The 57,671-nt window shown below is 49.2% G+C and carries 48 protein-coding genes, 1 pseudogene and 1 riboswitch (1 of these 50 running past the window's edge); of the genes and pseudogenes, 16 read left to right on the top strand and 33 right to left on the bottom strand.

Annotated features, from left to right (window positions below; translation table 11 throughout):
- Together SPIBUDDY_RS00245 and SPIBUDDY_RS00240 are read right to left on the bottom strand one after the other, a co-directional pair.
- A protein-coding gene (locus SPIBUDDY_RS00245; protein ID WP_013605747.1) for a DNA topoisomerase IV subunit A crosses the window boundary here: on the bottom strand, window positions 1-7 show its beginning. The gene continues 1,973 nt to the left of window position 1, outside the view; only the first 7 of its 1,980 coding nucleotides appear in the window; its start codon is at window positions 5-7; the stop codon falls past the left edge of the window.
- Window positions 7-1,809: a DNA topoisomerase IV subunit B gene (locus SPIBUDDY_RS00240; RefSeq protein ID WP_013605746.1), complete on the bottom strand. Its 1,803-nt coding sequence runs from the start codon at window positions 1,807-1,809 to the stop codon at window positions 7-9. Before SPIBUDDY_RS00240 ends, SPIBUDDY_RS00245 begins: the two co-directional genes overlap by 1 nt.
- A 92-nt stretch (window positions 1,810-1,901) precedes the next feature.
- Between SPIBUDDY_RS00240 and SPIBUDDY_RS00235 the strand changes: the two genes are divergently transcribed.
- From SPIBUDDY_RS00235 to leuS, 6 genes are all read left to right on the top strand, one after another.
- Window positions 1,902-2,498, top strand: a complete 597-nt coding sequence (locus tag SPIBUDDY_RS00235; protein ID WP_013605745.1) for a lysoplasmalogenase family protein — start codon at window positions 1,902-1,904, stop codon at window positions 2,496-2,498.
- A gap of 8 nt (window positions 2,499-2,506) precedes the next feature.
- Window positions 2,507-3,547, top strand: a complete 1,041-nt coding sequence (corA, locus tag SPIBUDDY_RS00230; protein WP_013605744.1) for a magnesium/cobalt transporter CorA — start codon at window positions 2,507-2,509, stop codon at window positions 3,545-3,547.
- Window positions 3,538-4,368 carry a GNAT family N-acetyltransferase gene (locus SPIBUDDY_RS00225; protein WP_013605743.1) on the top strand — a complete coding sequence of 277 codons (831 nt, stop codon included), beginning with the start codon at window positions 3,538-3,540 and terminating at the stop codon, window positions 4,366-4,368. The genes corA and SPIBUDDY_RS00225 overlap by 10 nt, the downstream gene beginning before the upstream one ends.
- The gene (locus SPIBUDDY_RS00220) at window positions 4,365-5,438 is read left to right on the top strand and encodes a GNAT family N-acetyltransferase (protein WP_013605742.1); all 1,074 of its coding nucleotides are present in this window, start codon (window positions 4,365-4,367) and stop codon (window positions 5,436-5,438) included. Before SPIBUDDY_RS00225 ends, SPIBUDDY_RS00220 begins: the two co-directional genes overlap by 4 nt.
- An 81-nt stretch (window positions 5,439-5,519) precedes the next feature.
- Window positions 5,520-6,785: a hemolysin family protein gene (locus SPIBUDDY_RS00215; RefSeq protein ID WP_013605741.1), complete on the top strand. Its 1,266-nt coding sequence runs from the start codon at window positions 5,520-5,522 to the stop codon at window positions 6,783-6,785.
- 38 nt (window positions 6,786-6,823) lie between these two features.
- On the top strand, window positions 6,824-9,340 hold the full coding sequence (gene leuS / locus SPIBUDDY_RS00210; RefSeq protein WP_245523788.1) for a leucine--tRNA ligase: 2,517 nt from the start codon (window positions 6,824-6,826) through the stop codon (window positions 9,338-9,340).
- Between the two features lie 103 nt (window positions 9,341-9,443).
- Here leuS and SPIBUDDY_RS00205 read toward each other — a convergent pair whose 3' ends face one another.
- The 5 genes from SPIBUDDY_RS00205 to aroF all read right to left on the bottom strand — a co-directional run bounded on the left by SPIBUDDY_RS00205 (window position 9,444) and on the right by aroF (window position 14,561).
- Window positions 9,444-9,920 (bottom strand): hypothetical protein, encoded by a 477-nt coding sequence (locus SPIBUDDY_RS00205; RefSeq protein WP_155816017.1) that lies wholly within the window; start codon window positions 9,918-9,920, stop codon window positions 9,444-9,446.
- A gap of 196 nt (window positions 9,921-10,116) precedes the next feature.
- Complete coding sequence (locus SPIBUDDY_RS00200; RefSeq protein ID WP_013605738.1) at window positions 10,117-11,325, bottom strand: L-serine ammonia-lyase; 1,209 nt, start codon at window positions 11,323-11,325, stop codon at window positions 10,117-10,119.
- Window positions 11,326-11,368: 43 nt separating this feature from the next.
- Window positions 11,369-12,058 carry a hypothetical protein gene (locus SPIBUDDY_RS00195; protein ID WP_172634173.1) on the bottom strand — a complete coding sequence of 230 codons (690 nt, stop codon included), beginning with the start codon at window positions 12,056-12,058 and terminating at the stop codon, window positions 11,369-11,371.
- Window positions 12,059-12,106: 48 nt separating this feature from the next.
- A complete protein-coding gene (locus SPIBUDDY_RS00190; RefSeq protein WP_013605736.1) occupies window positions 12,107-12,649 on the bottom strand; it encodes a DUF4416 family protein in 543 nt (180 codons plus the stop codon).
- 1 nt (window position 12,650) lies between these two features.
- Window positions 12,651-14,561, bottom strand: a complete 1,911-nt coding sequence (gene aroF, locus SPIBUDDY_RS00185) for a 3-deoxy-7-phosphoheptulonate synthase (RefSeq protein ID WP_013605735.1) — start codon at window positions 14,559-14,561, stop codon at window positions 12,651-12,653.
- A gap of 72 nt (window positions 14,562-14,633) precedes the next feature.
- On the opposite strand from aroF, the gene SPIBUDDY_RS00180 reads away from it, so the two are divergent.
- Window positions 14,634-15,302 carry an endonuclease III domain-containing protein gene (locus SPIBUDDY_RS00180; protein WP_245523787.1) on the top strand — a complete coding sequence of 223 codons (669 nt, stop codon included), beginning with the start codon at window positions 14,634-14,636 and terminating at the stop codon, window positions 15,300-15,302.
- Here SPIBUDDY_RS00180 and metF read toward each other — a convergent pair.
- The 5 genes and pseudogenes from metF to SPIBUDDY_RS00155 form a co-directional block, all read right to left on the bottom strand.
- Window positions 15,299-16,252: pseudogene (metF, locus tag SPIBUDDY_RS16355) on the bottom strand (methylenetetrahydrofolate reductase [NAD(P)H]). The gene SPIBUDDY_RS00180 and the pseudogene metF sit on opposite strands and share 4 nt — an antisense overlap.
- A gap of 4 nt (window positions 16,253-16,256) precedes the next feature.
- Window positions 16,257-19,772 carry a methionine synthase gene (gene metH / locus SPIBUDDY_RS00170; protein WP_013605733.1) on the bottom strand — a complete coding sequence of 1,172 codons (3,516 nt, stop codon included), beginning with the start codon at window positions 19,770-19,772 and terminating at the stop codon, window positions 16,257-16,259.
- A 174-nt stretch (window positions 19,773-19,946) separates the two neighbouring features.
- Window positions 19,947-20,360, bottom strand: coding sequence for an NIL domain-containing protein (locus tag SPIBUDDY_RS00165; protein WP_013605732.1), 414 nt, complete (start codon window positions 20,358-20,360; stop codon window positions 19,947-19,949).
- Window positions 20,357-21,517, bottom strand: a complete 1,161-nt coding sequence (locus tag SPIBUDDY_RS00160; protein WP_013605731.1) for a homocysteine biosynthesis protein — start codon at window positions 21,515-21,517, stop codon at window positions 20,357-20,359. The genes SPIBUDDY_RS00165 and SPIBUDDY_RS00160 overlap by 4 nt, the downstream gene beginning before the upstream one ends.
- Before the next feature lie 10 nt (window positions 21,518-21,527).
- Window positions 21,528-21,860, bottom strand: a complete 333-nt coding sequence (locus SPIBUDDY_RS00155) for a YqfO family protein (RefSeq protein ID WP_013605730.1) — start codon at window positions 21,858-21,860, stop codon at window positions 21,528-21,530.
- Between the two features lie 37 nt (window positions 21,861-21,897).
- On the opposite strand from SPIBUDDY_RS00155, the gene pth reads away from it, so the two are divergent.
- From pth to SPIBUDDY_RS00135, 4 genes are all read left to right on the top strand, one after another.
- On the top strand, window positions 21,898-22,428 hold the full coding sequence (gene pth, locus SPIBUDDY_RS00150) for an aminoacyl-tRNA hydrolase (protein ID WP_013605729.1): 531 nt from the start codon (window positions 21,898-21,900) through the stop codon (window positions 22,426-22,428).
- Window positions 22,429-22,525: 97 nt separating this feature from the next.
- Window positions 22,526-25,873 (top strand): alpha-amylase family glycosyl hydrolase, encoded by a 3,348-nt coding sequence (locus SPIBUDDY_RS00145; RefSeq protein ID WP_041380441.1) that lies wholly within the window; start codon window positions 22,526-22,528, stop codon window positions 25,871-25,873.
- A gap of 51 nt (window positions 25,874-25,924) precedes the next feature.
- Complete coding sequence (locus SPIBUDDY_RS00140; RefSeq protein WP_013605727.1) at window positions 25,925-27,172, top strand: cation:dicarboxylate symporter family transporter; 1,248 nt, start codon at window positions 25,925-25,927, stop codon at window positions 27,170-27,172.
- A gap of 6 nt (window positions 27,173-27,178) precedes the next feature.
- A complete protein-coding gene (locus tag SPIBUDDY_RS00135) occupies window positions 27,179-27,946 on the top strand; it encodes a hypothetical protein (RefSeq protein ID WP_013605726.1) in 768 nt (255 codons plus the stop codon).
- Here the strand turns inward: SPIBUDDY_RS00135 and SPIBUDDY_RS00130 are convergent, their stop codons facing one another.
- The 4 genes from SPIBUDDY_RS00130 to lgt form a co-directional block, all read right to left on the bottom strand.
- Complete coding sequence (locus tag SPIBUDDY_RS00130; RefSeq protein ID WP_013605725.1) at window positions 27,947-28,801, bottom strand: aldo/keto reductase; 855 nt, start codon at window positions 28,799-28,801, stop codon at window positions 27,947-27,949.
- Window positions 28,802-28,866: 65 nt separating this feature from the next.
- Window positions 28,867-30,513: a 2,3-bisphosphoglycerate-independent phosphoglycerate mutase gene (gene gpmI / locus SPIBUDDY_RS00125; protein WP_013605724.1), complete on the bottom strand. Its 1,647-nt coding sequence runs from the start codon at window positions 30,511-30,513 to the stop codon at window positions 28,867-28,869.
- Window positions 30,514-30,542: 29 nt separating this feature from the next.
- Window positions 30,543-32,312 (bottom strand): aminopeptidase P family protein, encoded by a 1,770-nt coding sequence (locus SPIBUDDY_RS00120; RefSeq protein ID WP_013605723.1) that lies wholly within the window; start codon window positions 32,310-32,312, stop codon window positions 30,543-30,545.
- The gene (gene lgt / locus SPIBUDDY_RS00115) at window positions 32,296-33,255 is read right to left on the bottom strand and encodes a prolipoprotein diacylglyceryl transferase (RefSeq protein ID WP_013605722.1); all 960 of its coding nucleotides are present in this window, start codon (window positions 33,253-33,255) and stop codon (window positions 32,296-32,298) included. The genes SPIBUDDY_RS00120 and lgt overlap by 17 nt, the downstream gene beginning before the upstream one ends.
- 82 nt (window positions 33,256-33,337) lie before the next feature.
- On the opposite strand from lgt, the gene SPIBUDDY_RS00110 reads away from it, so the two are divergent.
- The 3 genes from SPIBUDDY_RS00110 to SPIBUDDY_RS15525 all read left to right on the top strand — a co-directional run bounded on the left by SPIBUDDY_RS00110 (window position 33,338) and on the right by SPIBUDDY_RS15525 (window position 36,816).
- A complete protein-coding gene (locus tag SPIBUDDY_RS00110; protein WP_041380439.1) occupies window positions 33,338-34,768 on the top strand; it encodes a S41 family peptidase in 1,431 nt (476 codons plus the stop codon).
- On the top strand, window positions 34,765-35,556 hold the full coding sequence (locus SPIBUDDY_RS00105; protein WP_013605720.1) for an RsmE family RNA methyltransferase: 792 nt from the start codon (window positions 34,765-34,767) through the stop codon (window positions 35,554-35,556). The genes SPIBUDDY_RS00110 and SPIBUDDY_RS00105 overlap by 4 nt, the downstream gene beginning before the upstream one ends.
- Before the next feature lie 144 nt (window positions 35,557-35,700).
- Window positions 35,701-36,816: a sigma-54-dependent transcriptional regulator gene (locus tag SPIBUDDY_RS15525; protein WP_013605719.1), complete on the top strand. Its 1,116-nt coding sequence runs from the start codon at window positions 35,701-35,703 to the stop codon at window positions 36,814-36,816.
- 157 nt (window positions 36,817-36,973) lie between these two features.
- Here the strand turns inward: SPIBUDDY_RS15525 and feoB are convergent, their stop codons facing one another.
- From feoB to murA, 5 genes are all read right to left on the bottom strand, one after another.
- Complete coding sequence (feoB, locus tag SPIBUDDY_RS00095) at window positions 36,974-39,007, bottom strand: ferrous iron transport protein B (protein ID WP_013605718.1); 2,034 nt, start codon at window positions 39,005-39,007, stop codon at window positions 36,974-36,976.
- A gap of 50 nt (window positions 39,008-39,057) precedes the next feature.
- Complete coding sequence (locus SPIBUDDY_RS00090) at window positions 39,058-39,282, bottom strand: FeoA family protein (RefSeq protein WP_013605717.1); 225 nt, start codon at window positions 39,280-39,282, stop codon at window positions 39,058-39,060.
- 36 nt (window positions 39,283-39,318) lie between these two features.
- Window positions 39,319-39,531: a FeoA family protein gene (locus SPIBUDDY_RS00085; protein WP_013605716.1), complete on the bottom strand. Its 213-nt coding sequence runs from the start codon at window positions 39,529-39,531 to the stop codon at window positions 39,319-39,321.
- An 81-nt stretch (window positions 39,532-39,612) separates the two neighbouring features.
- The gene (locus SPIBUDDY_RS00080) at window positions 39,613-41,136 is read right to left on the bottom strand and encodes a sensor domain-containing diguanylate cyclase (RefSeq protein WP_013605715.1); all 1,524 of its coding nucleotides are present in this window, start codon (window positions 41,134-41,136) and stop codon (window positions 39,613-39,615) included.
- Window positions 41,137-41,619: 483 nt separating this feature from the next.
- Complete coding sequence (murA, locus tag SPIBUDDY_RS00075) at window positions 41,620-42,909, bottom strand: UDP-N-acetylglucosamine 1-carboxyvinyltransferase (protein WP_041380438.1); 1,290 nt, start codon at window positions 42,907-42,909, stop codon at window positions 41,620-41,622.
- On the opposite strand from murA, the gene SPIBUDDY_RS00070 reads away from it, so the two are divergent.
- Entirely contained in the window at window positions 42,890-44,020 is a 1,131-nt protein-coding gene (locus tag SPIBUDDY_RS00070) for an adenosine kinase (protein ID WP_245523786.1), read from the top strand. The genes murA and SPIBUDDY_RS00070 overlap by 20 nt on opposite strands.
- Here SPIBUDDY_RS00070 and SPIBUDDY_RS00065 read toward each other — a convergent pair.
- Window positions 43,997-45,196 carry an MFS transporter gene (locus tag SPIBUDDY_RS00065; RefSeq protein ID WP_041380437.1) on the bottom strand — a complete coding sequence of 400 codons (1,200 nt, stop codon included), beginning with the start codon at window positions 45,194-45,196 and terminating at the stop codon, window positions 43,997-43,999. The two genes, SPIBUDDY_RS00070 and SPIBUDDY_RS00065, sit on opposite strands and share 24 nt — an antisense overlap.
- Entirely contained in the window at window positions 45,189-45,710 is a 522-nt protein-coding gene (locus SPIBUDDY_RS15520; RefSeq protein WP_049787843.1) for an ArsR/SmtB family transcription factor, read from the bottom strand. The genes SPIBUDDY_RS00065 and SPIBUDDY_RS15520 overlap by 8 nt, the downstream gene beginning before the upstream one ends.
- A gap of 211 nt (window positions 45,711-45,921) precedes the next feature.
- Between SPIBUDDY_RS15520 and metK the strand changes: the two genes are divergently transcribed.
- A complete protein-coding gene (gene metK, locus SPIBUDDY_RS00055; RefSeq protein WP_013605710.1) occupies window positions 45,922-47,064 on the top strand; it encodes a methionine adenosyltransferase in 1,143 nt (380 codons plus the stop codon).
- Here metK and SPIBUDDY_RS00050 read toward each other — a convergent pair.
- The 10 genes from SPIBUDDY_RS00050 to dnaA all read right to left on the bottom strand — a co-directional run bounded on the left by SPIBUDDY_RS00050 (window position 47,054) and on the right by dnaA (window position 57,582).
- Window positions 47,054-47,758, bottom strand: a complete 705-nt coding sequence (locus tag SPIBUDDY_RS00050) for an anaerobic ribonucleoside-triphosphate reductase activating protein (RefSeq protein WP_013605709.1) — start codon at window positions 47,756-47,758, stop codon at window positions 47,054-47,056. The genes metK and SPIBUDDY_RS00050 overlap by 11 nt on opposite strands.
- On the bottom strand, window positions 47,755-49,830 hold the full coding sequence (locus SPIBUDDY_RS00045; protein ID WP_013605708.1) for a ribonucleoside triphosphate reductase: 2,076 nt from the start codon (window positions 49,828-49,830) through the stop codon (window positions 47,755-47,757). Before SPIBUDDY_RS00045 ends, SPIBUDDY_RS00050 begins: the two co-directional genes overlap by 4 nt.
- 69 nt (window positions 49,831-49,899) lie before the next feature.
- A riboswitch (cobalamin riboswitch) is annotated at window positions 49,900-50,087 on the bottom strand.
- 69 nt (window positions 50,088-50,156) lie between these two features.
- Window positions 50,157-50,852 (bottom strand): RNA-binding cell elongation regulator Jag/EloR, encoded by a 696-nt coding sequence (gene jag, locus SPIBUDDY_RS00040; protein ID WP_013605707.1) that lies wholly within the window; start codon window positions 50,850-50,852, stop codon window positions 50,157-50,159.
- Window positions 50,853-50,910: 58 nt separating this feature from the next.
- Complete coding sequence (gene yidC / locus SPIBUDDY_RS00035) at window positions 50,911-52,725, bottom strand: membrane protein insertase YidC (RefSeq protein WP_013605706.1); 1,815 nt, start codon at window positions 52,723-52,725, stop codon at window positions 50,911-50,913.
- Between the two features lie 103 nt (window positions 52,726-52,828).
- Complete coding sequence (gene rnpA / locus SPIBUDDY_RS00030; protein ID WP_013605705.1) at window positions 52,829-53,179, bottom strand: ribonuclease P protein component; 351 nt, start codon at window positions 53,177-53,179, stop codon at window positions 52,829-52,831.
- On the bottom strand, window positions 53,160-53,327 hold the full coding sequence (gene rpmH, locus SPIBUDDY_RS00025) for a 50S ribosomal protein L34 (RefSeq protein ID WP_013605704.1): 168 nt from the start codon (window positions 53,325-53,327) through the stop codon (window positions 53,160-53,162). The genes rnpA and rpmH overlap by 20 nt, the downstream gene beginning before the upstream one ends.
- Window positions 53,328-53,435: 108 nt before the next feature.
- Window positions 53,436-53,756: a DciA family protein gene (locus SPIBUDDY_RS00020; protein ID WP_013605703.1), complete on the bottom strand. Its 321-nt coding sequence runs from the start codon at window positions 53,754-53,756 to the stop codon at window positions 53,436-53,438.
- Window positions 53,756-54,838 carry a DNA replication/repair protein RecF gene (recF, locus tag SPIBUDDY_RS00015; RefSeq protein ID WP_013605702.1) on the bottom strand — a complete coding sequence of 361 codons (1,083 nt, stop codon included), beginning with the start codon at window positions 54,836-54,838 and terminating at the stop codon, window positions 53,756-53,758. Before recF ends, SPIBUDDY_RS00020 begins: the two co-directional genes overlap by 1 nt.
- On the bottom strand, window positions 54,838-55,944 hold the full coding sequence (dnaN, locus tag SPIBUDDY_RS00010) for a DNA polymerase III subunit beta (protein WP_013605701.1): 1,107 nt from the start codon (window positions 55,942-55,944) through the stop codon (window positions 54,838-54,840). Before dnaN ends, recF begins: the two co-directional genes overlap by 1 nt.
- A gap of 216 nt (window positions 55,945-56,160) precedes the next feature.
- On the bottom strand, window positions 56,161-57,582 hold the full coding sequence (gene dnaA / locus SPIBUDDY_RS00005; RefSeq protein ID WP_013605700.1) for a chromosomal replication initiator protein DnaA: 1,422 nt from the start codon (window positions 57,580-57,582) through the stop codon (window positions 56,161-56,163).
- Window positions 57,583-57,671 lie beyond the last annotated feature (89 nt).

Raw genomic sequence — 57,671 nt, 5'->3', positions numbered from 1 at the left:
GGGTCATTAGATCAGATTCTCCATGATGAATTCGCGTCTATCGGGTGTATTGCTACCCATATAGAACTCCATGGTTTTATGCATCTCATTCATACCTGCTATCGAGACAGGAATGAGGCGCATATCCTCACCGATGAACTGACCGAACTCCTTGGGGTCGATCTCCCCAAGGCCCTTGAATCGGGTCACCTCGCTGTTCTTGATCTGGGCAGTGGCGTCGTCACGCTGATGCTCGCTGTAACAGTAGACCGTCTGGTTTTTGTTGCGTACCCGAAAGAGCGGAGTCTCCAGGATGTACAGCCTGCCTGCAAACACCAAATCCTCAAAATAGGTCAAGAAGTAGGTCATCAGAAGGTTTCGGATATGAAACCCGTCGGTATCGGCATCCGTTGCGATGATGACTTTGCCATACCGAAGCCCTTCCACCCCGTTTTCGATTCCCAGGGCAACCATCATATTATACAGTTCAGCGTTCTTATAGATTTCAGTTTTCTTTTTGCCGTAGACATTGACGATCTTACCCCTGAGGCTGAATACGGCCTGGGTCATGACATCACGTGTTTTGGTGATGGTTCCGCTGGCACTGTCACCTTCGGTCAGGAAAATCATCGAGTGTTCGCACTCATCGGGATGCGTGGTACTTTGTCCGAGGTGGTATTTGCAGTCCTTGAGCTTGGGTATGTTCAGCGATACTTTCTTTGCCGACTCCCTCGCCCCTTTCTTGACTTCATTGAGCTCCTTGCGAAGCGCCTCATTGTTGATAATCTTTTGATAGAGCTTTTGGGCTTCCTCTGCATTCTTGAGCAGGAAGTCCACGATGGCATCGCGCACCTCGTTCACAATCCAGGTTCGAATTTCGGTATTGGAAAGCTTGTTTTTCGTCTGGGACTCAAACACCGGATCTTTCACTTTCACCGCAATGGCTCCGACCACTCCCTCACGGACGTCCTGGGGTGCCCAGTTCTTCTTGAAATGCTCGTTGATACCTTTGAGAATACCCTCCTTGAAGGCACTCTGATGGGTTCCCCCATCGGTGGTATGCTGGCCGTTTACATAGGAAAAATAGTTCTCACCATAGGAACCCGCCACGTGGGTCAGGGCGAATTCCATTTGCTTGGCCTGATAATGAATAATGGTATACAGACCCTCGGTACCAACTTCCTTATCCAACAGGTCCAACAACCCATGGGCTGACTTGTAGACTTTGCCGTTGTAATCGAGACAAAGACCGGTATTCAGGTAGGCATAGCTCCAAAGCCGGGAGAAAATGAAATCCTCGTTGTAGGCATAATCACCGAACAACTCGGGATCGGGGGTGAACACCACCTCTGTCCCATCGGCTTCCTTGGTCTCCCCAGTCTCCTCTTTCAGTAATATGCCCTGTGAGAAAGTAGCACTGTGGTACTTTCCTTCCCGAAAGCTGGTGACCATAAAATGCGAAGAAAGGGCGTTGACCGCCTTCGTACCCACTCCGTTCAAACCAACGGAGAATTGGAAAACATCGTCGCTATATTTTGCACCGGTGTTGATGATCGAAACACAATCGACCACCTTACCCAAAGGAATACCTCGGCCATAGTCCCTCACCCGTACTTCGCACTCTTTGCGACGGATGAGAATTCTGCTGCCATAGCCCATGATGAATTCATCGACGCTGTTGTCCACCACTTCCTTAAGCAGGATGTAAATGCCATCGTCGACATGCGTGCCATTCCCCAACCGTCCGATGTACATGCCTGGACGCTTTCGAATATGCTCCAGCGCACTTAACGTTTGGATTTTCGATTCATCATACGTTGTCTTTGCCATATTTGGGGATTATATCAGAATTCCTTGAGTAAGGCAAAATAGTATCCACTTTTGCTCTTGCGATATAAAACCAGCTATATTACCCTGCTCCTATGGATACGATTCTCCTCCTATATATCGGCTTAGCACTGATACACTTGAGTCTTCGTTCTGAAGGCCTAAAAAACCTGGGCTCATTGACCAAGGTCCTGCTCATGCCACTTCTCATGATGTATGTGCTGAAAAATGGTGCAAAGCCTCTGCTGCTCTGCTCACTGGCATTGGCAACGGTGGGAGATTACTTTCTTACCAAGGCATCCAGAAAGAATACTTTCACCTTGGGCATGATCAGCTTCGCCCTCGCACACCTTTGCTATTCCATGCATATACTCCTTACTCCGCTGCAATGGCTGCCCATCGGTATCGGATTGCTGCTTGTACTCGCACCCTTCTTCTATTTGCTCAAACTCCTGAAATATTCACCCTTCAAAATCAGATACATCCTCTATGCGGTCAACCTGTTTGCCATGACGGTTCTGTGCTTCGGCTCCGGTTCAATGCTGGCTTCGTTGGGAGCCTTGGCTTTCATCATCTCCGACGGTATGATAGCTATGGGAAGTTTGAATCGACACCAATGTACCGTCACTACTGAAATGGCCATGTATATACTTGCCCAACTGTTACTGATTCTGGGATTGGTAACCTTGTAGGAGAACGCATGCACGAAAAAAAAGTGAATCCCTATGCCCACAAGAAAAAGGAAGGGTTGGCAGCCGGAAGCCTTATCTATGTCGGCGATACCCTGCCTCAGCAGACCAGTATCCATACCCATATGTACCGAAGTGGCTCCTATCGGATGGAAAATGGGTATACGCAAGCCGAGAAGGAGAACCTCCGTTGGGTCGAGATCTCAGGCCTTGAGGATATCCAGGCCATCGTAAAGATTGCCAAGGAGTTTCAAATCGCCAACCTCAGCCTGGAGGACGTGTTTTCCACCGACCAGAGGCTTAAGCTCGACCAATACGATGCCTACCTTTCGGTCACCTTGCGCATTCTGGAACACCAAGGGACCCAGGAACAGCAACTTACCCTGTTTCTCGGTGATGGCTGGGTGCTCTCAATTGCAGAATACAATCATCTATCGTTTGAGCCGGTAGTCCGTCAGCTTTCCTCGGCAACAAAACTGCAGAGTGCCACTTCCAGCGCCCTCTTGCATGCCCTTATCGACCGGGTGGTCGACCAGTACCTGGTCAAGGCCGATGAGCTGGAGCTGAAAACTGAGAATCTGGAAGAATTGGTCATTACCAAACCACAGGAAACCACTGCCTCCGCCATCCATCAGCAAAAGGCTGAAATCCTCAGGCTCAGGCGCATGACCAGCCCCCTTAAGGATATTCTGACCACCCTGATACGCTCTGAAAATCCGTTTCTCGACCGCAACACCAACTTTTTGCTTCGTGATATTTACGACCATGCCCTGTGGCTCTTTGAAGAGTGCGATATGCTTCGCGAAACCATGTCAGGAATCATGGAAGTATACCTCTCGAGCCTCGATATGAAGATGAACGCCATCATGAAGGTGCTGACGATCATCTCGACAATCTTCATCCCCCTTACCTTTTTGACCGGTCTGTATGGTATGAACTTCGCCCATATGCCGATGACAAGCGCCTATTGGGGCTTTTATGCAATCCTTGGTGGCTCAGTTTTGGTCGTCAGCGGTATGGCCATCTATTTCAGGAGAAAAAAATGGTGGTAACATCCTCACTCAAGCATACTGACTATGAAGAACTTCTTCCTGTTTTCAATGAGGCGTTCAGCGATTACGACCTACCAGTGGCCATGTCGCTCGAAGCGTTGAAGGCCCACCTGCAAAGCCTCTCTTACAGCAGCGAGGACTCGGTGGGTCTTTTCGAGAAACGACAATTGGTTGGCTTTCTGCTGATCGGCCGCAGAGGAAGGGTTGCCTACGATGCTGGAACCGGCATCATTCCCTCGTACCGGGGAAAAGGGCTTTCCCACACCCTCATCGACGATGCAATCGGACACCTGCGGTCAAGAGGTTGCTCACAGTTCGTCCTCGAAGTCCTCAACTCCAACTCCAAGGCAAAAAACCTCTATCTCAGCCATGGGTTTATGATGCGTCGAAACCTTCAATGCTTCTCCATCAAACAAGCACAAATCACCCAACAATCAAACGTTTTGCTTGAGCATCACATACAAGGATATAGTGTTCCTGCAAGCTTTGAGCCAACCTACCAGAACAGTGATGAGTCGGTTGTAGAAGGACTGTATACGTGCTCTGATATTGTGTACCAAGACACAAGAAGGGGAATCGTTTGGTATCATCCAAACCGGGGATCGATAGCCCAAATCAACATTGAACCAGTCTATAGAGATATATCTCTGATAAAGCAAGCCATTGTTGGTTGTTGCAACGTCTGTACGACTCAGTCAGTGCGGATGCTCAATGTGGATGAAAAAGACAGCCTTACCATCAAAGCCTTGGATGAACTCGGCTTCAGTAATTTCACCACGCAAAGTGAAATGGTTCTTCTCCTTGATGAGCCGCAGCTATGAGTACCTACACAATCTCTGCCATGAAGAAAGAGCAGGAAAGCGAAACAAAGGCCCTCATGCAACGCTGCTTTGACAAAAGTCTTGCCTCAATTTTTTTTCTTCACCCCGACACCACCTTGGTGGTCCTTTACGAGGGTCGGGTTGTCGCCGGCTTGAATCTAGATGTGTACAAGGTCAACAAGCAGGTAAAAATGGGATATCTGGGTTGGCTCTACACCGATGAGAAGCACCGCGGAAAGGGTCTTGCGGGAAAACTCATATCCGAGTCCTTGGCCTTCCTTAAGGGTTTGGGCTGCACCGATGTTGCGGGTTGTGTGGAAGGTGACAATCCTGCTTCCTTCAAACAACTACAGAGAGAGGGGTTTTCCCGTCTTCCGTTGGTTGCACAAATACGACGTTTTCGCTTCGGGCTTTTCAAGGTATGGAAGCATGCCTCCCGATTTTTCGATATGGGATACTTTTTATGGCATCTGCGTCTCGATGGGGAAAAAGAGATGTCGTATCCTGAAAACCTCCCAGCTTGGTTTGGGGGAGTTCTCGCAAACACGGTGTTGTTTCTGCCTGTCCTCTTCGGATGGAACCTCCTTTCAGTTTTTCATGTTTCATGGATGCAGTTGACTCGGGAAAATACAATGCTATGGCTGGCGATACCCTTTTTAAGCTTGCTGGCACGTACTTTTCCTGCGCTTGTGTATGCAAAAGTTCGCAAGAAATCGGTAGTCTATCGACAATGGGACACCGCCTATTTCACAGCCCTACTGCTGCCGCTTCTGTTGGGCCTTCCTTTTCCCGTGCCGGGAAACCTCTACATACAAGGAAGCAATTGGTCGCTGAAAACCCATGCGAAAGACTTGGCTCGGATGAGCCTGATTTCCAACACCTCGCTCTCTCTTGTCTTCCTTTTGTTTCCTAATCCCTACACCCTGTTCCTTTTGAGTTTGGACACATTCTTTTTCTTCTATCCATTCTGTGGTTTCAATTCTGCACGTATCAAACGCTCTGGATGGAATTACAAAGCATTCAGTATAATTCTTACCCTTGCCTGCTATGCATTTCTCTTGGTATACTGATTCCATTATGGATGATCCGTTACCTAGTACAGGGTGTTCAGACGAACACTCGCTCTTTTTATATGTGGGCAGGGGGTGTACATGCAAGTACAACTAACTGCCATCGTAATTCTGCTGTTGCTTTCCGCTGTATTCTCAGCGATGGAAACAGCATATACCTCCCTTTCATTTGTACAACTGAAGATACTGGAGAACCGAAAAACCCGCTCAAGCAGACTTGCCTACAAGCTGAGCCAGGACCGTGATGCCCTGCTTACTACAGTCTTGGTTGGCAACAATGTAGTGAACATTTCCGTATCCGCCTTGGTGACCACGTTTGCCATCGAGTTCTTTTCAAGCCAAGCGGTTGGGTATGCCACCGGTATCCTTACCTTGGTGATTCTCATTTTCGGGGAGATTACCCCCAAGCAACTCGCCTTGATGCACAACATGAGGATAGCCGTCTTCATGGCATATCCCATCCGGTTTATTTCAATCCTTCTCTTTCCAGTAGTTTGGCTGCTCAGACTTTTATCTTCTCTGATCACTCGTCTGTTCGCCTCCCATACAGAGCCGTCCATCACCACCGAAGGAGTGATGCACATGGTGGATGCAGCCGAAAATGAGGGCTTGGTGGATCAGTATGAGTCCGACCTCATGCAGAGGGCCATCCACTTCAGCGAGACACAGGTGCGTACCATCATGACCCACCGTACCGACGTGTTTTGCATCAGCGATGAATTGACGATCCGCGATGCATTCCCTTCCATTGTGAAGTCGGGATTCAGCCGTGTACCGGTGTTTCACAAGAGCGCGGAGAATATCATCGGCATTGTACTGGTTCGCGATATCTTGCGCGCCCAGCTGGAAAAGCGCATGGACAAGAGCATCAGCTCAATCCTCAGACAACCTATTTTCGTCCCTGAGCAGATGCATTTGGACGATGTGTTTTTCCTGTTCAAGAAGGATAAGCTGCAGCAAGCGATAGTCTTGGATGAATACGGCGGTTTCAGCGGTGTTGTGACGATGGAGGACGTAGCCGAGCAGCTCTTCGGTGAACTCTATGACGAGCATGAACGGAGGTTTCCCGACAGAATCGTCGAGCGCGAGCAGATGCCCGGCACCTTTCTGGTTATGGCCGACACCCCATTCCAACAGTTTGTTGATGAACTGGACCTTCCTCTCGATCATCAGAAGCAGAGAATTTCAACAGTTGCTGCGTATGTCTTGGAGCTGACCGGTGACATTCCCCAAGAGGGTGAAGTTGTCCAGTCTCCAACGGGAACCTTTCGCATCATCTCCATGAAGGGAAACAGAATGGAGGCTGTAGAATTTTCTCCAACCATCGATGATGGAACCCTTCTGTAGCGTTGACTGAAGCGTGATGCAAAGGTATGATGGCTCCCATGAGCAAATATCCCTTCCATGAAATAGAAACAAAATGGCAAGCATACTGGGACGAGCATCAGACTTTTGCCGTCACCGAAGATCCAAGCATCCCCAAGGATAAGCGGGCGTATGTCCTGGATATGTTCCCCTATCCCTCCGGGGCGGGACTTCATGTCGGACATCCTGAAGGATATACCGCTACCGACATCTACTGCAGATTCCTCAGGATGAGAGGCTACAATGTGCTCCATCCCATGGGGTTCGACTCTTTTGGCCTGCCGGCGGAGAACTATGCGATCAAGACAGGTACCCACCCAAAGGCAACCACCGAGAAGAACATTGAGAACTTCCGCAAGCAAATAAAGAGCCTTGGCTTCAGCTATGACTGGAACCGCGAGATTTCAACCCACAGCAGCGACTACTACCGCTGGACCCAGTGGATTTTCATACAACTCTTCAACAAGGGCCTCGCCTATGAATCCCACACCCCGATCAATTGGTGCGGCCAGTGTAAAACAGGTCTTGCCAATGAGGAGGTAAAGGATGGAAAGTGTGAACGGTGCGGAACGACCGTCGTTCGCAAGAATATCCGTCAATGGGTGCTCAAAATCACCGAATACGCAGACAAGCTGCTATCCGATCTGGACAGTGTAGACTGGCCTGAATCGGTCAAGCTCATGCAGCGCAACTGGATCGGCCGCAGCGAGGGAGCCTCGGTATTTTTCAAGGTTGATGAAATCGATGCCCAGCTTGAAGTCTATACAACCCGTGCCGATACGCTCTATGGAGCAACCTATATGGTCGTCGCCCCTGAACATCCGCTTGTCTCCCAGCTGACCAAGGTCGGACAGAAAGCGGCCGTTGAGGCCTATCTTGAGGCAAGCGCCCGTAAGAGCGACCTCGAAAGAACCGATTTGGCCAAGGACAAGACTGGTGTATTCAGCGGCAGTTATGCGATCAACCCAGTCAACGGCAAGCGCATTCCGATTTGGATTGCCGACTATGTATTGATCAGCTACGGAACCGGTGCCATTATGGCCGTTCCCGCCCACGATACCCGTGACTGGGAGTTTGCCAAGAAATTCAACCTGCCCATCATTGAAGTGCTCAAGAGCGAAGTCGATGTACAGACCCAGGCTTGGACTGAGGATGGAATTCATGTAAACAGTGATTTCCTGGACGGCCTGAACAAGGAAGATGCCATCGAGGCGATGCTTGCCTGGCTTTTGGAGCGCAAACTCGGGTCAAAGGCAATCAACTATAAGCTTCGCGACTGGATTTTCAGCCGCCAACGCTACTGGGGAGAACCCATCCCCTTGGTACACTGCCCCACCTGTGGCACGGTTGCCGTCCCCATCGAAGAACTTCCCCTGCTGTTGCCTGAAGTAACCAGTTACGAACCCAGCGGCACGGGCGAAAGCCCGCTGGCAAAAATTGATGAGTGGGTCCATTGCTCCTGTCCGGTTTGCGGCGGGGAAGCAAAACGCGAAACCAATACCATGCCCCAATGGGCGGGTTCCTGCTGGTACTACCTGCGCTATCTCGACCCAAAAAATGCAAATGAATTCGTCTCCAAGGAAATGGAAGCATACTGGATGCCCGTCGACCTCTACGTCGGGGGCGCCGAGCACGCTGTACTGCACCTTTTGTATGCCCGATTCTGGCACAAGGTACTCTTTGACCTCGGTTTGGTTTCCACTTCCGAACCGTTCAAACGCCTGGTAAACCAGGGTATGATCACCAGTTATGCTTTCCAGCGCAAGGACAAGAGTCTGGTTCCGACCGATATGGTCGAGGAACAGAGTCCCGATGTCTTTATTGAGAAGGCAACCGGCGAAACGTTGGAACGGGTCATCGCAAAAATGTCCAAGAGCTTGAAGAACGTCATCAATCCTGACGAGATCATCACCGAATTCGGGGCTGACTCCATGCGCATGTATGAAATGTTCATGGGACCGCTGGAGGTCTCAAAACCTTGGGCCACCACCGGTTTGGTTGGCGTGTATCGGTTCCTCGACCGAATCTGGAGACTTTTTGACGAACGGGAAATCACCGATGCAGAGCCTGATGAGGAGTTGAAGAGAACGCTTCATAAGTCGATCAAGAAGGTCACGTACGATACAAATTCCCTGAATTTCAATACTGCGATCAGCCAAATGATGGTACTGGTTAATGAACTGTACAAGATTGAGATCCTGCCTCGAGAGGTTGGAGAAACCTTGGTCAAACTGCTTGGCCCGTATGTTCCCCATCTTGCCGAGGAACTGTGGGAACGGCTTGGCCATAGTGGAGGACTTTCAACGGTAGCTTGGCCTGCATATTGTGAGGAATTTACCATCGACAACCAGATCGAGATGGTCTTCCAGGTAAACGGTAAAGTACGTTCAAAGGTGACGGTCCCCAAGGGACTCGGCAAGGACGAAGTCCTGTCCATGGCCAAAGAGGATGAAAAGATGAGGAACTGGCTCGAGGGCAAGACCATTGTCAAAGAGATTGTAGTTCCTGATAAGTTGGTGAACATCGTAGTAAAGTAACTGAGAAGCAATTCACCTGAAACAGCCACGTACGAGGAAACTCATACGTGGCTTTTTTTATTTGTAGGCGAATTGGAACATTGGCAGCGAAAGAATGTATTGATTACTTCTCCAGAACCAGATTTACCCTGAGCGTACTGAAGCACAAAGTCTTTGTGCTGCCCAAGGGGCGCACCAAGCGAGCCCAGAGCCGACCGATGGGAACCTCTTCGTGCAACTGGCCTTGTACACGATAGAGAAAAGGTTCAGAACGCTCGAAATCCAACCCTCGTTCCGATACCAACTGGTACATGACCACATCCGTTTGAGACAAAAGAGGGGTATGTTCGATAAAGACTCTGCCAAAGCCTGGATGCTTGGCGACCAACGTTAGGTCACAAATGGGAATAAGAAGGGATCCATCGTTTCCATTGGAGGCGATGGGCTCAACTACGATAAGAACATCCGTAGAAGGTGTCTGCAACGTAATGGCTGCTTGGAGTGAAGAAGGTACAAAGAGACATAGCAGGACTATGAGCATACTAAAGAATGCCGCCTCGCGAGCTTGTGACCTTTGGTAGTCCCCTGTTCTCATTTTCATACTTACTTTGTACAGTAGCCTAGGCTAAAAACCTATGTCAAGGGTTAAACTATACGCGTAGGGTATTTCCTTGGAAAAATCGAAATCCAAGGAAATTGCTTGCATATCATGCTAGGAATAAAGCGAAGTATTTTTTTCTTATATAGTAAAATAGATTTATTGTAGAATCATACTTAATCTTGTGACATATCAAAGCTTATCCAAGTACTTTTGCCAAGCCGCCTTTGGAAGTCTCGCGGTATAGGGAGGGAAGAGCCTGTCCTGTTTCCATCATCACTTCAATGACACTGTCAAAACTCACTTTGTGCCGTCCATCACCGAGCAACGCATAGGAGCAGTGGTCCAGAGAGCGCATGGTAGCCAATGCATTGCGTTCGATGCAGGGTATCTGCACCAGACCGCGCATAGGATCGCAGGTAAGCCCCAAATGGTGCTCAAGGCCCATCTCAGCAGCATATTCAATCTGATAGATGCTGCCTCCCAGCAGGTGTGTTGCGGCAGCTCCTGCCATGGCACAAGCAACACCGATCTCGCCTTGGCAACCGACCTCGGCACCGCTGATCGACCCATTGGTCTTCACGACATTGCCGATGACGCCTGCTGTAAGCAAAGCCCTGAGTATTTTCACTTTGGGGAATTTATACTGTTTTGCCAAATAATAGAGGACTCCGGGAAGGACGCCGCAGCTGCCGCACGTAGGGGCTGTGACGATCAAGCCACCGCCGGCATTCTCCTCGCTTACTGCAAGGGCATAGCTTAAGGCGGAAGCGGTACTTCCCAACGGACCGGAGAATTCAGTAGCTTTGGAGTTGTATTGGCTTGCCTTGCGCGGCAGCTTCAGCCCGCCGGGCAGTACTCCTTCAGCGTCCAAGCCTCGCTCCACGGCACTGCTCATGACATTCCAAACCTCTTCGATGTAGGTCAGAATCCCGGGCCCTTCGAATTGGAGAGCGAACTCCCATAACTGCAGGCCTTCCTCCGAGCAATACTCAAGAATCTGTTTCATCCTGGAATACTCTTTGGGATAGACTATCTTTGAAGCTTGTTCCTGCTCACCTTCGACGATAATTTTCCCTCCTCCGACACTGTAGTACGTCTGCTCATGCACAATTTCATTAGCCTCATTGTAGGAGCGGATGGTCAGAGCATTGGGATGAAAAGGTTTCTCACTGTCGGGATACCAAACAATCTCTACTTCCTTACCGGATTTTGCAAAAATTTCACGCAGGGCCTTGTCAGTCAAATGTCCTTTTCCGGTAGCTGCAAGACTGCCATACAAGTCTGCCTCATAGCGGGGGTAATGAGGGTACAACGAAAGGAAATGGGTGGCCGCAGCACGCGGTCCCATGGTATGACTGCTGGAAGGGCCATAGCCGATCCGAAAGAGTTCTCGAAGGGATTCCATAGCCAAACTCTATCGGTTTATCCCTAAAAAGGGAAGGTGTTTTCTACCAGAGCGGCGCCTTGGAAAGAGAAGTGTAAAATCTCTGTTGCTTGAGGTCTGCAAAGAGGGTCAGACATACTTGCTGTTCTTGGTTCCACCAGCGTTCTACGAGTCCTTCCGCCTCAAGGTAGTGCGTATCGTTGCACAGAAAATAGAAAGAACGCTCTTCAGCTCGTTCGCTGACCCAATACCCATAGGGAAGGTCTGCAAGCGCAACAGCAAGCTTAGGCTGCAAAGTCATACTCTCGTGATCGAGCTTCCCGTTGAGAAGGTCCAAGAGCAAATTGGACGTATCCAACAACGAAACCTTCAGGGCCAAGTCGGCCAATTGCCTGCCGTTGAGATTCTCAATAGCCTGGGCGTTGTAGGCATAGGCATCCAGTAAGAGGCTGGCCAACTGTCCCTGTTGCTGGGTCAAAACGACCGGCAAGTCACAGCCCGGGTAGTAAAACCCTCCATAAGGAAAAAGATTCGACAACGGATACGCGCAAAAGACAGTAAGTCTATCGCGCTTGACAGGAGTGCTTATGCTCGTTACTCCGCCTTCGAGGTATACCTTCTGCAGCTCTTTTGAGCCGTTGGTGGCAACGAGGGTATGCCATAGAGGGCGGTGGCTGACCTTCTTCCAAGGATGCTGATCAGCAATCACAACGTCTATGCGCCTCTCATACAGGGGATTTGAGTCACAGCTCACGCATAGGGGAAAGAGCAGGCAGATGTATACTAACCATTTCACACTACCTTAGGGGCGAAGATAGCCTTCCTGCTTCAGCTGCTCATGGTAGGCTTTCCTGAACAGGACAAACAGATGCTTCACGTCCTCACTCTGATAATCGGCATAGGTCCAACTGAATCCGTGGAACCCGCTGTTCTCATACTGCAGCGTCAACTCGGCATATATGCCGTCCATAAGGGGAATGCGATGCGATCGATTCTTGGTGGTTGCAAGTATGAGATTCTCCAGGGAGAGCAACCCAGGATCGAGATTCACACGACGACCTTCATCAACCCGATACAGCTCCTCAAGTGCGTTGGTCTCTATCTTGATCGCACTCAACCTTGCCGGATCGACCAACGTCTTGAAACGTAGGTAACACCGATAGGGCTTGGTCCCCATCTCTTTGTCGTAGTAATCGGTAAAGGTGAACAAGCCTAGCGGGCTGATATACAGAATCGGACCATACAGGGACTCTAGACGGGAAGTTACCGGCTCAAGCAGAGCCGGATTTTGTAGCAGCACCCCCATGACCAGACATCGGGGAATGAAGGTAGAGCGCCTTCCCATGTTACAAGTTGGACGTAAACGTCCCAAGCACCCGTACCGACAAACAGAGCTCCGAGAGTTCGGCCAATGCCACCTCAAATGCACCGGTCTCTCCGAGTTCAGTCTCCACGAAGAACGAATACTCCCATGGCTTACCCGGAATCGGACGGCTTTCCAGTTTCTTCATGTTCAGGCCGTGCTTGGTCAATACCAGCAGTGCGGAGAATAAGGAACCGGGGCGATCGGGAACGGTGAATCGGAGCGAGGCACGGTTGACGGGGGCAGAAGAACGATAAACGGCACTGCGCTCCTCTCGGCAAATAATGTAGAAGCGGGTGTAGTTGCGGGGGTTGCTCTCAATTCCCTCTGCCAGAATCTCCATCCCATACACTTTTGCAGCAGGAGCTCCTGCAATGGCGGCTTTGGTGGGATCTTTTGTCTCTTTTACATAGGCAACCGCTCCAGCGGTATCAAAGAAAGGAATAGCCTGGGCATAGGAGATTTCATGGTTGAGATATTCAGTACACTGGGCAAGGCCTTGGGGATGGGAGTAGACTTCGCGAAGGCTCTCCTTCTTCGAGCCGGGGAGGCCGATGAGATTATGGATGATCCGAATCTGCTGTTCGCCCACCACCTGAACAGCCTGATGGCGGTCAAGCAGGTCCAAATTCTCATAAATGGTTCCTCCCAAGGTGTTTTCCAAGGGAATCATCCCATAGGCGACTTTGCCTTGCAGCACCGCTTCGAACACATCGGAAAAGGATTTGCAGGGAAGCACATCCGTAGACTCATCAAATGCCCTGCGTATGGCAAGCTCGCTGTAGGCACCCCGCTCTCCCTGGAAAGCAACCACCAGTCGGTCGGTTGCAACGGAGGCTTCCGTCTTGACGGACAGTGCGGCTGAAAGCATGCGGGGAATACGTTCCAAGGATTTACCGACTACGGCACTGAGGGCCTGAAGGTCCCGCATCAACTTTTCAAACTGGGAGGGATACAGCGACTGAGGTCCGTCACTGAAGGCTTTTTCGGGATTATTGTGTACCTCGACGATCAGACCGGAAGCTCCGCTGGCAATCAGGGCCAAGCTCATCGGACTTACCAAGTCCCGTAGGCCCGTGGCATGGCTGGGATCGCCGATAACCGGTAGGTGAGTCATCTTCTGCACCACCGGGATGGCTGAGATATCCAACGTATTACGGGTCGCCCTCTCGTAGGTTCGGATGCCCCGTTCACAGAGCACAATCTGGTCGGTACCGCTAGCCATCAGGTATTCGGCTGCCATCAACCATTCCTCAATCGTGGCACACAGGCCGCGCTTGAGCAGGACCGGCATGCCTGTTTTTCCGACAGCCTTCAACAGTTCAAAATTCTGCATGTTCCTTGCACCGATTTGGAACATATCGATATATTTGGTCATCATGGGAGCGTCGGAAGGGTTGACGATTTCGGTGGTTACCGGCATGCCGTATTTCTCACCTGCTTCCTTGAGATACCGCAAGCCCTCTTCACCCAAGCCCTGGAAGGCGTAGGGACTGGTACGGGGCTTGAAGGCACCACCACGCAGGATTACAGCCCCGGCTTCCCGTACTGAGGCAGCAATGGTCATAATCTGTTCACGTGACTCAACGGCACAAGGACCGGCAATAATGGCAATTCGATTGCCACCAATCTTCACCTTGCCGACGGTTACTATGGTATCCTCTTTTTTCAGCTCACGGGAGGCTAGCTTGTAGGGCTTGCTGATGGGAACGACATTCGCTACCCCCTCAAGCAACTCAACTTCACGGATGTCGAGTGTACTCTGCCCGACCGCACCGAAGACAGTCTCTTCCTGTCCAACGATTTCCTTGACGGTGTAGCCCTTCTCAACCAGAAAGGACCTGATGGATTCTTTCTGCATTTCGCTGATTTGTTTCTTCAATACGATTATCATGAAAATACGCTAGAACGTAACCTTAAAAAGGTCAAGGGAGCGTTGCTTTTTTTGTCATAGCATGGTACCAGAATGAGCATGGATGAACAGTATTGGGATACCCTATTTCATCGATTCAGAAGCACCATCGAGGCCGAAGGCCACATACTTCCTTCAGTATCGATAATTGCTGAACGAGAGAACGACCCCTATAAGGTGCTTATAGCCACCCTCATCTCCTTAAGAACCAAGGATGAGGTAACCCTTATTGCAAGCGAGCGGCTCTTCAGGCTTGCCAAAGACCCGTATGCCATGGTTTCCCTCGCAGAAGAAGCCATCCAGAAAGCCATCTACCCTGCAGGGTTCTACAAGACCAAAGCTAAGAATATCCGATTGATTTCTGAAATCTTGATCAGCAGATACAACGCAAACGTTCCGGATACCCAGGCGGAATTGCTTACCCTTCCGGGAGTGGGCATCAAGACTGCAAACCTCACCCTGAACCTGGGCTACCAAATTGATGCCATCTGCGTAGACTGTCATGTTCATCAGATTGCCAACCGCCTTGGTTGGGTGGAGACAAAAACTCCCGAACAGACAGAGCAAGCGCTGCAACTCGTCATGCCCAGAAGATTCTGGATACCACTCAATGAACTCTTGGTACGGTATGGACAACTCATCTGCACCCCGGTCAGCCCGTTTTGCAGCAAATGCCCGGAAGTCGAACGCTGTCCGAAAATCGGGATAGTACGAAGCCGCTAATAGCAGGAACGAACTACGTTTGCTACCGAATCGGCCTTTCCCAGGGTATAGAAATGTACTCCGGGTACTCCATGTGCAAGCAAATCCTTGGTTTGAAGAGAGCACCAGTGCACTCCGATCTCGCGAATCTCCGAGAGCTTGGTTGCCTTGGAGAGCAATTCGACCAACTCTGAGGGCATATCGACATGGAAAGTCTGGGGGATGGTAGCCAAGTCACGTTTGCTGCCGATCGGCTTGAGACCGGGAATGATGGGAACGGTTATGCCGGCTTTTCTGCAGTCCTCTACAAAACGGTAATAGACAGTGTTGTCGAAGAACATTTGCGTAACAATGTATTGGGCACCTCAATCCACCTTATGTTTGAGCATCGCCAAATCATTTTCCAGGTTTGGAGCCTCTGCATGCTTCTCCGGATAGCCCGCCACCCCTACACAGAAATGAGTCTTCTGGGCATTCTCAAGAGACTGGTCCAAATAGTTCCCTTTGTTCAAGCTAATGATTTGGGTAACCAATTCGCTGGAGTGTTCATAGCCGCCCTTGACCGGGACAAACCGTTTCTCCGCATTGGGAGGATCGCCGCGAAGGGCAAGAATATTCTCGATTCCCAGAAAGTTGAGCTCGACTAAGGCATCCTCAAGCTCGTCACGGTCCATACCCCCGCAGATCAGGTGGGCTACCACCGGAATGTTGAACGTGTATTGGATCAAAGCCGAAAGGGCGATGGTCCCCGGTCTCTTTCTCACAGTCCGGCGCTCCAAAAGGCCGTCGCCCCGCTCGAGGTAGACCACTTCCTGCTGATGGTTGGTGACATTGATGTAGGCAGGCTCAAAGAGCGAGAGCTGGCGTACCGTTTCGAGCAGCGTCTGGGCATCACCACCCTTTAGGGGCGGCACGAGCTCAAACGTGAAAAGAGGCCGTTTTGCTTCTTGGAGTATGTCGATTACTTGCATACGATCAGTATTCCATACCACTGAGCAGTGTGGCAAGCATCTGAGCTGATACCCCTTTCCGTTTTGCATACAGGCTATACTGCTCTTCACTGACTTGCTTCAGACCAAAATACCGCAGGTTCTCTCCTCCGATAAGCATACCACACACCGATGAGGGGGGATCCATGGCGAAGCTTTCAGTCAGCCGGACGCCGATGTTCTGGGTAGCATCCAAGAGAGAGAATAGCGTTTGTTTCTCACTGTGGTCGTTCCAAGAGGGGTAGCCCGGAGCAGGTCGGATGAACGAGAGTTCGTCGGCTTCCCAGGCCTGTTTCAGTAGATTCTCTGCAGTTTGGGCCAACACTTCGGCAAGGCGGTCGCCCAAAAGCTTCAGTGAAAATAGCTGCATGGTATTACCCTCAGCTTGAAGCTGTTCCAAATAGGGAGCTAGAGCAAGCGAAGAGGTGGACACAAACAAGCCGACGGTATCGTCTGTGGCAATCATATCGGCTAGGCATAGGCCGCTCAGCTCATCACGCAGGAAATAGAACGATCGTTGTCCAACGCGTACCTCCAGCCGATCGCTTGAAGCGGGAAACAGACCATAGACAATGCTGCATCCATGTTCAAAGAGTGCACAAATCTCCGGCTTATCAAGAAGCTCTTTCGCCTCCTCTATAAGGTTTCTTCCTTCCTGGCTTTCAAACGGCACCTTCCAGGCAGAACAGTACATGCGCCAATTGATGTGGGCACTAAGATCCTTCAGGCAAAAGTCAGTCTTGGTAAACACCCCGTAGGAGGCTGCTTTGCTGCCCTGTTGCTTCTGCTTACTCTGGATCAATGCCTGCTCATACCCGGAAGTGGTTTTTTCCTTGAGAGGAAGCTCATGGTCCTTCCTGAGCTGCTGATACGTAGTTCTTACCTCATTCTTATAGGCTAGGCTTTGCGGCCCCACCACCTGCTTGGCAGCCAAGGCCATGGCGGATGCATCCTTGGTCTGGATGACGGCCTCCGAGTAAAGCACAGAGAGTTTGACTGCCGTATGGATTTCGCTGGTGGTAGCACCCCCTACAAAAATGGGAAGGGAGGAACCCTTTTTCTCAAACAGTTTGATAACCGTTTCCATCTCCTTCAGCGAAGGAGTGATAAGGCCGCTCAATCCGACCAAGTCAGCCTTATGGCGGATGGCCGCTTCCCAAATAGCTTCAGGGGGAACCATGACTCCCAGGTCGATCACCTCAAAGCCGTTGCAACGAAGAATCAAATTAACAATGTTCTTGCCGATATCATGCACATCGCCCTTGACCGTTGCCATCACCGCAACAGGTTTCTTTTGACTACCTGTTTCGTTGGTATTCAGTTCCAAATACTCAGTAATCCTCGGTTGGAGGATATCGACTGCTAGCTTCATTGTCCGAGCACTACGTACCACTTGAGGAAGAAACAGCTTGCCCAAACCAAAGAGCCGACCTACTTCCTTCATACCATCCATCAGCGTTCCTTCTACCAGGGTCAGGGGGTTCTCCCCCTCCAGCTCTTTCAAGTCTGGCTCTAAGTATGCGTGGTCTCCAGCAAGAATGGCATCAAAGAGCCGCTGGGAAGCACTTCGCTCCCTGCGGTCAGCTTTCTGCAGCTGCGGCTTCTCATCCTCCTGCATTTCGAGGGCTAAGGCGATGAGGTTGGCCCGGATAGTGGACAAATCCCCATCCTCGGCAAGAAGGGCTTTCTGGATGATGGTGCGTGTCTTTTCATCCAAGCTCTCGAATGCAATGAGTGAGGAGGGATTGATGATCGCCATATCCAGCTCTGCAAGTGAGAGAAAAACAGCGTGCATCGCTGTTCGAATCGCATCATTGCCCCTAAAGGAAAAGCTAAGATTGCTCACCCCTCCGCTGGTATGGCACAAAGGATAGAGCTTCTTCAGAGCCCGGGTCGCGAGAATGAAATCACGGGCATAGGTGTCATGCTCCTCAATACCGGTCGCAATGGACAATACATTCGCATCGAAAATAATGTCCTGTTCCTTGATTCCCGAAGCGGTAAGCAACTCGAAACTTCGCTTTGCTATAGCCATTTTTCGTTCAAACGTGGCAGCCTGTCCCTCTTCATCAAAAAGCATGACCACCATGGCATGTCCATACGAAGAGACCTGCTTGGCATGCTGGATGAAGATTTGTTCTCCTTCCTTGAGGCTGATGGAGTTGACGATGCCCCTGCCTTGTACTTCCCCAAGGGCCGCCTCAATAACCGACCAATCGGAGGAATCGATCATTATCGCCGCCTTGCTCACCGAAGGGTCGCCGGCAATGTGGCGCAGAAAGGATCGCATGCTGATTTTTGCATCGAGCATGGAGGCATCCATACAGATGTCCAGCACCTGGGCTCCCTCTTTGACCTGTTCACGGGCGATGGCTAGTGCCTCTTCCCATTTCCCTTCCTTGATGAGACGGGCGAATTTTCGAGACCCGGCAACGTTGGTGCGCTCCCCGATTACCAGCAAGGAGTGTTCATCGATGGATATGTCATCGAGGCCGCTTAGTTTCAGATTCTGGTTTTCTTGGGGTTTGATCCTGCCCTTTGCCTGTGAGGTTGCAGCCTTGAGAGCGGCGATATGGGCAGGGGTGGTTCCACAGCATCCACCCAGAATATTTAGCTGCTGCTCCTTAATCGCTCGAGCGAGCTGGGCTGCCATACCCTCAGCTGAAAGGGCGTAGGCCCCTTCCTTATCAGGGAACCCTGCATTCGGGTGCGCTGAGACAAAGAAGGGGCATAGAGCATCCAGCTGTTCTATGAGGGGAAGCATTTCATCCGGTCCTGTGGAACAGTTCAGTCCCAGACTGAACAAGTCGAAGGAGCTGAGACTGGTCACAAAGGCCTGGAGGGTCTGACCACTGAGCGTCCTTTGGCTTTGGTCGCTGAAGGTAACGCTGACCATGATCGGGAGGCTCCGGTTCTCCTCCTTCATGGCATCCTGACAGGCAAGGATGGCGCTCTTGGCGGCAAGGGTGTCAAACACAGTTTCGATGAGAATCAGGTCAACACCAGCTTGAACCAGAACACGGGCTTGCTCGAGATACATTGCATGAAAATCAGCAAAATCACTCTGCCTATAGGCAGGGTCCTCTACTTTTGGCGAGAAGGAAAGCGAGCGGTTGGTCGGGCCAAGAACGCCTGCGACAAAAGCATATCCTTCATTGTTGGCTTCGAAGTCGGCTGCGGCTTCCCGGGCAATTTCACAAGCAGCCTGATTAATGGTTTGAACGTGGGCTTGCAGTCCATACTCAGCCAGATTGAAAGCATTTGCGCAGAACGTATTGGTCTCGATAATGTCGGATCCAGCCTCAAGGTATTGTTGGTGGATGGAGAATAGTATCTCACCGCGGGTAAGATTGAGCACCTCATTGCACCCATAGGCAGAGAGGCCCTCAAAGGTGAAGTCCTCGATTGCCAGACCTTGACTCTGAATCATGGTTCCCATCGCCCCATCAAGCAGTACGATCCGCTGTGACAGAAGACTCTTCAGGTATTCTGTTCGGTTCATCTCGGTCTTTACCTCCAACGGCAATGCATGGTCAAGGAGTATAAGATTGCCTAAAACCTGAATATGCTTTCAAAATTACTACACATAATGTAGTATTAGGACATCATATCCCGATTTCATCCACACAAATCACAGGTCGCCAGAACGTTGACGACCTAGCTAATTCTTACGATTCTACGCTTCCCGTTCGTGGGAAACCTCGAAAAGCCTGAGTGGGCACGCCTGGGTGCAAAGTCCACAGACAACACACAACGCGACATCGAACACCAACTTTGCTTCTTTGTTCATACTCAGTGCCCTAGGTGAGCATACAGCGGTACAAGCTCCGCAATGAATGCACCCCTCTTCACGAAAAAGCAGTTCCTTGACCATCTCGGAGACGATGACACCTACCTCTGAAAGGTAGACGACACTCAAATCCAAGTTCTGTTCGGTCCCGCATAGTTCGACGATGAGCTTGCCTCCCCTGCCGCTTGCAACGTCGGCATTGAGGATGTTGATGTCCACATCGTAGGCTCGGGCAAGTTTGCTGACAATTGGCTGCTCAACCAAGGTGGGAGAGAAGCGTAAGGCATATCGTCGTTTCATTTCTCACCTCCTTCACGAGGTACCAAGGGTTTGACAAAGCTGTCTTTGGGCAGCATTTGCACCGGTTCGGTAAGGAAGAATTTCTTATCACGGATCCATTGGCAGAGCATCTCGGCAATCTCACGGGCTTTGGCAAGGGAAGAGAGCGGAGCTGTCTTGACCTCTTTGCCATCGGGCAGGGTTACGCTTCCGCTGGCAAGCTGGGCGTAGGTGGTTGAAGCCAAAGCGGGATGGTTTTCCTGACCGTAATCGAGAATGGAGGTCTCAATCTGGTCGTTGGTGATACTCAAGTACTTTGCCATTTTCTCGTCCAACACCGGAATGGGAATCCCTATTCCGACGAAAAGTGAAACCCCATATTTTTCGTAGTAGGCGGAGCGGATGAAGTCGGAGGACATCTGTTTTGCGTCCCCGATTACCGCCAAGGTGGCTCCAGGGAGTTTGGGAATACCGTATTCATTGCGTTCACGGCGGGTATTGAACTGTGTTCCATTCCAGACCACATACCCCTCAGTACCACCAAGGAAAATGCGGGTTCCAAGCCCGATGGTCCGTAAATACGGGTCATTAAGCAACGGACTGAGTTCACCGCTGGTTGAATAGGTAATGTTGCTATAGCGCGGCAGCAGGCTTCCCATGTATGTATACTTGATGCGATTCGTACTGTTGGTGGCCGCTGCATAGTTTTGGTACGCATTACGGGGATTGAAAAGGTAGAATTCGTTTACCGTCTCTTTATTGATCCACGTATCGATTTCCTTGGTAGGATAACAGTCGGTCCCTTTTCCTCTGGCATGCAGGCGTACATCCTTGCCTCGGATGAGATCCTCGATTACGTTTGCCCCTCCATAGGTAGGGTCAAACTTCGATTCGCTGGTTGCCCCGATATAGGTATCGACCGCAGCAAGCCCTTCATAGGCGCTGACTCCATTGAGGGAGATTTCCTCCATCCTGATGCCCGGTGACCAGTGCCCGAGATTGATAACCGCTCCAGAGGAGCACATCGGGCCGAAGGTGGCTGTGGTAACCACATCCACTTCTTGGGCCAGCTCGGCGAGGTCTTTTCCCTTCGCCATACGTTTGAAGGCTTCGGCAGTAACTACCACCGCCTTTCCTGCCTTGATCTTCTCGTTGATCTGGGCAATCGTCTTTGCCATAGAAGCTCCTCTATTCGCTGAACTCGACCCCCTCAAGGGTCAAGACCGGGATCAAATGATAGGCAGGGACCTCATAGGGATGGCTGTCCAGCAGGGCTTGGACCGCCTGGGCGGCATGCTCTTCATCAACCACCAATTCTAATCGCCACTCTGGTACTTGTTCAAGCGTTCCGACCTGCCCAAGAAAGGGAGAACTCCCTTCAAGAGGCCGAAATTGACCATCTCCCAAGGTTTGGAAGCAACATCGGTCATACTGGCCCATAGTACCGGCCCCTGCATTGAAGACTGCCTCTTTTACTACCTCAAGATGCGACTGGGGAACATAGAAAACCATTACGTACATCGTTGCATGCCTCCCGTATAGCCCGTATGATACAGGCATGGTAAAGCTTCTGGTATTTCTGGGCAACCCTGGCAAGGCGTATGCAAGGACAAGGCATAATATTGGTTGGATGGTTGCAGAGCATCTCTATCCAAATCAAAGCTGGAGTGAAAAGTTCCACGGCCTCGTAAGCACCGCACTTACACTAAAACTTCTCAAACCGACGACCTACATGAATGAGAGCGGCAGGTCGGTGCGAGCCTGTATGGATTTCTACGGCTATTCTGCGGAAGAGATTCTGGTCATACACGACGACTTGGAGTTGCCGTACGGGACGCTTCGGCTGCAAAAAGGAGGAGGGTTGGGCGGGCACAACGGCTTGAAATCAATCAAGGCACATGCCCAAAGCGACCAGTTTTCCAGACTCCGAATCGGCATTGGAAGGCCTGTTCACGGCTCGGTAGCATCCTTTGTGCTGGAACGGTTTACCTCCGATGAGGAGATATCCCTTCCATTGGTCATAAATTTGGCAGAAAAGATGCTTACAGACTATTATTCTTCTCTTCCGGTAACAAATACACTAGTCTAACAGTCACCCTTTTTCAAGAAAGGGGTTACAACCAAGCGCTCTCATGGTATACTTGCTTAACCGTTCAGGGATGGACCCACCCTCAGGGAGGCGTGATTTGATTACACGTGATTTTCGCATTTCAGTTCGCACCAGGACTGAAATGGATTTTTTTCCAGTATTGTTTCCTTCAGATTCCGATCTTGGAGCATTGTATAAGCAAGCCACAGAAATCGCATACTTCTACAACAGTAAAGTGAAGGCAAAGGGGGGCAATGACTGGGTCTCTGCAGGAAAATTACATGCTACCGCCGTCCTTTACCAACTCTATCAAAGTGTACTGAGCCGATATCTCAATGACAGCGAACCTGATTTTTTCACCCGCCTGACGGCCTTGATCAACAAGAACCATGCAGCCCAGGAGGTTTTGGCCTTCTATATGAAGGAGTTTCCTTCCCCGCTTCTGGTACAGCAATCGCTCCCTCTGGATTACTTCTATGAGGAGTCGCTTCGCGGCTACTTTCTGCATCAGGTCATGCAGGAGAACCCTGCCCTGATACAGGCTGCGAAACCCTTTCTAGCCCCTGAAGGTCTCACCTTCCCCCAAGCATCCCAGGCTGTTACCGCCCTGTTGGGAGGATACACCAAAGCCTCAGCTGTCATGGGAAGCAGTGATTCAGACATTTTCTCCTTCCTTACCCGTCCTGCAAAACTCTATCCGGATTCTCTTTTGGACCAGATAAGCTATATTCTCGAAGCATGGGCCGACCTCATTCCCCAAAGTCTCAAGACGATGCTGCTCAGGGCGATCGACTTTGTGCAGGAGGAGGATAAACCTCACTTCCCCCCTGTTGGTGGTGGGGGAAGCCCGGCGATGGCGGTACCCGATTACAGCATCTTCGATCATGAGTACGAGGCGTTCACTGCAGACAGGAACTGGATGCCCAATGTAATCATGCTGGCCAAGTCCACCTTGGTCTGGCTTGACCAGCTCAGCAAGGAGTACGGGTATCCAATCGATACTTTGGACAAGATTCCCGACCAGGAACTTGAGAAACTCAGCTCCCGCGGTATTACAGCCCTATGGCTCATCGGTCTTTGGGAGCGCAGTCTGGCAAGTAAGAAAATCAAGAATTTGTGTGGCAATCCTGATGCGGAAGCATCAGCGTACTCGTTGAAGAACTATGAAATTGCCCAAACGATCGGTGGGTGGCAGGCACTGGACAATCTGCGCCAGCGTTGCAGAGGCTACGGTATCCGGCTCGCAAGCGACATGGTACCAAACCACTGTGGCATCGATGGGGACTGGGTCTTCAATCACAGCGAGTATTTCATCCAGCAAAGTTATCCTCCCTTCCCGTCCTATACGTATGACGGACCGAACCTTTCTTCCGATCCAAATGTCGAGATACAACTTGAAGACCACTACTATGACCGCAGCGATGCTGCTGTCACGTTCAGGCGCAAGGATCTCCGTACGGGAGAAACCTCCTATATTTTCCATGGCAACGATGGAACCTCGATGCCCTGGAACGATACTGCCCAACTTGATTTCCTCAATCCCGCCACCCGTGAGGCGGTGTATCAGCAGATTAAACATGTGGCGAGCAACTTCCCAATCATTCGTTTCGATGCAGCCATGACCTTGGCAAAGAAGCATATCCAACGACTCTGGTACCCAAAACCCGGGCACGGAGGCGATATTGCAGGCCGCACTCAGTATGGTATGGATGAGATAGAGTTCAACCAGAAAATTCCTCAGGAATTCTGGCGTGAGGTGGTTGATCGGATCAATGAGGAACTTCCGGATACCCTATTGCTTGCCGAAGCATTCTGGATGATGGAAGGCTATTTTGTTCGGACTCTGGGAATGCACCGTGTCTACAACAGTGCCTTTATGAATATGCTCAAGAACCAAGAGAACCAGAAATATCGTGAGACGATTAAAAACACCATCGCTTTCGAACCGGAAATTCTCAAACGCTTTGTCAATTTCATGAACAATCCCGATGAGGAAACTGCAGTTTCCCAGTTTGGGGATGGGGATAAGTATTTCGGGGTCTGCACCCTGTTGTCCACCATGCCGGGCCTTCCGATGTTCGGACACGGTCAGATCGAGGGCTACCGGGAAAAATACGGGATGGAATACCGACGTGCCTATTGGGACGAAAAGCCCAACCAATATTTGATCGATGAGCATTATCGGCGAATTTTCCCACTTCTGAAAAAGCGTTACCTGTTCAGTGGTGTCGAATATTTCCAACTTTTCGACCTCTATCGTGACGGCGCCGTCCAGCAGTCGGCCTTCTGCTATGTCAATGGCAATGAGCGGGAGCGGGCTCTCGTGTTGTACAACAACCAATATGAAGGTGTAGAGGGTTGGATTAAAACCAGTGCTCCCAAACAGCAGAAAGTCGGGGAAGAGAAACACAGCGAGACGACAAGTCTGGCAGAAGCTCTCGGATTGACTGTCGGAGGAAGACGGTACCTGATTTATGAATCTTTCAATGAATCGCTTACCTATATGAAACCTTCGCTCAGGGTATATGACGAAGGCTTTGCCCTTCACCTCAATGGTTTTGAGACCAAGGTGTTTTTAAACATCCGCGAGGTAGAGGACGTCGATGGGACGTATGCCGAGCTCTACGAACAGATTGGGGAAAACGGAGTGGCCAACCTCGAGCAGGAAATTCTTGCCCTGCGCCTCAAACCGGTGTACAAGGCGATGGAAAGCTTCCACTCTGAGAGTTTCTTCAAGCAGATGAAACTCATTCTTAGTGGGCAAGCCACCAGTAAAAGCGAGCGAAAGCTCATTCTTACCTTGGCCGAAGCGTATGCTCATTTGGTGGCTGCGGTGGAAAATCTGCATCCTGCCGCCAAGAAATCGCTGCCTTCGCTGCCTAGGGACGTCAGTCCAGCACAGATGCTTGCTCAAGTACAGCGATACAGCACGCTCTTTAAAAGTGAGGAGAGCCGCGTCCTGTTGCATGGATCGCGCATCCTGGATGAGATGGAAGCGGTAGTTGCAGCTTCCTTCTTCCTCAAACCCTTTCTCAGCGATGAGGCAACCATCAGCGAAGCAATGAAGGCAAGCGACACACTGCTGCTCTCACGATTTTTCTCCAAGGAGCTCTGTGAAGCTGGATTTACCCAGGAATCAGCCCGCAAGGCCTGCCATAGCGCTGCAATTCTTTCCAGTGCGGCTTTCATGGTGGATGATAGCACTGAAGATCCAAAACAGATTCTTGCGCTGTTGCTCTCAGACCCAAGCCTTGCCAATTATGCACAGGTCAACGAGTACCAGGGTGTTACCTGGTATGCAAAGGAGGCGATGCAGGAGATTATCTATCTGTCAGCACTCTCTCTTGCTGTAATCAAAGGAATGGGGAATGTAAGCACCTATATCAAGGTTCTTATGGAAGCTGAGATGCAGTCCGGCTACAAGCTTTTACAGCTCTTGGAATGAAAAGCGACGTTTGATTGACTTGCTGCATCTGATAAGATACTCTTGGAAACTATGAAGACCTGGATAAGTTATCTGGCTGCAACTGCCCTTGGTTTGGCTGCAACCCTTTTATTTGGAGAGTCGGGTATATTTCAACAAGTGATGTATACCGTCACCGCCCTTTTCGTGCAGCTCGGTGGGTTTGTATTAATTCCACTGGTCTTTTTCGGCTTCTCAAGCGGGATAGCTTCACTCAGAAAAGATCGTAAGGGTGGTGTGTTTGCACGTACTACCATCCTATGGAGCGTGTTTTCGACGTTGTTGTTGGTTCTGGTTTCTGCCATTGTTTTCAGGTTCTTCCCGTCGTATTTCCCTGCAAGCACCAGTGCCGGCAGCGATGCTTCAACGCTTTCGATAATTGCCCCCCAATCGATTTCCACCCTCTTTGAATCGATGCTGCCCATCAATCCATTCTACACGCTGGCAAATGCAGAGAGCTTCTTGCTTCCTGTTTTGGTAATAGCTTTGGTTTTCGGTTACTTCCTCAAGCCCAATGTTGAGGTTATCAGACCGGCGTACGTCACCATGAACTCACTCAGTGAGACTATGTTTCGCCTTGCCAGGGCTTTCAGCACCTCAGGCCACCTCTTTGTTTTCTTTGCTGCATCCTATTGGTTCAGCCATTTGCAGATGGAGGGAACACTCTTTGTTGCCGGTCGCTTCTTGATCATGCTCATCATCTCCACCCTTTCGGTGACGCTGCTGATATTGCCCCTTCTCTTTAGTCTGGTCACCCGTTTCCGTGTTAATCCCTATATGATTCTGTACCGTATGCTTGCCCCGGCAGCCGCCGCTCTCTTCACTGGCAGCATTTTCTTCTCCAGCCCGATTTCCATCTCCCTCTCCAGGCACAACCTTGGTTGCCAGAAGCGGGTCAGTGCAACGGCAATACCGCTTTATACCCTCATTGGAAGGGGTGGTTCGGCTATGATCGCTACCTTGAGCGTGCTCAGCCTGCTGTATGCCGCCACCGCTTCAATGCCCTCTGATACGGTGATTCTCTTTGTGGCCCTTAGTAGCGCCCTTTTCGCATATGCAAGTCCTCTCTACCTCGGTTACGAGGTATTCTTCATCTCCATCATAGTCCTGCAGTTTCTGAAAATCGACCTATATGGAGCTGAGATGACTATGGTCGCGCTGATGCCGATTCTCAACGGATTGGGAATTCTGGTGGATTCCTACATAGCAGCCTTTGGTTCAGCCTACACCTGCCAACGTCTGGGGGTCCTCACAGAGAGTGCCTACCCCGATATTCTGTAAGAGATTATGGGGAAAAATCTTCGCTTCGTCCTGCTGGGCATCCAGGGCCTGATAACGCTCATTCTCACTGTTTGCATAACCCACGGGATTATCAGTGCAGTACAGCAAGAGACATGGGTCATAGCCCGTGCCCATCTGATCCCTTCACTAATTCATTTGTGGGTAGCGTTTGCAGCAGCCTTGCTTCTTTGTTTTTTCTACCGGGCGAATGTTGGAGCTGAAGCAAGGGTGCTTCCGCTCTTGTTTCTGATGATAAGCCTGGGCAACGTCAAGATCCTTCCGCTCTATCATTCAATTACCCATATCTTCATACTCAGTCCGTCTGCCATTTCGGTGCTGTATCACTTCTCCCTGCTCTTCTCCTCATTTCTTTTCCTGGCATCAGGTCTTTTCCAACAGACCATAAACCCGACAAAACTCAGCCAGTATTCGTTCGTGGCTGCAGCGAGTGCACTCTTTTTATCGATAATCGTACCGGTATCGGCCAATTCACCCTCATTCCTTTTTGAAGCGAGTGTGACCAATTCCTTATTCCTTGGAGTGTGCATCCTGATCAATGTTCTGGCTGTCATTACGTTTGTCATTGCCATGTTCGAGGAACAGTTCAGCAGGCAAACCTTTGTCCGCTGTCTCTCCTTCATCCTTATGATCATAGGCAATGCCCTGGTCACAATCAGCCAAAACACGCTCTTAAACGTGTTCGGACTGATTTTTTATGTGGCTGGAACTACCATTCTCATTCTTGTGACCAGAACCTATCATATCTGGACATAGTTACGTAAAAAGCGGCTGCATTCCCTCTTTCTTCACCAAATTTCTCATCTCCGCCTCTGTGGGCCGGACAATGGTCTTCTCTGCCGCCTTCAGTAAAGCAGGCAATAGAGTAATGTCACCGGTACTGTTCAGAAACAGCTGCTCGTTGGACAGAACATAGTGTACTGCTTTCCCGATCGATTCCTCATCACTGAGAGCGTCATACCATGTTGCAAAGGTTTTTTCCTGAGGCTTATATTCACCGCGTGCAAGAGCTTTGATGGTCTGTACTGCAATATTGCGTTTGCTGCAGACACCCAGTAGCTTGTCCATGTCCTGTGTATAGGTAGGATTCTGCAGCATGGTATAGTTGTAGGGCAACAGTACAGCGTCGAAATCATATACTTCAAGGCTTTTCAGATGCGCCTTCGGGGCATCGACACCATGGCCGGTAACACCAAGAAACCGTACCAAGCCCTGCTTTTTTGCTTCAATGGCAGCCTCTAAGGCCCCACCTTCCCCCATGGCAACCTCCCACTCCTTGGGATCTACGAGAAAATGCAACTGCCAGAGGTCCAGATACTCAGTCTGCAGGCGCGTAAGCGTTTGCTTGAGCTCTGCCAAAGCTTCTTCTTTGGTACGCATCCCAGTCTTGGAAGCAAGAAAAAAGGAAGATCGCTTCTCTTTCATCCAAGGGCCGACATGCAATTCGGCATCACCATAGCTGCGGGCGGTATCGATATGGTTGACTCCATGGTCAAGCAAAAGGCCAAGGGTCTTGTCCGCTTGCTGTTGGGTCACATCCCAAAAGGCAGCAGCGCCGAAAATAACCCTGCTGGAACGATGACCAGTCCTACCAAACTCCTTGTACTCCATAGAAACCTCCTTATCAATGAAAAACAGGGCCCGTAGGCCCTGTAAATCATAACACAGAAATTCTGCTACCGCATGGTTATGATGCTCGGATCATAGAGAGCGGGAGCTTCAAAGTCGAGAAGGTTCATGCAGGTTGCTGCAATGCTGCTGATCCCAAGACCGGTCTTCAGCTCGGTTTCATACTCACCTTCATAGGAACTATCACAGATGATGCAGGGAACGGGATTGAGTGAGTGACTGGTCTTTGACTTTGGATCCCCGTTTTCCTTGTACTGTACACTTCCATCTTTGCCGTGCTCAAACATATCGTCGGCATTGCCATGGTCGGCAGTGATGACCATAACACCACCGGCTTCCATCACTGCCTTGTGGATTCTTCCAATCTGCAGGTCAAGACCTTCCATGGAGCATACAACAGCCTGGAAGTTGCCTGTGTGACCGACCATATCCCCGTTGGGGAAGTTTAGCTTGATGAAATCCCATTTGCCGCTGTCGACTTCCTTGATGACACGATCGGCTATCTCAGCACACTTCATCCACGGTCTTTCCTCGAAGGGGACGATATCACTGAGAATCTCAACATACTCTTCAAGCTTGTCATCAAACTTACCGCTCTTGTTTCCATTGAAGAAGTAGGTGACATGGCCGAATTTCTGTGTTTCACTGATAGAGAACTGCCTCACTTTGGAGGCACAGAGATACTCGGCAATTGTCTTGTCGATGGCTGGAGGAGTAACCAAGAACTGCTTGGGAACATGCAAATCCCCGTCATACTCCATCATGCCGGCATACTCTACCTTCGGACGGCGCTTTCGGTCGAACTCACTAAGCTGTTCTGCCTCGAAAGCCTTGGTAATCTCAAGGGCACGGTCACCGCGGAAATTGAAGAGAATGACACTGTCTCCGTCCTCAATGGTTCCCACCGGCTTGCCGTTCTTGGAAATGACAAACGGAGGCAGATCCTGGTCGATGGCCTTGCTCTCCTTGCGTAGAGTTTCAATAGCCACGTGAGCAGATTCAAACTGCCGCCCCTCACCCAAAACATGGGTTTCCCAACCCTTTCTGACCATATTCCAGTTGGCATTGTAGCGGTCCATGGTAATAACCATGCGTCCGCCACCGCTTGCAATTTTAGCATCGAAGGTTGCATCGTTCAGGGAAGCAAGAAAAGCCTCGAAGGGGTCGAAGTACTCAAGGGCGCTGACTTCCCCAACATCACGGCCGTCAAGCATTGCATGCACACGAACCTTTGCAACACCTTCCTTCTTGGCCTGTACTATCATGGCTTTGAGATTGTCGATATGCGAATGGACATTACCATCACTGAGCAATCCGATGAAGTGAAGACTCGATGCATTGGCCTTTGCATTATGGACCAATTTTTTCCAGGTCGATCCCTCAAACATGGCGCCGGTATCGATGGAGTTGTTGACCAGTTTTGCTCCCTGGGAGAAAACACGGCCGCAACCCATGGCATTATGGCCGACCTCACTGTTACCCATGTCATCATCACTGGGAAGTCCGACAGCAAGACCATGAGCCTTCAGTTTGGTCCATGGATAGGCCTTGTACAGTTTATTCAAATTTCCGGTAAGAGCGGCTGCAACTGCATCGCCCTCTTTGTATTTTCCAAATCCTACTCCGTCCATAATCACCAGGACGACGGGACCTTTACGGGAAATTTTTCCCATCTTTTTCAATGCTTCAACCATTGGTATATTCTCCTTATCCGTATATCTGCTTACAAACGTTCGGTAGCTCTTTCCAAGTATGGCAGTGCAGTACTGTCAACCAAGTCCTTCAGCTCCTCATAGACCCATCGATGGTAGGCGTCCACCATTGCAATCTCCACCTCTGTAAGCAGCTTCTTATCTATCAAGGTGCGTTCAAACGGACAGATGGTCAAGACTTCAAAGCTCAAGAACTGCCCGAATTCCGTTTTCACATCGTCTCTGATTGCAAGGATGTTCTCGATGCGGATTCCATGCCGGCCTTCCTTGTAAATTCCCGGCTCATCACTGACGATCATGCCTTTTTTCAAAGGTACGGCAAGCGGCTTGGGACTGATCGACTGAGGTCCTTCATGCACACAAAGCCTGAAACCAAGCCCATGCCCGGTACCATGGAAATAACTCAGCCCCTGCTGCCAAAGGAACTGCCTTGCAAGCACATCCAACTGATACCCACAGGTTCCTTCAGGAAAACGCATGCCTGCGAGGGCAAGATTGCCTTTCAGTACCAAGGTATAGTCACGCTTTTGCTCATCGGTGGCATTGCCGAAGAGAATGGTTCTGGTAACATCGGTCAGACCGAAGGTATACATACCCCCGGTATCGAGAACCAAAAGGCCATCACCCTCTACGGTGGCATTACTCTTCTCATCGGCACTGTAGTGACACATAGCTCCATGAGCAGCCCATCCGCTGATAGGGGAGAACGATTCGCCAAGACAATCAGCATTGCGCTGACGCTGTACCTTGAGTAGATCGCTTATCTCAATTTCAGTGTACTTGCCTGCCTTGGTATCCAAACCGGCAAGAAAATTCACCAACGCAACGCCATCGAGCAAGTGAGCTCTCCTCATACCCTGAAGCTCAGTCTCATTCTTGCTTGCCTTCAAATCGGTGGAGATATCACGTCCGGTAACGCTCTTGTTATGAGCAAACGAGGCAAACAACAGCAGGTTGGTCTTCTCAGGATTGAAATAGATGACATCCTCTTTTTTTACCAAAGTCGAAAGCGTTGGCACTACTTGCTCATATGCAAGAATTTCAAAATCCTCTTTGACTTGGCTCAGTGTTTCTGCATCAAAACGGTCAGGATTGGTAAAAAGCCAGGCTTGCTGTCTGCCGACTATCAAATAAGAGAGGAAGACAGGGTTGTACGAGACATCACTGCCCCTGAGATTGGTGATCCATGCAATATCATCAAGGCTGGAAACAATGGTATAGTCACACCCTTTCTGAGCCATGGCGAGGCGAAGCATCGCAAGCTTCTGTACCGCACTGAAGCCTGCTATTTCATTGGGGACCACGACCACCTTCTGAGAAGGGATACGTGGCCTGTCAAGCCAGATGGCATCCAGAACATCAGAGCAAGGAACCAGTTCAAGCTTTCCTGCAAACGAGGCCTCCAAGGAGGCTTTGGCAGCGACGGTCAGGGTTGCACTGTCGATGCCTACCTTGGCCCCTTCCTGCAGATTATCAGAGAGGTAGGTATAGGGATCGGGGTACGAAGGGGTATCGACCTTCATCATGACAAATTCACTACCCTCAATCTGCTGTTGGGCTTGGATGAAATACCGTGAATCAACCCATAAAAGAGCAGCTTCACGGGTGATGACAACCGTTCCGGCACTGCCGGTAAATGAGCTGATCCATTCTCGGGTTCTATACCGTTTACAAACATATTCACTCTGATGGGGATCGGTTCCATTTATGATCCATGCATCAAGATTCTGTTTTGTCAGTTGGCTTCGTAGTGAAGCTATCCTTTCATCGATGTGAGGCATGCAAGGCTCCTTTATTTCGTCGCAAGATGAGAGCAAATATTATTCCCGTGAATACCATGGCAAGGCAGAAGAGCTGTCCCATGGAGAAGTTGAAAAAGGATTGGAACAAGGCAATGGTATCCGACTCTTTTCCGAAGGCAAGAATGTAGCCAAGGTTCTCGTCGGGAGAGCGGAAGTACTCAATGAAGAACCTCACCGTCCCATACCCGATCATATACCAGGCGAGACCCGAACCGGCAACCAGGTTCTTTCGCTTTCTGATAACGAACCATAGGAAACAAAAAAGCAGGATCCCTTCAAACAGGGCTTCATACAGCTGGCTTGGATGGCGTGGCAGGTTTACAAGGTCTCCTCTCTGATATGCCATGCCAAGTGAATCGGCAATGGTTCGCACCCATGCATAGTTGGTGGAGAACAAGGGGGCGTCAGGAAAGACAATCGCCCAAGGCTTGGTGGAGACTCGCCCGAAAAGCTCGCCGTTGATGAAGTTTCCCAACCGACCGAACGTATAACCCAAGGGAGCTGCATAGCTGACTGTATCGGCAAGTAAAAGAAAGCTGAAATGGTAATTACGGCTGAAAAGCAAGGCACCGACAATGGCACCAACCAGTCCGCCGTGATAACTCATACCCGGAAGACCGACAAATTGGCCACCTCTAAACGGCCAGAATATCATCCAGGGATGGGTCCAGTAATAGGGGGTTCCGTCATAGAACAAAACAGAAAAAAGCCTGGCTCCGACTACCAGCCCTACAACACAGTAGAGCACCAGATTGAGACTTTGGTCGGCATCGAGGGCGATATCACCTTTTCGAGCTTGAATGCGGATCATCAGGTAGGCAAACGAAAAGGCCACTACGTACATCAGACCATACCACCGCAGGGGTAAGCCGGGTATTATTTGTGGCGAAATCCAGCTGGGGAAGGTGATAAATTGCGTCATGGGGCAAGTGTAATGTGCTATACAGGTGTGGTCAATACTACAAAACCTAGCCGTTTTTCTTCTGATACTGTATATTCAGTATATGAGAAAAACATTTATACGTAGGCTTAGCCTTAGTTTCATAGTATTGCTGATATTCCTGCCCTTGTTCGCAGGCGGTTCGATGGAGCAAATCTTGGCAGCTCCGCTTTCCTCCAAGACAAGCATGGAAGCAGACCAAATTACAATCGATATGGCCTCGCTGGAACGGCTGTACCGATATGTCGACTCGATCTACATCAATGAGGTTGACAAGCAGAAGTTGTTTAACGACCTTGCTTCCGCCCTCATTGCATCCTTGGACGACCCCTATTCCTTTTATGTGCCCCCTACCAAGGCACAGGAGTACCAAGAAGAGACCAGCGGGGTATATGGGGGAATTGGAACCTATCTGAACAAACCCTCCACCGAGAGTATCGATCCTTCCATTCCCTCCACCTATATGATTACCATCGTCAGTCCGTTCCCCGGGTCCCCGGCCCAACGAGCCGGTTTGATGGCCGGTGACCTGATCAGTCACATCGATGGAGAAAAGGTGGATGAACTGACCAGCTATGAAGCGAGCATGAAGCTCAGGGGGGAAGCCGGTACCACGGTAACAATCACCGTCTATCGCAATGGAACTTCCTTCGATTTGACGCTCAAACGTGAGCGCATCACAGCTCCTACAGTCGACAGCGGTATTATCGAGGGAAATATTGGCTACATCATTCTCTCAGAATTCACCCCTCAGACAGGCACTCAGTTGCTCGAAAACGTTCAAAAACTGATGAAACAGAACATCGTTGGCTTGATTATCGACGAACGCAATAATTCAGGTGGAGCAGTGGACGGAGCTATGCAATCGGCAAACATCTTCCTCGAGGAGGGCAAGACCTTAGTCACCATCCAAGGAAAGAAAGGTACGATGCGCGACCAACGGTACATCTCCACCGGGAGTGCGGAAGTACTACAGAAACTACCTATTGTGATTCTCACCAACACCGGTTCGGCTTCCTCTGCTGAGATTTTTGCAGCTGCCATGAAAGACAATGGAAGGGCGACACTCATCGGAACAAAGACGTTCGGCAAGGGAATAGTACAGGATGTATTCCGCTTTGGAGAAGGTTTTGCCCAAGTGACCACAGCCCACTACTACACGCCCAATGGGGAGAATATTCATAAGCTGGGCATCGAGCCTGACATTCTTGTTGAGGATATTCAGCTTTCAGATGAGGAGATTCCGGCCTTCGAGCAGCTGATGACCGATAAGGTGATCAGCACCTTCGTACAGGATAATCCTGAAGCAAGTGAAGAGAACATCCGCCGCTTCGCTTCCCAGTACACCCAGCGAGGCATCGATGAGGAAGTACTGGCGCTGTTGGTCCGCAATGAGTACCTATCAAAAATGCCCTACGACAAGCGGCCTATCGCCGATGCCACCTTTGACAAGCAACTCAATCGTGCGGTCCAGTTCATCAGGACGGGGAAATGAGGCAGTTAGTTCTTCCCCGTTCTTTCGACGGGGAGCCTTTGTTGGAGCTGGAAGGCAAGGAAAGTCAGTATCTGACCAGAGTATTGCGTTTGCAGATCGGGCAGCAGATTCTTGGGCTTGACGGGCAAGGCCGGAAATTCCTGCTTACCCTCACTGAGATCAAGAATCAAAGCTGCACCCTCTCCTGCAAGCTCGTTGAACCGGGTATGCAGGTAGAGACAACCGATACCCTGCCCTCTTACCAAGGCCCCTATCCAAACCTTGTACTGCTGCAGTGTCTGTGCAAAGGAAAGAAAGAGGAACAAATTTTCCGGCAGGCTACTGAGATCGGGGCAACAACGCTTGCCCTGGTCAGTAGCAGGTATTGCGTTACCGACCTATCAGATAAAAAAGACAAAGCTGTACGTGCCCGTTTCGACCGGCTTGAAGCCCAGATTAAGGAAGCTCTTCAGCAAAGCGGGTCCCCCATTGCGACCAACCTTGTTCCCCAAGTGTTGGACTTACGCGATGTACCTTCCTGGTGGGACGGCCAAGGGCTGGCCATTTTCTTTCACCAAAGCACTCGTTCTGAAGAGCAGCAGACGCTCACTTCCTTGCTCAAGGACCATCCACTGGATAAGCCGGTATGTGTCCTCATCGGCCCTGAAGGGGGTTTCAGTGATGAGGAATGCACGTTTCTTGAGAAAGAAGGGTTCAAACCTGTCGTTTTGAAGACCAATATCCTCCGAAGTGAGACAGCCGGGATATACGCTCTTGCAGCCATACAAGTGCTTCTCACACAATCATAAAAATAAACCGGTACACCTCTTGTAACGAGAGTAGAAGAAGCGCACTCCCGATTCCACACTTCGGGATGGAAATAATCGTATACAGTGTTACTCCTCAGCTTTTGCCAAACCGAGATTTCCTATATCCACAACGTAGGAGTTTCTATGTCTTTGTTCATCGTCTCCTCTGATTGGCGGTTCAAGGAGAAGTTCAAGTCGCATTTTGCAGCGGCTTTTCTCCGTGAATTTTCCTTGGCGGAAAAAGCCTTGGTAGCCCTGCAGTCTGAAGAACCTGTGCTATTAATCGTCGACAATAGATTGGGTAATGGTTCATACCAATGGTTCTTACAAACCCTATCTGACAGAAATAGTACGACTCCCATCATTCTCTGCCTGGAAAAAGATCAAGCAGAACCTGTGCTGGCCAAGAATAATCTGAAATGTTATTGCGTGAAGCGAACACAAATCAACTACGTCAAACTCTTCGAGCATCTGGATGAGTTGCAGGAGAAAGAGGCTGTTCGGGAGAAAGCATCATACCATCCCAGTGACCTGATCGGGGAAAGCGAGTGCATGTATGCCGTCAGGGAACAGCTTAAGCGCTATGCACAAGAAGATTGTGCGGTCCATCTGTATGGGGAGACGGGAACAGGCAAGGAGATTGCAGCCAATTATATACACCGCCTTAAATATCCCCATAAGAATATTGTTGCAGTGAACTGTTCACTGCTCAACAGTACGCTGGGTAGTTCGATGTTCTTTGGTCATGCCAAAGGAGCCTTCACAGATGGTAAGGCGGAACTTCCGGGCCTTGTTCAAGAAGCTCATCAATCGACATTGTTCCTCGATGAAGTGGAAAACCTTTCTCTTCAGTTCCAATCACACCTCTTGCGTTTGCTTGAGACAGGAAAATATCGTCGATATGGCGATATTCAGATACACACTTCAGATTTCCGGCTTGTTACGGCATCCAACGAAAAACTTTCAGAGTTGATCCATCAGAATGTAATGCGCAGGGATTTTCTCTACCGCATAGCCGATACGTATATCCACATGCCTTCCTTATGTGAGCATAGGGAGGATATTCCCTTGCTTTGTGAGCATTACCTGAAAATAAATTCGCTCGAAAAGGAAATTTCTTTTGAGAGCCTCAAGCAACTTAAATCTTATGATTGGCCGGGTAATGTAAGACAGCTGTTCTCCACTCTACGACGGAGTGTCATCATGAGTGGGGAACAGCGAGTGTTACAGTTCAGCGATGAGAATTTTGCGTTAAGTTGAGCAACGATCATGACAGGAGGAGCAACAACCACTACAACCCTGAAGCATCTGTTTGCCAGCCTTGATTCTTCGTCTTCTCTGAATGCTCCTGATAAGCATACTCAGGAGAAAGAGAACTGTTCCAATTCCAATGATATAATTTATCACGCTGTTCCTCCTACCAAATCAATGAGCCGATCAGGTTGATCAGAAGTGCTGCCACATAAGCGGTTGCCATCTGAATCCCGACTGCGGAAACTGTTCGCCGCCAGCTCTTCAGTTCCCGCCTCATCGCCCCTACTGCAGCAAAACAGGGCATGCAGAGCAAATTGAATGCCATATACGCCAAGGCTGCCTGCTTGGTGGGAATATCGGTACGAATGCTCTGCATGGCTTGCTCATCCCCTCCTTCCATCAGAACGGCCTGGGTATAAACATCAAAGGCTTCATCGCCGCTATACTTTCCCTCTGAGAAACCAAGCTCACTGAGCTTCTCAGGGGTCATGTCAGAGAAATACTGTTGCAAATACGCTTCGTTGACATCCTCGCTGTACAGTTGAGCCAAGGTGACAACCACCATTTCCTTGGCGACCCAACCTGTAGCAATACCCACCGTAGGCCTCCAAGCGCCAAATCCTACGGGCTTGAACACCGGGGCTATAGTCTTTCCCCATGAAGCAAGGAACGAGTCATCCATCTCGGAAAGTACAGTCCCCTTCTCAATCCGGTTTTGTCCCGTAAAGGATTGGACATTGAAGTTGGAAAGCAGCCAAATAAGAATTGTTGCAGCGAGAATGACCGTACCCGCCTTCTGTACAAAACCCTTTACCTTCTCAAATCCGTGAATCCATACCGACCTCAAAGTTGGAAGCCGATACTGGGGAAGCTCCATCAAAAAGTTTGAGACTTGGCCTCTGTAGACGATACGGTTGATCACCAGTGAAACCAGAATGGAAACTGAAAGACTGAGAGCATAGAGGAAAAAGAGTACCAATGTCTTGTTGCCTTGGGCAAAAAAGAGCGAAACAAACATAATAAAAATCGGCAATTTCGCTCCACAGGGCATGAAGCCACATAAAAGCGTGGTTATTCTTCGATCCTTCTCACTATCCAAGGTACGTGTCGCCATAATGGCAGGGACTGAGCAGCCAAAGCCCATCAATAGAGGGATGAATGAACGACCGGAAAGTCCAAACCGACGGAAAATGCGATCCATGACAAAGGCTACTCGAGCCATGTAGCCGCTGTCTTCCAAAAAGCTCATCAGCAGATACAGGATCAAGATCAGGGGAAGGAAGCCAAAAATTGCACCAATACCTTCCATAGCGCCATCGATAACCAAACTATAGGCCCAATCGGAGGCGTTGGCATATTCGAGGAAGGAAGACACGACTCCGGTCAAATAGCCCCAGACTGTTTCAACCAGGGTGGCGAGGGCAATCCCTGGGCTGGGAAGACCTGGAATAAAAAGAAAGTTTTCGCTGAAGGTCATGGCAAACATTCCATACATGACCAAGCCAAAAACCGGCAAGGCAAAAAGACGATGGGTCAATATCTTGTCCAGCTTATCGCTTCTGCTTTCAGTGTACTGCCTCTTTTCCAACTTCTTGTGCACGCTCTGCTCAACCAAGGATTGGATATAGGTATAGCGTCGGTCCGCCAAGGTGTCCTCATCCACCTGCCCTGTCAAAGCGTAGAGCTCAAGCCGTTTTGGAATACGATGAGTCTCGATGGTCCGCATCACTGCATCCATCAACAAATCCAAGCCCTTGTTGTTTCTTGCTTCTATAGGGACTACAGCCACTCCCAGCTCTGCTTCAAGGCGGACAAAGTCGATTACATCACCGCTGACAGCAACTTCATCCATCATATTTACTGCAAGCACGGTAGGAACCTGTGTTTCCATAATCTGCAGGGCGAGATAGAGATTTCTTTCCAGCGAGGTACCGTCCAGGACATTGATGACACAGGCGGGTTTCTCCTCCACGATATAGGTGCGGGTGATGATTTCCTCGGCGCTATAAGGACTCAAAGAGTATGTACCGGGAAGATCGAGAATGGTTATGTTCTTATCCTTGCGGTATTGGCCTTCCTTCTTGTCGACCGTGACTCCAGGCCAATTTCCAACATGTTGTTTTGATCCGGTCAGCGCATTGAATACCGTGGTCTTGCCGGAGTTGGGATTGCCGGCAAGGGCAATAAGGTGGGACATAGGGACTCCTTGTATTTGTTAGCTTAATCTAACTATTGGTTTAAAAAAAATTACACTTTTTCCACTTCAATCAGCAAAGCATCACTTTTTCTCAAACTCAACTGATATCCGCGTACCAAAAACTCCAAAGGGTCGCCAAGTGGGGCTACCTTAATAAGCTCTACTTCAACCATAGGGGTGATCCCCATATCCAAAATGCGCTGGCGCAACTGCCCTTGGGTCCCAATTTTCAGAACACGTGCCTTCTGCTTAGGACGTAAATCTCCTAGTGTCATCCTATCTATCCTCTTCTTTCGTTCTTTCGAACGGTATTATGCAACGTTGATACGGTGAGCCAGACCACGGTTGAGTGCTAGCCGCACTCCTTTCACAGAAAGAATTATGCCCTGGCTGCTGTTTCCAACAACCTGTACGGTTTGTCCGGCAATAAACCCAAGATCAAGCAGGTGCTGTTTCATAGTATCATCACCTTGCAGGGAAAGCACTGTGCACGTTTCTCCGATTTGGGTAAAGGAAAGGGGCATATCGAATCCTCCATAGTTAGCATTAACTAACTTTCAGAGACTTTATACTGCTTCTTTCAACTTTTTGTCAACTCTTTTTGTTTAGAACTCCACTTCGCATCGATTACGGCCGAGTTGCTTGGCTCTATACAATGCCTTGTCGGCACGCTTGAGAATTTGCTCCTCGCTTTCATCGGAAGAGACAAAAGAAGATATCCCAACAGAAATGGTGAACGTGATGGTAATTCCTTCATGCACAATGGAAGTAGATTTTGCAGTCTCGAGCAACGTCTTTTTCACTCGATCAAGCTCATCTTGGGGAATAAAGGGACAAATAATCAGAAATTCATCGCCACCCCATCGGAAGAGGGACTTCTCCGTGCAAATTACCTGGGCGATGGCTTTGGAAAGCTGCATCAGGCATCGGTCCCCAATATCGTGTCCATAGGTATCATTGATCTGCTTGAAATAATCAACATCGAAAAGCGCCACCAATACGGAAATTTCCCCTCGCTTGAATCTGAGAAACCGCTCCTTGAGCACCATCAGGCCATAGCGACGGTTTCCCACACCGGTGAGGGCATCCTGATAGACCTGTTCCTCAAGAATATGCTCACTTTTCTTGTTTCTCGTATGTTCGAGCAACATCAGGAGCAAGGAATGCAGGATGAAGATACCCAGTATGGAAACAAGGAATACAGGAGTTATCTGACGAACAATCTTTGTACTCTGACCGGTAGTGATATCCACATAGGCTGACAGATCATCGAGGTGGATGCCCATCGCAACTACCCAGTCAAAATCCTTGTAGAGCTTGGCGTAGGTGAGTTTCTCAGAGATTGTCTCACTATCCTTTTTCTTGAAAAAGTATGTAAAGAAGAGCTCACCATGCTGTTTCACCCCTTCCAGTTCAGTCTTGTAGGGAGTCGTCCCCTTCACATCGGTCATGTTCGTGGATAACAGGGTTCCCACACTATCTCTCAGGTTCGGGTGAATGCGCCTGATGGCATAGTCATCACCTCCCTCATAGTTGATCACCTCATTCACCCATATATACGAATTCTCCGAATAGGCAGAGTCATATATCTCTCTGGCGATATGTTCTTTGACCTGGTCATCGATATACTTCTGAGGAACGCCCACAAACAGTGTGTGGGGGCCATATGACCTGAAAGCATATAGTTGATACTCTTTGGATAGAAGATCAGCCAATTCTACCGGATGAACACCTGCCCTCACCAAATCATGATTGTCTAGCAGCACCTTTTCAGTGTTCTTTTCCCACAGGATTGCCGTCCACAAGGCATTTGCCTCGCTGGTGAAATAGGAAGTGATTTGATTGGCGTGCTCAAGGCCGCTCTCATACAAGTGATCGACCATGCACAGAGTCCTGTCCAACTCCTCAAGGAAGTATTGCTGGGCAAGCGCACGCTGGGTGTCGATGCGCTTGATCTGGTTATTTACTGCATCATAGAGAAACTGGCGTTTCAATTGCTCGATGCTTTGTGCGGTAGTAGTGGTGTAAACACTCTCGACACGCATCAGGGTGATCAGGGACAAAGCAATAAGAAGAATCGTTGATAATAAAATGAGGATAGTGCTGGCCACCCAGGTTCTCTGCTTCACATTCCCCCCTGTATCGCTAATTCCAGCCTACCACAACAATGGTGTTTGAACAATGTAAGAATTTGTAAGAAAGAGGGAGAGGCTATCCACAAGTTCTGTGCATAACAAACCTATTTTCTTATCGGGTGAAAATATCTTGTAAGTACTGTCGAGAGGTGATTTACCTACTCTTTCCGAATCGAGGAAAGCTTGTGGATAACCTGTTGACAACTGGTTTATCTGTTGTACATCTACCATCAATATGAAGTAAGTAAAACCACATGAAACCTATATAAAAATTAGATTGAAGTTGTGAGCTAGGGATTCATTTTATTACTTGTAAAGCATATAGTTGTCATTCTTATCGAATACGTCGAAATCACAGTTGCAACACTAGGCAACTTCTCACTTCTCCACGGCAGGAAAAGAGTGTGGAAAGCAGGTTGTGGATAACTTGTGGACAACGCTGTGGATATGGCTCAGAAATCACGTAGAAACCATAAGTTACTCGGTTCGCTCAATCTCCAGCCCGAGAGCCTGCAGCTTGCCCGCAAGGTCCTCGTATCCTCGTTCAATCTGATAAATATTCTGGATTACACTCTCACCTTGGGCACAAACGGCGGCAATAACCAAGGCCATTCCCGCTCGTACGTCAGGGCTGGTTACAGTCGACCCAAACAGTTGGCTTGGTCCATTCACCACGGCTCGATGCGGATCACAAAGGATAATGTCCGCCCCCATCCTGATAAGCCAGTCGATGAAGTACATCCTCGACTCAAACATTTTTTCATGAATGAGAATGGAACCTTCCATTTGTGTTGCACAGACAGTGATGATACTTAACAGATCAGCGGGAAAGCCCGGCCAGGGAGCATCATCAATCTTGGCCGTATGGCCGCCCACTTCCTTGGTCAGAATGCGTTTTTGTTTCCTCGGAACCAACAGGGAGGAAGGACCGTCCTCGACAAAGGTTATTCCAATTCTTTCAAACCCAAGGCGTATCATCCGTAAATGCTCATGTTGCACGCCCTTGACCAACAACTGTCCGCCGCTTGCCCCTGCAAGGCCTATGAACGACCCGATTTCCATATAATCACTGCCCAAGCGAAATTCACAGCCTCCCAAGCGTTGTTGGCCCTTAATCCTCAGCCGGTTTGATCCAATACCTTCAATTGGGCAACCCATTTTCTGCAGCATTGCACAGACATCCTGGACATGCGGCTCGCTGGCGGCATTGTTGATAATGCTCTCGCCCTTGGCAAGGGAGGCAGCCATGATTACATTCTCCGTGGCAGTGACCGAAGCTTCATCCAAGAAAATATCTGCACCGATGAGGCTCTTATGCCTGCATCGTATATGAATCTCACCCACTTCGTTGATCGTACAGTCCGAACCAAGGGAAGTAAGCCCCATAAAATGGGTATCCAAACGCCTGAGACCGATGACATCACCACCTGGAGGGGTGAGACGAACCTCGTCGTTGGTGGCAAGCAATGGACCAAGAAGGAGAATAGAGCCACGCACCGCCTCAACAAGATTGCGTTTGAGCAGTCCATTCCTGCTCCCTGAGGTAATGGTATAACTATGGGCGTCCTCACGTACTACCGTCGAACCTAGGTCAAGCAGCAGTTCGATCATAACTTGGACATCCTCGATATCCGGTACGTTCAACAAATGAACAGGTTCGTCGGTCAGCAAGGTGGCCGCAAGACAAGGAAGGGCGGAATTCTTGTTTCCGCTGATCTGGACCTCTCCGCTTGCCGCGTTTCCGCCTATGATGCGATACTCACCCATCGACGCCCCCTTTGCTGTCATCCTATCTCCGCTCATTCACTTTCGCAAGGTCCTTGTTGAATTGTATGCAAAAGCAATGGTAGAATACCAGTACATGAACAAGAGGCAGCACATGGTATATGGAATAGGAAATCCTCTCATCGACATAATCGTAAGTGTTGAGGAGCAGGATATTGTCGACTTGGGCATTCATAAAGGAACCATGGCGCTCATTTCAAATCAGCGGATGGAAGAGTTGCTGCAATTAAGCAAGCAGCGCAAAACCACATACTCCTGTGGAGGATCTTGCCCGAACACCATCATCGCTTTGGCCTCTTTGGGGGTTCCTGCAACGCTTGCCGGCAAAATCGGCAGCGATGAGAATGGGAAAATCTACCGCGACCGTCTTACAAAATTGGGAGTCCAGGACGAATTGGTGACCACTGACAAGGAGATGACCGGTTCAACGGTCATTCTCATCACTCCCGACAGTGAACGAAGCATGAACACCTTTCTCGGTGCCAACCGCCTCTATGAAGCGGGTGATGTTTGCGAGAGTACGGTTGCAGGTGCCGATTTTTTCCATTTCACCGGGTACATGTGGGATACCCAGAGCCAACAAGCAGCCATTACCAAAGCCCTTTCCATTGCCAAGCAGAACAATACAACCGTTTCCTTCGACCTGGCCGATCCCTTCGCTGTCGGCCGATACCGTGAACCATTCCTTTCCTTGATCAAGGAGAGTTGCGACATCGTTTTCGCCAACCGGGAGGAAGCCCGTATCCTTTTCGACAACTACGACCCCTATGAATGTTGCCGATCGATGGGAAAACTTTGCAGAACAGCCATTGTAAAAAACGGGAAGAAAGGATCATACATCTGCCATGAAGGGGTAATTACCGCTATTCCCGTGAAGGGACCGGTAGTTCCAGTCGACACCACCGGAGCTGGTGATGTCTATGCTGCAGGATTCTTATACGGACAATACCACAACTTTTCGATTCAGGATTCTGGAATCATTGCCTCCATTCTGGCCGGCGAAATCATCACCCAGAGGGGGGCGCAGTTCAGCAACGAGCAAGCAGAGGAACTGAAGAAACTGCTCAGCTCAGGTACGTGGCGTTCGCTGTAAAAGCCAGAAAGAAAGAACAGCCATGGATAGGAAACCCAATACGGAGGCAATAGCCCAATAGCTGCTGATGCCACCGAAAAGAAATACTACAGTGGCCAGTAAATTTCCCAACAAGCCCCCACTTTGCAGACAGAAGGAAGAGACACTGGCAAGTGAGGTTCTCACCATATCGGACGCTTCCTTGTTCAAAAGGTACATTCCCACAACTGAGACCACTCCCAACAACAGATAGATGAGCTCATACAAGACTAGAAACTGAGCGATTGTATGAGATTGTGAGAGGAACAGTTGTAGGATGAAAATACTGATACATGCCAAACAATACAGAACCGAAGGACGCATGAGCGACAGAAAACGCTTACCTATCATTGAACCCAGGACACCGATGGCAAAAATGGAAGCGGCAATCAAACCGAGGATCCAAAGCTGGGAATCAGATTCCAACAACTGCTTCAGATAAGGTTGCCAGTAACTTTCCAGTGATGCCAACAGCATTCCCTGGACAATGACGCTGATACTGAAAGCCAGCAGAAAGGAAGAAGAGGAAAGCGTGCGTCCAAGCTGTTTTGCTTGGGTTCCGAAAGTAACCGAAGAGCCTTGTACTACCGAATCCTTGGGTATCAACAACGGAAGCAAAACCAATGCCGACGCAACAAGAAGGAAGCGGACAGCCAGGACCAAGCCGGTGAGATTCCCCTGCTGGGAACCCATGCTCAGAAGCAATCCCCCCAGCAGCGATCCGCCGCTCAAGGAAATTCCAGAATTTATATCCAAGGCGAACACGAGGTCCTCAAGTTTTCTGTCAGCCTTCAATCCTCGTTCAATCATCAATGCATCCATGCTCCCGCTTGTATAGGCTCTCCCCACACCGGTACAGGCAAACCCGATACACAGTACTATAAACGACGGACTGAACAGTAAAAGCGAGCCGACCAACGAGAGAAAGAGTCCCACGGAAAAGCTGGTTCTCCGACCTTTGGCATCGGCAAAAATTCCGCTGGGAACCTCAAAAGCCATCACTGAGAGGGAAAAGACTATCATCGCCAAACTCAGCTGTGCTAGCGAAAATCCTTTGCTCACTACAATCAAGCTCATCGCAGGGATGGTTACCCCCAGTGCTATATAGGACAGACTGAGCAGGGCTATATATGAGGATGGATGAAATTTCTTAGACACGATACGCCACCACAGAGTATGCATAGGCCGCTGTTCCCAGTTGCTTTTGCTCATGAGAGTCAATGAAGGAGCGGATGAGCTGGTAGACCTGGTCGGCTTGCTCTTTACTCAGGTGAACAATGCCCGAAAGTTGGTCGGCACTAAAGTGACCTTCCGCATCCTGATGGGTCCTGGGTTTAGCGTACAATTCGTCCTGAATACGATGAGAAACAAAATCCAATACCAGTTTCTGTTTTTCCTGGGCGAGAGCACCAAAGCTTACCGTCACTTCGGCTTTTCGATAGTAGGTGGCTGTGATGCCATGGATAAGCTGGGTGTGGTCTTCCTCCACCACCCCCAAGCCTTGCAGCTTGAGCAGGTGATGCTTGGCACTCGAAGGCGTCATATTCAGTGTATCGCTGATCATTTTTGCGGTTGCCGGTCCGTCAATGCTCAACAAATGCAGGATGTCCTGCCTTTTGGGATGCATGAAAATCTGCAACTGTGTGTCGTTCTGCAAAAGGATTGTTTTCATAATATTAAATGTATCATAACATTTATTGTTATGTAAAGAGAGATCCTTCAACTCTTGTACAATTTGCATATCCCTGTTAGTATCCACAACGAATGACGTCGATTTGATAGCCTCCCGGCTTGCACACGTCAATAAAGAAACTTGCTAAAAGGGGAGCGCAACAATTCTCTGAATTGAGTTCCTCCTTCCCAAGTTCCATAAGGAAGGGTGTATGTTAGAACATGGATCACACATTTTCACTTCAGAATCAGTAAGCGAAGGACATCCGGATAAAGTCTGCGATCAGATTTCCGATGCCGTTCTGGACACATGTCTTCGGCAAGATCCCAAAAGCAGGGTTGCATGCGAAGTCTTTGCCACCACCGATACCGTCATTGTAGGCGGAGAGATCACCACCAATGCAACCTTGGATATCGAATCAATTGTCAGAGCAACCGTCAAGGAAATCGGATATACCGAAGAAGGCTGTGGGTTTGATTACAAAACCTTGAAGGTGATCAACCTTACCAGTACCCAATCTGCTGATATCTCCATGGGTGTCACTGCCGATACTTCACTGTTCGGCGAACAAGGTGCAGGCGATCAAGGTATGATGTTTGGTTTTGCCTGTGATGAAACGGAAGAGCTTATGCCGGCTCCGGTCATGTGGGCCCATCAACTCCTGATGAAAGCAAGCGAACTGCGCAAGGGTGGGTATGCCCCCTTCCTCCGTCCCGACGCAAAAAGTCAGGTATCCCTGCTTTACAAGGATGGCAAACCGGTGCATATCGATTCGGTTGTCATCAGCCATCAGCACACCGCCGATACCGATCGGGAACATCTCATCGACTTTTTGACAAAAGAAGTCATCAATGTAGTGCTCGACAAGACCGGCCTGTTGGATGAGAAAACCAAAATCTACATCAACCCTACCGGTCGCTTTGTCATCGGAGGACCCAGTGGTGATACCGGCCTGACGGGAAGGAAGATCATCGTCGATACCTATGGTGGCATGGGTCGTCATGGCGGCGGTGCTTTCAGCGGGAAAGACCCTTCAAAGGTAGACCGTTCAGCAGCGTATATGGCTCGTTTTGTAGCCAAGAATTTGGTTGCAAACAAGTATTGTACCAGATGTGAAGTACAGCTCTCCTACGCCATCGGGGTTCCTTATCCAATTTCCATCTATGTTGATACATTCGGCACCGGAAAGGTGGACGATGAGAAGCTTGAGGACCTGGTCAGACAGAAGTTCAACCTGTCACCGGCTGGCATTATTCGCAGCCTCGATTTGCTCAGGCCCATCTACCAGAAGAATGTGAACTACGGGCATTTTGGAAAACCCTCCATGCCCTGGGAACAGATCATCAACGTATAACCAAGTTCGGTTGATACATTCTCAAGAGACCAAGACTTTTTTCAACCTCCCCAACCGACAGTTGAGGGAGGTTGATTCTTTTCTCGTCGTTTGCTTTAAAGTGCTTTGGAATGCGATACTTCTGCACATACCAATGCTGAACAACGGGATACGATTGGACCATGCATAGCAAATCCTCTTGTCCCAGCGTTGGGGCGAGTGTAGTACGCACCTCATACGAAAAACCCGGATGGCTTGCCTGGTACTCGGTCAAAAGGGAAACACTCGTTCTGACAAGTATTTCATCCCCCTTGTCCCCGACAATTTCCTGATAGCGTTCACAGGGAGCCTTCACATCCACAGCAACATACGAGAGAAGGTCATGTTCAAGCAATTTTGAAACAACCTGCGGCCTACTGCCATTGGTATCCAATTTGACGGCAAAGCCAAGATTTCGGATGAATTCGACAAACTCCATCAGATCATGCTGCAGGGAAGGTTCTCCCCCGCTGATTACCACAGCCTGGATGAAACCTTTGCGTTGCTGGAGAAAAGTTTGTGCCTCTTGATAGTCGGTTATGCAAGACTTCGGTTCAATTAATGCACGATTATGGCAATAGAAGCAATCGTAGTTGCAACCTTGACAAAAAAAGACACTACTGAGCAAGCCAGGATAGTCAAGCAAGGAACAGGCTTCAAGCCCTGCAATATTCATGACATCTTTACCGAATAGAACTTTCGCTGGCGATGCTCTTCCTGCTTACCTGGATGGAAATCATTCTTCGGCCTGAGATAGCCAACCACTCGTGTCCATACTTCGGTAGGGCAACCGCAGAAGGGGCATTGCTCCACTTCCCCATCCAGATATCCGTGATTCTTGCACGTCGAGAAGGTTGGAGTAAGGGACAAATAGGGTAGCTTGTAGCGGGTGAATGTACTTCTGACCAGAAGCTTTGCAACATTCAAATCATAGATTCGTTGGGCAAGGTAGAGGTGCAGGACTGTTCCTCCTGTGTATTGGCACTGAAGCTCATCCTGTTTCTCCAACGTCTCAAACAGATCCGAGGTATAGCCAACGGGTAACTGAGATGAATTGGTATAGTATCCAACCTTCTCTCCCGCAGTGATGATGCGTGGATACTGGAGGGAATCAAGGTTGGCCAGCCGATAGCTGGCACCCTCGGCTGGGGTGGCTTCAAGGTTGTAAAAGTTTCCTGTCTCACTCTGGAATCCACTGATGAGAGTCCTTAGTTCTCCTAGTACCCGCAGACCGAACTCCTGACCTTTCTGGGTAACCAAGGAGCCTTGATCCCCAAAGAGATTCAGGCAGGCTTCTTCCATCCCCACGATTCCAATGGTGCTGAAATGGTTCGCCCAGTAGGTGCCGAGTCTCAGTTTCACATCTTCCAAAGCATTTTGGCTGAAGGGATACATACCGCGTTCCGTTTCAGCTTCTATGACGTTTCTCTTGATTTCCAAACTCTTTTTGGCAAGCGAAGCCAGCGATGCAAGACCTTTCAGAAACAGCGTTTCATCCTTGGTCTCATACGCCAGCCTGGGAAGGTTGAGTGTCACCACACCGATTGAGCCGGTCAAAGGATTGGACCCAAACAGACCACCTCCTCGTTTTCTCAGTTGGGACGTATCGAGGCGCAATCGGCAGCACATCGAAAGAGCATCCTCAGGGGAAAGGTCGCTGTTTACATAGTTGGAGAAGTAAGGGATTCCGTATTTTGCCGTCATGGCAAAAATTGCGTCAACCACCTCGCTCTCCCATGGGAAATCCTTGGTCACCTTGTACGTAGGGATGGGAAAGGTAAAGACACGCGCCGAAGCATCCCCTTCCTCCATGACTTCACAGAAGGCGAGGTTGAGCATATCCATCTCGTTGGCAAACATTCCATACGTCTCAGCCTGGTTTTCACCTCCTCTGATGACCGGTACATCACGAAGGCTGGATGGCACCACAAGATCGAACGTAAGATTGGAGAAAGGGCATTGAAAACCTACGCGTGTGGGAACGTTGAGATTAAAGATGAACTCCTGTATTGCTTGCTTGACCTCATCGTAAGAGAGTCCATCGTAACGGATGAAGGGGGCTGCATACGTGTCGAACGAGGACCAGGCCTGAGCTCCTGCACACTCTCCCTGGAACGTGAAGGTTGCATTGACTATCTGGCCGAGGAAGGAGCGCAGGTGCTTGGCAGGTTTGCTACTTACCTTGCCCTCCACACCCCCGAAACCGCATGTCAAGAGCTGCCTAAGATCCCAGCCGCAGCAATAGGGCCCGAAGAATCCCAAATCATGCACATGAAGGGCACCGCTTTCATGCGCTGAGCGTATTGAAGCCGGATAGATTTCATTAAGCCAGTACTGCTCGGTAAAACGTTCACGAATGAAGTTGTTCATCCCATTGACCGAACGTCTGGTGTTGGCATTTTCCTTGGTCTGCCAGGTTGTCTGGCCTAGATAGGAATCAAAGAGCGCGTTCGTAGCCTTAATAAGGGCTTTTCCCTCACGCATTCTCTCTCGCTGGCTGCGATACAGAATATAGGCTTTCGCAGTCTTTGTTGCTCCTGTTTCCATCAGAGCTTGTTCAACCAAATCCTGAATCTGTTCGACGGTGATGGGATTGTTGCCCTTCATCCTGGCAAGTACCAACGAGGCCACTTCCAAGGCATCGACATCCTGGCTGGAAGCTACGGCTGCTTTGGTGATTGCGTTGATGATTTTCTGAACCTCGCAGAGAACCACCTGTCCATCCCGTTTGACCACCTGCTGTTGCATGGTTTCCTCCTACTGGAGTCAAGACAGAGAGGCGGCCCTGCAAGAGGCACACGCCCTGTCATACTCCGTGACGGCGTGTCTGTATAGGCAAGGTCTTCTGACTCAGGTTCATCGATTTCGCTTCCTTCCCAGATTGCTCCAGTGGCTATATGCAAAATCTCCCCTTTACAGCGGCGGGACCGTGTGGGCTTTTCACCCACTTCCCTTTTCCTATACACACAAGATATAGTGTTTTATACCATACGGTACACTACGAACAGTAGGCTTGGCAAAGAATTTTGTCAAGCTGAATCAATAAAAAAAGGGGACCAAAGTCCCCATTAGTGTTAGTGCTTTTGGTTGGTGATACGAATCTGCTTGTACAGCCCCTCACCTTCGCTTTTGGTCTCAACGCCACCAAAATCATTGAGGGCGGTATGCACCAGCCGTCTTTCATACGGGTTCATCGGCTCAAGCAACCTGCTCCTGCCGCTCTTCTTGACCTGCTCAGCAGTCTTGAAGGCCATCCTGATCAACTGCTCCTCATGGCGCATGCGATAGTTCTCACTATCGATGATGACTTTCAAATCAGGGTCAATCTGCCCGGCGTACACATTGGCCAGCAGCTGGATGGCATCAAGGTTTTTTCCCTTGCGGCCAATGATGATACTGGAGTTGTCACTCTCAATATTCAGACCAAGCTTGCGTGCCTTGCGAAAGGAAATGGAGACTTTGCCCTGGTACCCCATTTTCTCGAGAATGGTTGCTACGAAAAGCAAAAGCTTGTCCTCGAGCTCGCTGTTGATTGGAGCATCAAGCTCCTCCTCGTCCTCATCCAGCGTGCTGCGAGAATCATAACTTTCTGGTAGTACATCATTCTCATCTTCAAAGTGAATTCTAATCTTTACATTGCTCTTCTTGAACAGTCCCTTCCGGACAGGCTCAACGATTTCTACATCGAAATCTTCACGTTCAATGTGCAGTTCCTCTATTGCTTTTGCAATAGCCTCCTGCTCGGTACGTCCTTCGAATTCTTTCATCATATAGCTACTCCGTTCGGGGGACCGAGTCCCCCTGGTAATATTTCATTTCTTGTGGGGATTAGGTCCGTTTCTTACCCTTCGGACCGGGAAACTGCTGTACAGTAGGGCCCTTCACTTCAATGGCTTCCTTGCTCTTCTTCTTGTTGGTATACAACTGTTGGAAGATGGAGAGAGCATTCATGACCGACCAGTAAAGAATCAAGCCGGAAGGTGCATTATACAGTACGAAGAAGAACATCAACGGCATACCGTAGGTCATGAATTTCATCATGCCCTGCTGGCTTCCTGCAGTTGAAGCATTCTGGGTAATCTTCATCGAGTAGATCATACTGACTGTATAGACGATCGGCAGCAAGTGCAGCTGATTGCCCAGGAAGGGAAGATTGAAACCGAAGGTGAATACAGTATCCGGCATGGAAAGGTCTGGAATCCAACCGGGAATGAACATGGCACCGCGGAGTTCAAAGTGCTTGTTGAGCAACCCGTAGAAGGCAATGAGGATCGGGAACTGGAGCAGCATCGGCAGACAGCCGCCCATCGGATTGATCTTCTCCTTCTTGTACAAAGTAGCCATCTCTTCGTTCTGCTTGGTCGGATTGTCCGGATACTTCTCCTTGATCTCCGCCATCTTCGGGGAGAGGGAAGACATCTTTGCCGTCGATTCCATACCCTTCTTGGAGATGGGATAGAGCACAAGCTTAAGCAGGAATGTCAGAATGATGATGCCTACGCCGTAGTTGGGGATCACCTTGTAAAGCAGGTTCAGGATGGTTTTCAGAATGGTCTCAAGCCAGCCAAGCCAGGAACTGCTGTCCAACGCCTGTTCAAGTTGCAGATTGGCAACACCGAAACTGTTCGACGAAGCATCGTCGTAAATGGTCATATCACCCTTGAGCTGGGGTCCTGCATAGAAACGGAACGTATCAGTTTGTGAGGCACTTCTAATAGCCGGACGAGTGATATAGATGCTCGACTGCAGCGGCAATCCCTCTTCACTAGTCTCTGACAAGCTGACGGTGTAGTTGGTGGCATCAGGGATGGCGATCAAGGAGAAGTACTTGCCAACCAAGGCAACCCAGGAAAGGGGCTTGGTGGTAGTGTACGCTCCATTGCTCAGCTTGACCTGATTCTTCTTGGAAGAGCCATCTTCCTTGATATAGAACCTTCTATAGTTGTAGTTGTTGTCAAGCTTAGCGAAGGAAGGCCCAATCTGGGGCTCGAAGGCCAAGGTATAAGCAGAATTCTCGAAGGAGAGAGGAACCGCCTTGTTCACACTATTCTTGGTATCCACATCGATTTGGAACAAGTAGTCCTTAGCACCGAACGTATAGGTCTTGGTGAGGGAGAATGAATCGCCTACACTCTTTCCATCTTCGGAGAGAAGGGCGAATTCCTGAGTGAAAATTACTTTATTGCCACTGATCTGATACCTGAAATTGGCATCGATTGGATTGGCCTTGTCCTTTCCGGCGTAGAGCAGGAAGGCATCATTTGAGTTTTGACTTTTGAAAAGCAGTTCCACTGGTTCCCCGTCATCAAGATGTTCCTTCAGCTTGAATGAGGAAACAGAAGCTCCATTGGGATTGAATTCAATAATGAAATACTCGGTTGAGAAGGTAAAAGGTGTACTGGAGCCCTGATTGCCCACGGAAACCAAAGAACCCGGAAGCTTGCTGTTCCAGGCCATATTGGAAGGAATCTGGGAGTACTGTGCCGGCTCAAGGGTTGTCGCAGATGGCGTACTGGCTTGCTGAACTTCCTGCTGGCTTGACTGCACCACAGGGTCGGGTGCAAAAAACGTGGTTTGAATGGTCATACCAACGGTAATAACCAACACGGATAGAACTATGGCGAGAATGGTATTTTTGTCCATATCTGCTCCTGATGATGAGGTGTGGTGAGAGAGTAATCACAGGAAAGATAGGTTCACAACGAAATTCTGCAACAACAGGAGTGGGAAAGACTAACAGAAAGTCTCACGACTGGAGGAAGACCCCAGCCTTTTCACAAAGAGCGAGAAGTTGTTTTTTTTGGGATGTATGGTCATTAACCTTTCCTGGATATACGATGAATGCAAAATCGTAACCGGGGACCATCCGAGGTTTCTCATTTCGCCAGATTTCCTTGATCTGTCTGCGTATTCTGTTACGCTGAACAGCGCTTCCATAGTGACGGACGGGTATTACTACAATCCTATCAACATCCAGCTGGTTTTGGCTAACAATCAGTTTTAAACCAAGGCAAGCGTATGTCTTGCCAGTTTTAAAAACTCGGTCAATCTCCGGTTTACGCTTTACAATTTCTTTCTTAGAAAGGCTTCTTCTCATCACATACGGACAGCTGGTGTCTGCCTTTGGCTCTTCTGCGGGCCAATACCAGGCGACCGCCCTTTGTTGCCATACGAGCCCTGAATCCAAACTTTCTGTTTCTCTTAACTTTACTGGGCTGGTAGGTTCTTTTTCCTTTGTAACTCATGAGATATTCTCCAATTTTACATCGCTTAACGCGGATATTTTCTACGTATACGGAGTATGGTCCTCCGAGTGGTGCAGTATAATGAGCAAGTGCCGTTACGTCAAGTAACTAGGAGCTCAGCATCTGTATCGATTTGATTCCCAGTGATGGGTATTTCTTGGTAATTAAAGCAAGTATCTTTTTTTGCTGCATAAGTGCAATCTGTGCCCAAGAGGGGTGATCAGCCCTTAAAACCAACGTTGTTCCCTTAATTTCTACTATTTTTACATGAGGATACAGCCGGTTTCCAATAATTTTTTGCCATTCAAATCCGATGGCTGCTTTTGGATTATCTGTGCGGATATCGAGCGAGCGCAACACAAAATCCAAGACTTTTCTTCCTTCCAGAGGTTCTCCTTCCTTGCATAATCTTGGTTTCTTGTCCTTCATCAGTTCAAAAACCTTCCTTCCTGGACAGTATAGAGCAAAGCTCCTTCCTCGGCCAGCTCTGAAAAATAATGCTCTTCGGGTAGAAAGGTGAAAAAGGCTTGGCAGTAGGTTTGCATCAAGTGCAGGAAATGCTCACGCTTTTCAAAATCCAACTCAAGTAACACATCATCGACAAGAATCAAAGGCTCCTTACCAGTCTTTTTCTGAAAGAATGCCATCTGTGCAGTTCTGAAAATCAATGAAGCAAGCCGTAGTTGCCCGGTGGAGCCGGTCTGGGAAAACGGCTGGCCAGCTTCCATAACCAGAAATCTATCCCGATGGATACCGCTGGTAGTGGTAAGCATACTTATATCACGGCTTCTGGTACGAGCCAAATACTCAACAATCTCTTCTTCGGTAGCACAATCATTCCATGAGGGGTGGTACTCAATATGCACCTCCATGGTGTTTTGGGAGACATCTTTGTACATCGAAGGAAAAATCTGGTCAAATTCATAGACTGCCCGAGTCCGTTCACTCTGGATCGCAAGCCCATACTTGGCAAGCTGCAAGTCATAGAGATCCAAGAGCTCAAATCGACCATCCTTGATAGCTTGGTTTCGCTGACGAAGAACAAGTCGATAACGACGCAGGTCGTCAAAAAAAAGTGGATTGTACATGCTCATCGTCTGATCGAAGAATCTTCGTCGCTGCTCCGGTTCACCCTTGATGAAAAATATATCGTCATGACTGAATACTATGCAGGGAATGTTATAGATTAATTCCTTGCGGTCCTTCACTTCACGATCATCGAGTGACATGCTGCGCTTGCCGTCTTTCCATTCCAACATCAGGGTGTGCCGGATTTGGTCGTCACCAAGGTAAATGCCTACAATCTTGAAAGCTTTTTCTCCATGGACCGTCAGTTCCTTGAGTTGGTTCGTCCGAAACGAAGAACCATAACAAAGGGCATAGAGGGCTTCAAGCAAATTGGTTTTTCCCTGTCCATTTGGTCCAATGAGGAATACCTGCCGATTATCGACAGGTATCCTTTGGCTGACGAGATTCCTAAACTGATTAGTCCAAAGCTCGATGAAACGCATTAGGAATTGGGTTGCATCGGCATGATGATATGATAATAATCCCTGTTGCTTTCAGATTTTACTGTCATAGCTTTTGTTGGTTCAGTGAAGTTGATGGAGAAATATTCCCCTTCCATCGCCTTGAGGGGATTGAGCAGGTACGTGTAATTCAGCGAAACCTTGCTATCCGGACCTTCATACTGGCAGGGAATGATTTCCTTGGCTTCTCCTACTTCACTTTCATCACTGGTCAACAGAACACCAGCTTCGCTGATATCAAGAAATATACGTTTTGCTTTATTTTCCACCAACAAGGAAACACGCTTCAGTGCATCAAGCATATCCTGTATTCGCATGGTGCAACTATAGTTCTGACTGTCGGGGATTACCCGTCGATAGTTGGGATATTGGCCTTTGATCAAGGTGGTGTAGAATGTTCGTTGTGCTATTTTTGCAAAGAGCAGCTGATCGGTAATGCAAAGCTCCAACGTTCCTTCATCGGTGGAAAGTTTCTTCAGCTCCGTGAAAAATTTTGGAGCAATGATTACAGGAGTAAACATGGGAAGTTCTTCCTCAAATGTCCTTTCAACGATGGAAAGTCTTCTTCCATCGGTTGCAACCATGTTCATGCCGCTTGCATTGCGTTCAAGATAGAGGCCGCACAAGAAATAGCGTGTCTCATCCTCGCTGATGGCAAACATGGTTTGGTTGGCCATATCGGAAAATGCTTTCTGAGGAACTGAGAAATACCGACCTTCAGGTGCTGTTTCCAAAGGAGGAAATTCTTCCGGAGTGATGGTTCTGAGTTTGAAGTCAATGTTTTGGCTGACCGGCTTGATGGTAAACATTCCGTCCACGACCGTGAATTCAACATTGGTATCGGGAAGTGAGCGAAGAATATTCAGCAGTTTTTCACAAAAAACAGTGGTTTTTCCTTCTTTGAGGGTTTGTACGGCTATATGGGTGCTGAATCCGAGTTTTTGGTCTGTAGCCCTGATGATCAGCGTATCGTTGTAGGTTTCAAGATAGACATTGGAAGTGATGGAAAGGGAGTTCCTTTGGCTGGTGAAGTCCATGGAATATATGATCTCGGTGAGGATGGCTTCTTTGCTGCAGACGAATTTCATCTTAATACTCCTAGATTATTAGAATATGTAGTAATAATAGTAATAATAGCACGTTTTCTGTGGATAACTTTTTAATTCATTATACAATCTCTTCTTACTTTTTGTCATCCTGTGGATAACTTTTGGATCTGTCCACAATCCTTGCACAAGCAAAAAAGCTCTATCCACAGGTTTTGGAAGTTATCCACAATGCATCCATATGCTATCCACAATGAATTACTTCTTGACATTTGTTAAGTCACGCTTCAATTTTTGCACAGTATTGGCGAACGCTTCATCCCCCTTCATCAAGGATTCTATGCGGTCGTAGGCATGCATTACCGTGGTGTGATCCCTGCCCCCGAATTCCGTCCCAATTTCGGTGGTGGAATACTCGGTGATATCCCTGGAGAGGTACATGGCTATCTGACGCGGTTGTATCAATGACTTGTTCTTTTTCTTCCCCTTGATTTCAAAGCTGCTGACATTGAAATACTCCCCTACAACCTTGATGATTGTATCGATGGAGAGCGTTTGGTTTGCATTCGCAGCCAAAGAAGGCAGTATGCCCAGCAGTTCTTTTGCCTTGTCAAAGGAAATCTCCTGACTCAGTAATTCGCTGTAAGCAATTAGCTTTGTTAGGGAAGATTCCAAATCCCTGACATTGGTACAGACATTGGTGGCGATATAGTTCAGGATTTCTTCACTCATGGAACTGCCCCGCTCAATGAGTTTTTTCTTAAGGATCGCCATTCTGGTTTCGTAGTTGGGCGGTTGCAGATCAACATTCAAGCCCCTCTCGAAGCGGCTGCTCAGACGGTCGGTGATGTTCTTCAATTCGCTGATCGGACGGTCACAGGTAAACACCATCTGCTTCTTGGATTCGTAGAGGTTGTTGAAGGTATGGAACAATTCCTCTTGGGTGCTGTCTTTTCCCTGAAGGAAGTGGATATCGTCGATGAGCAGCACATCCACCTTGCGGAACTTGTTCTTGAAGTGCTGGGTTTTTTGCGACCCGATGGACTCAATGAATTCGTTGGTGAACATTTCGGCGGTGACATACATTACCTTCAGTTCAGGGGTGTTGTTGATGATAAAATTTCCGATGGAGTTCAGTAGATGCGTTTTCCCTAAACCTACCCCTCCATAAATGAGGCATGGGTTGTAACTGGATCCCGGATTCTTTGCAATTGCAAGGCTCGCATTGTAGGCAAATGCTGAGTTGTCCCCGATAACGAAATTGCCGAAATCATACGAGGGGTTGAGATTGCTCTCCACTTTCATGCGCAACGTTTTTTCATTGGAGATTTTCGGCTTTGCCTGGGTCTGGACCGGCTCTTGTTTCTCCTCTTTTTCCTTGGCGTTTCCTTCTGGTTTGTTAATCTGTTCAATCTCTGAACGTGAGATGACAGCAAATTCAACATTGATGTCCTCTCCGGTCAATTCACTAAGTGTATTGACGATTAAATCCCGGTAACGGGCTATCACTGTATCGAGAATAAACTGGCTGGCTCCAGCCAAAATTACCTTTTTATCCTCTGATTTCAGGTACGCGATACGGTTGAACCAGGTATTGAATTCCTGTTCTGGCAGCGTATCCTTGATCCTGGAGGCGGTCTCCTGCCAGAATTCATAATAGGTGGTGTGCATGTCGCTCATGCGGCCATTTTACCCTGTAGATACAAGTGGTGCAAGTATTGTACATATCACTCTTGGTTATAAAATGTAATTCTATACAATATAAAAAA

This window comes from Sphaerochaeta globosa str. Buddy (genome assembly GCF_000190435.1).
GTDB lineage: Bacteria > Spirochaetota > Spirochaetia > Sphaerochaetales > Sphaerochaetaceae > Sphaerochaeta > Sphaerochaeta globosa.
The sequence above is the reverse complement of the archived record's forward strand: the minus strand, read 5'-3'. Positions and strand labels throughout refer to the sequence as shown.

Bases quoted from the DNA above. Each gene is read 5' to 3' on its own strand.
- SPIBUDDY_RS00240 (WP_013605746.1), bottom strand. From the start codon at position 1,809: ATGGCAAAGACAACGTATGATGAATCGAAAATCCAAACGTTAAGTGCG.
- SPIBUDDY_RS00235 (WP_013605745.1), top strand. From the start codon at position 1,902: ATGGATACGATTCTCCTCCTATATATCGGCTTAGCACTGATACACTTG.
- corA (WP_013605744.1), top strand. From the start codon at position 2,507: ATGCACGAAAAAAAAGTGAATCCCTATGCCCACAAGAAAAAGGAAGGG.
- SPIBUDDY_RS00225 (WP_013605743.1), top strand. From the start codon at position 3,538: ATGGTGGTAACATCCTCACTCAAGCATACTGACTATGAAGAACTTCTT.
- SPIBUDDY_RS00220 (WP_013605742.1), top strand. From the start codon at position 4,365: ATGAGTACCTACACAATCTCTGCCATGAAGAAAGAGCAGGAAAGCGAA.
- SPIBUDDY_RS00215 (WP_013605741.1), top strand. From the start codon at position 5,520: ATGCAAGTACAACTAACTGCCATCGTAATTCTGCTGTTGCTTTCCGCT.
- leuS (WP_245523788.1), top strand. From the start codon at position 6,824: ATGAGCAAATATCCCTTCCATGAAATAGAAACAAAATGGCAAGCATAC.
- SPIBUDDY_RS00205 (WP_155816017.1), bottom strand. From the start codon at position 9,920: ATGAAAATGAGAACAGGGGACTACCAAAGGTCACAAGCTCGCGAGGCG.
- SPIBUDDY_RS00200 (WP_013605738.1), bottom strand. From the start codon at position 11,325: ATGGAATCCCTTCGAGAACTCTTTCGGATCGGCTATGGCCCTTCCAGC.
- SPIBUDDY_RS00190 (WP_013605736.1), bottom strand. From the start codon at position 12,649: ATGGGAAGGCGCTCTACCTTCATTCCCCGATGTCTGGTCATGGGGGTG.
- aroF (WP_013605735.1), bottom strand. From the start codon at position 14,561: ATGATAATCGTATTGAAGAAACAAATCAGCGAAATGCAGAAAGAATCC.
- SPIBUDDY_RS00180 (WP_245523787.1), top strand. From the start codon at position 14,634: ATGAGCATGGATGAACAGTATTGGGATACCCTATTTCATCGATTCAGA.
- metH (WP_013605733.1), bottom strand. From the start codon at position 19,772: ATGAACCGAACAGAATACCTGAAGAGTCTTCTGTCACAGCGGATCGTA.
- SPIBUDDY_RS00165 (WP_013605732.1), bottom strand. From the start codon at position 20,360: ATGAAACGACGATATGCCTTACGCTTCTCTCCCACCTTGGTTGAGCAG.
- SPIBUDDY_RS00160 (WP_013605731.1), bottom strand. From the start codon at position 21,517: ATGGCAAAGACGATTGCCCAGATCAACGAGAAGATCAAGGCAGGAAAG.
- SPIBUDDY_RS00155 (WP_013605730.1), bottom strand. From the start codon at position 21,860: ATGTACGTAATGGTTTTCTATGTTCCCCAGTCGCATCTTGAGGTAGTA.
- pth (WP_013605729.1), top strand. From the start codon at position 21,898: ATGGTAAAGCTTCTGGTATTTCTGGGCAACCCTGGCAAGGCGTATGCA.
- SPIBUDDY_RS00140 (WP_013605727.1), top strand. From the start codon at position 25,925: ATGAAGACCTGGATAAGTTATCTGGCTGCAACTGCCCTTGGTTTGGCT.
- SPIBUDDY_RS00135 (WP_013605726.1), top strand. From the start codon at position 27,179: ATGGGGAAAAATCTTCGCTTCGTCCTGCTGGGCATCCAGGGCCTGATA.
- SPIBUDDY_RS00130 (WP_013605725.1), bottom strand. From the start codon at position 28,801: ATGGAGTACAAGGAGTTTGGTAGGACTGGTCATCGTTCCAGCAGGGTT.
- gpmI (WP_013605724.1), bottom strand. From the start codon at position 30,513: ATGGTTGAAGCATTGAAAAAGATGGGAAAAATTTCCCGTAAAGGTCCC.
- SPIBUDDY_RS00120 (WP_013605723.1), bottom strand. From the start codon at position 32,312: ATGCCTCACATCGATGAAAGGATAGCTTCACTACGAAGCCAACTGACA.
- lgt (WP_013605722.1), bottom strand. From the start codon at position 33,255: ATGACGCAATTTATCACCTTCCCCAGCTGGATTTCGCCACAAATAATA.
- SPIBUDDY_RS00110 (WP_041380439.1), top strand. From the start codon at position 33,338: ATGAGAAAAACATTTATACGTAGGCTTAGCCTTAGTTTCATAGTATTG.
- SPIBUDDY_RS00105 (WP_013605720.1), top strand. From the start codon at position 34,765: ATGAGGCAGTTAGTTCTTCCCCGTTCTTTCGACGGGGAGCCTTTGTTG.
- SPIBUDDY_RS15525 (WP_013605719.1), top strand. From the start codon at position 35,701: ATGTCTTTGTTCATCGTCTCCTCTGATTGGCGGTTCAAGGAGAAGTTC.
- feoB (WP_013605718.1), bottom strand. From the start codon at position 39,007: ATGTCCCACCTTATTGCCCTTGCCGGCAATCCCAACTCCGGCAAGACC.
- SPIBUDDY_RS00090 (WP_013605717.1), bottom strand. From the start codon at position 39,282: ATGACACTAGGAGATTTACGTCCTAAGCAGAAGGCACGTGTTCTGAAA.
- SPIBUDDY_RS00085 (WP_013605716.1), bottom strand. From the start codon at position 39,531: ATGCCCCTTTCCTTTACCCAAATCGGAGAAACGTGCACAGTGCTTTCC.
- SPIBUDDY_RS00070 (WP_245523786.1), top strand. From the start codon at position 42,890: ATGATGCGATACTCACCCATCGACGCCCCCTTTGCTGTCATCCTATCT.
- murA (WP_041380438.1), bottom strand. From the start codon at position 42,909: ATGGGTGAGTATCGCATCATAGGCGGAAACGCGGCAAGCGGAGAGGTC.
- SPIBUDDY_RS15520 (WP_049787843.1), bottom strand. From the start codon at position 45,710: ATGAAAACAATCCTTTTGCAGAACGACACACAGTTGCAGATTTTCATG.
- metK (WP_013605710.1), top strand. From the start codon at position 45,922: ATGTTAGAACATGGATCACACATTTTCACTTCAGAATCAGTAAGCGAA.
- SPIBUDDY_RS00050 (WP_013605709.1), bottom strand. From the start codon at position 47,758: ATGAATATTGCAGGGCTTGAAGCCTGTTCCTTGCTTGACTATCCTGGC.
- SPIBUDDY_RS00045 (WP_013605708.1), bottom strand. From the start codon at position 49,830: ATGCAACAGCAGGTGGTCAAACGGGATGGACAGGTGGTTCTCTGCGAG.
- jag (WP_013605707.1), bottom strand. From the start codon at position 50,852: ATGATGAAAGAATTCGAAGGACGTACCGAGCAGGAGGCTATTGCAAAA.
- yidC (WP_013605706.1), bottom strand. From the start codon at position 52,725: ATGGACAAAAATACCATTCTCGCCATAGTTCTATCCGTGTTGGTTATT.
- rnpA (WP_013605705.1), bottom strand. From the start codon at position 53,179: ATGAGAAGAAGCCTTTCTAAGAAAGAAATTGTAAAGCGTAAACCGGAG.
- rpmH (WP_013605704.1), bottom strand. From the start codon at position 53,327: ATGAGTTACAAAGGAAAAAGAACCTACCAGCCCAGTAAAGTTAAGAGA.
- SPIBUDDY_RS00020 (WP_013605703.1), bottom strand. From the start codon at position 53,756: ATGAAGGACAAGAAACCAAGATTATGCAAGGAAGGAGAACCTCTGGAA.
- recF (WP_013605702.1), bottom strand. From the start codon at position 54,838: ATGCGTTTCATCGAGCTTTGGACTAATCAGTTTAGGAATCTCGTCAGC.
- dnaN (WP_013605701.1), bottom strand. From the start codon at position 55,944: ATGAAATTCGTCTGCAGCAAAGAAGCCATCCTCACCGAGATCATATAT.
- dnaA (WP_013605700.1), bottom strand. From the start codon at position 57,582: ATGAGCGACATGCACACCACCTATTATGAATTCTGGCAGGAGACCGCC.